The organism is Pseudomonas sp. Os17, assembly GCF_001547895.1.
GTDB lineage: Bacteria > Pseudomonadota > Gammaproteobacteria > Pseudomonadales > Pseudomonadaceae > Aquipseudomonas.
This window is the reverse complement of the sequence record NZ_AP014627.1, coordinates 356853-413684: the sequence shown is the minus strand read 5'-3', so window position 1 is coordinate 413684 and position 56832 is coordinate 356853. Positions and strand designations below refer to the sequence as shown.

Annotated in this window: 53 protein-coding genes and 1 tRNA gene (1 of these 54 cut by a window edge); 31 read left to right on the top strand and 23 right to left on the bottom strand. The window is 63.2% G+C overall.

Features of this window, described 5'->3' with window-relative positions; all coding sequences use genetic code 11:
- On the bottom strand, positions 1 to 2361 hold the 5' portion of the coding sequence (locus POS17_RS01900; protein WP_060837116.1) for a glycogen/starch/alpha-glucan phosphorylase. Its footprint begins 90 nt before the window's first position; the window shows 2361 of its 2451 coding nt (coding positions 1-2361); its start codon is at positions 2359 to 2361; its stop codon lies off the left edge, out of view.
- A 266-nt stretch (positions 2362 to 2627) separates the two neighbouring features.
- On the opposite strand from POS17_RS01900, the gene POS17_RS01895 reads away from it, so the two are divergent.
- Positions 2628 to 3071: a YkgJ family cysteine cluster protein gene (locus POS17_RS01895; protein WP_173655882.1), complete on the top strand. Its 444-nt coding sequence runs from the start codon at positions 2628 to 2630 to the stop codon at positions 3069 to 3071.
- Between the two features lie 257 nt (positions 3072 to 3328).
- On the opposite strand, the gene typA is transcribed toward POS17_RS01895, so the two are convergent.
- A complete protein-coding gene (gene typA / locus POS17_RS01890; RefSeq protein WP_060837115.1) occupies positions 3329 to 5149 on the bottom strand; it encodes a translational GTPase TypA in 1821 nt (606 codons plus the stop codon).
- A gap of 139 nt (positions 5150 to 5288) precedes the next feature.
- The gene (thiI, locus tag POS17_RS01885; RefSeq protein WP_060837114.1) at positions 5289 to 6743 is read right to left on the bottom strand and encodes a tRNA uracil 4-sulfurtransferase ThiI; all 1455 of its coding nucleotides are present in this window, start codon (positions 6741 to 6743) and stop codon (positions 5289 to 5291) included.
- 332 nt (positions 6744 to 7075) lie between these two features.
- Here thiI and glnA point away from each other — a divergent pair, with 332 nt between their 5' ends.
- The 3 genes from glnA (at position 7076) to POS17_RS01870 (ending at position 9599) form a co-directional block, all read left to right on the top strand.
- Positions 7076 to 8482, top strand: a complete 1407-nt coding sequence (gene glnA / locus POS17_RS01880) for a glutamate--ammonia ligase (RefSeq protein ID WP_016965623.1) — start codon at positions 7076 to 7078, stop codon at positions 8480 to 8482.
- 136 nt (positions 8483 to 8618) lie between these two features.
- Positions 8619 to 9173 (top strand): chorismate mutase, encoded by a 555-nt coding sequence (locus POS17_RS01875; protein WP_060837113.1) that lies wholly within the window; start codon positions 8619 to 8621, stop codon positions 9171 to 9173.
- 75 nt (positions 9174 to 9248) lie between these two features.
- Complete coding sequence (locus POS17_RS01870) at positions 9249 to 9599, top strand: hypothetical protein (RefSeq protein ID WP_231978996.1); 351 nt, start codon at positions 9249 to 9251, stop codon at positions 9597 to 9599.
- Positions 9600 to 9618: 19 nt separating this feature from the next.
- Here the strand turns inward: POS17_RS01870 and POS17_RS01865 are convergent, their stop codons facing one another.
- Complete coding sequence (locus POS17_RS01865; protein ID WP_060837112.1) at positions 9619 to 10713, bottom strand: bifunctional transcriptional activator/DNA repair enzyme AdaA; 1095 nt, start codon at positions 10711 to 10713, stop codon at positions 9619 to 9621.
- 363 nt (positions 10714 to 11076) lie between these two features.
- On the opposite strand from POS17_RS01865, the gene glnL reads away from it, so the two are divergent.
- Complete coding sequence (gene glnL / locus POS17_RS01860) at positions 11077 to 12162, top strand: nitrogen regulation protein NR(II) (RefSeq protein WP_060837111.1); 1086 nt, start codon at positions 11077 to 11079, stop codon at positions 12160 to 12162.
- The gene (gene ntrC / locus POS17_RS01855; RefSeq protein ID WP_016963311.1) at positions 12159 to 13595 is read left to right on the top strand and encodes a nitrogen regulation protein NR(I); all 1437 of its coding nucleotides are present in this window, start codon (positions 12159 to 12161) and stop codon (positions 13593 to 13595) included. The genes glnL and ntrC overlap by 4 nt, the downstream gene beginning before the upstream one ends.
- Before the next feature lie 858 nt (positions 13596 to 14453).
- On the opposite strand, the gene POS17_RS01850 is transcribed toward ntrC, so the two are convergent.
- The gene (locus POS17_RS01850) at positions 14454 to 14894 is read right to left on the bottom strand and encodes a hypothetical protein (protein ID WP_060837110.1); all 441 of its coding nucleotides are present in this window, start codon (positions 14892 to 14894) and stop codon (positions 14454 to 14456) included.
- On the opposite strand from POS17_RS01850, the gene trmL reads away from it, so the two are divergent.
- The gene (gene trmL, locus POS17_RS01845; RefSeq protein WP_016963309.1) at positions 14893 to 15348 is read left to right on the top strand and encodes a tRNA (uridine(34)/cytosine(34)/5-carboxymethylaminomethyluridine(34)-2'-O)-methyltransferase TrmL; all 456 of its coding nucleotides are present in this window, start codon (positions 14893 to 14895) and stop codon (positions 15346 to 15348) included. The two genes, POS17_RS01850 and trmL, sit on opposite strands and share 2 nt — an antisense overlap.
- Before the next feature lie 184 nt (positions 15349 to 15532).
- Here trmL and secB read toward each other — a convergent pair whose 3' ends face one another.
- The 3 genes from secB to POS17_RS01830 are packed head-to-tail and all read right to left on the bottom strand — an operon-like array spanning position 15533 to position 16725.
- Positions 15533 to 16015 carry a protein-export chaperone SecB gene (gene secB, locus POS17_RS01840; RefSeq protein ID WP_016963308.1) on the bottom strand — a complete coding sequence of 161 codons (483 nt, stop codon included), beginning with the start codon at positions 16013 to 16015 and terminating at the stop codon, positions 15533 to 15535.
- A gap of 42 nt (positions 16016 to 16057) precedes the next feature.
- Positions 16058 to 16312, bottom strand: a complete 255-nt coding sequence (grxC, locus tag POS17_RS01835) for a glutaredoxin 3 (RefSeq protein WP_060837109.1) — start codon at positions 16310 to 16312, stop codon at positions 16058 to 16060.
- The gene (locus tag POS17_RS01830; RefSeq protein ID WP_060837108.1) at positions 16312 to 16725 is read right to left on the bottom strand and encodes a rhodanese-like domain-containing protein; all 414 of its coding nucleotides are present in this window, start codon (positions 16723 to 16725) and stop codon (positions 16312 to 16314) included. Before POS17_RS01830 ends, grxC begins: the two co-directional genes overlap by 1 nt.
- A gap of 165 nt (positions 16726 to 16890) precedes the next feature.
- Here POS17_RS01830 and gpmI point away from each other — a divergent pair, with 165 nt between their 5' ends.
- From gpmI to POS17_RS01805, 5 genes are all read left to right on the top strand, one after another.
- Positions 16891 to 18432 carry a 2,3-bisphosphoglycerate-independent phosphoglycerate mutase gene (gene gpmI / locus POS17_RS01825; protein ID WP_060837107.1) on the top strand — a complete coding sequence of 514 codons (1542 nt, stop codon included), beginning with the start codon at positions 16891 to 16893 and terminating at the stop codon, positions 18430 to 18432.
- A gap of 183 nt (positions 18433 to 18615) precedes the next feature.
- On the top strand, positions 18616 to 19536 hold the full coding sequence (locus POS17_RS01820; RefSeq protein ID WP_060837106.1) for a DUF1460 domain-containing protein: 921 nt from the start codon (positions 18616 to 18618) through the stop codon (positions 19534 to 19536).
- 162 nt (positions 19537 to 19698) lie between these two features.
- Complete coding sequence (locus tag POS17_RS01815; protein ID WP_060837105.1) at positions 19699 to 20985, top strand: murein hydrolase activator EnvC family protein; 1287 nt, start codon at positions 19699 to 19701, stop codon at positions 20983 to 20985.
- Between the two features lie 31 nt (positions 20986 to 21016).
- Positions 21017 to 22327, top strand: coding sequence for a S41 family peptidase (locus POS17_RS01810; protein WP_016963303.1), 1311 nt, complete (start codon positions 21017 to 21019; stop codon positions 22325 to 22327).
- A gap of 116 nt (positions 22328 to 22443) precedes the next feature.
- Positions 22444 to 23250: a divergent polysaccharide deacetylase family protein gene (locus POS17_RS01805; RefSeq protein WP_060837104.1), complete on the top strand. Its 807-nt coding sequence runs from the start codon at positions 22444 to 22446 to the stop codon at positions 23248 to 23250.
- Between the two features lie 85 nt (positions 23251 to 23335).
- On the opposite strand, the gene POS17_RS01800 is transcribed toward POS17_RS01805, so the two are convergent.
- The 7 genes from POS17_RS01800 to POS17_RS01770 form a co-directional block, all read right to left on the bottom strand.
- Positions 23336 to 24091 (bottom strand): substrate-binding periplasmic protein, encoded by a 756-nt coding sequence (locus POS17_RS01800; protein WP_060837103.1) that lies wholly within the window; start codon positions 24089 to 24091, stop codon positions 23336 to 23338.
- Positions 24092 to 24154: 63 nt separating this feature from the next.
- Positions 24155 to 24925, bottom strand: a complete 771-nt coding sequence (gene hisF, locus POS17_RS01795) for an imidazole glycerol phosphate synthase subunit HisF (RefSeq protein ID WP_060837102.1) — start codon at positions 24923 to 24925, stop codon at positions 24155 to 24157.
- Positions 24926 to 25017: 92 nt separating this feature from the next.
- The gene (gene hisA / locus POS17_RS01790; RefSeq protein ID WP_060837101.1) at positions 25018 to 25767 is read right to left on the bottom strand and encodes a 1-(5-phosphoribosyl)-5-[(5-phosphoribosylamino)methylideneamino]imidazole-4-carboxamide isomerase; all 750 of its coding nucleotides are present in this window, start codon (positions 25765 to 25767) and stop codon (positions 25018 to 25020) included.
- Between the two features lie 91 nt (positions 25768 to 25858).
- A complete protein-coding gene (locus POS17_RS01785; protein ID WP_060837100.1) occupies positions 25859 to 26122 on the bottom strand; it encodes a DUF2164 domain-containing protein in 264 nt (87 codons plus the stop codon).
- Positions 26123 to 26761, bottom strand: coding sequence for an imidazole glycerol phosphate synthase subunit HisH (gene hisH, locus POS17_RS01780; protein ID WP_060837099.1), 639 nt, complete (start codon positions 26759 to 26761; stop codon positions 26123 to 26125). It abuts the gene before it with no gap.
- Entirely contained in the window at positions 26761 to 27354 is a 594-nt protein-coding gene (gene hisB, locus POS17_RS01775) for an imidazoleglycerol-phosphate dehydratase HisB (RefSeq protein WP_011058736.1), read from the bottom strand. The genes hisH and hisB overlap by 1 nt, the downstream gene beginning before the upstream one ends.
- Before the next feature lie 236 nt (positions 27355 to 27590).
- Positions 27591 to 29252 (bottom strand): OFA family MFS transporter, encoded by a 1662-nt coding sequence (locus POS17_RS01770; protein ID WP_060837098.1) that lies wholly within the window; start codon positions 29250 to 29252, stop codon positions 27591 to 27593.
- A 342-nt stretch (positions 29253 to 29594) separates the two neighbouring features.
- On the opposite strand from POS17_RS01770, the gene POS17_RS01765 reads away from it, so the two are divergent.
- From POS17_RS01765 to POS17_RS01745, 5 genes are all read left to right on the top strand, one after another.
- A complete protein-coding gene (locus tag POS17_RS01765; RefSeq protein ID WP_060837097.1) occupies positions 29595 to 31820 on the top strand; it encodes an AsmA family protein in 2226 nt (741 codons plus the stop codon).
- Positions 31817 to 32884, top strand: coding sequence for an A/G-specific adenine glycosylase (mutY, locus tag POS17_RS01760; protein WP_060837096.1), 1068 nt, complete (start codon positions 31817 to 31819; stop codon positions 32882 to 32884). The genes POS17_RS01765 and mutY overlap by 4 nt, the downstream gene beginning before the upstream one ends.
- Positions 32881 to 33153, top strand: coding sequence for an oxidative damage protection protein (locus POS17_RS01755; protein ID WP_047301095.1), 273 nt, complete (start codon positions 32881 to 32883; stop codon positions 33151 to 33153). Before mutY ends, POS17_RS01755 begins: the two co-directional genes overlap by 4 nt.
- A gap of 105 nt (positions 33154 to 33258) precedes the next feature.
- Positions 33259 to 33334, top strand: a tRNA-Phe gene (locus POS17_RS01750).
- Positions 33335 to 33656: 322 nt separating this feature from the next.
- Positions 33657 to 34811, top strand: coding sequence for a Fic family protein (locus tag POS17_RS01745; RefSeq protein ID WP_060837095.1), 1155 nt, complete (start codon positions 33657 to 33659; stop codon positions 34809 to 34811).
- 73 nt (positions 34812 to 34884) lie between these two features.
- On the opposite strand, the gene POS17_RS01740 is transcribed toward POS17_RS01745, so the two are convergent.
- The 5 genes from POS17_RS01740 to POS17_RS01720 all read right to left on the bottom strand — a co-directional run bounded on the left by POS17_RS01740 (position 34885) and on the right by POS17_RS01720 (position 38428).
- Positions 34885 to 35163 carry a hypothetical protein gene (locus POS17_RS01740; protein ID WP_060837094.1) on the bottom strand — a complete coding sequence of 93 codons (279 nt, stop codon included), beginning with the start codon at positions 35161 to 35163 and terminating at the stop codon, positions 34885 to 34887.
- A 290-nt stretch (positions 35164 to 35453) separates the two neighbouring features.
- Entirely contained in the window at positions 35454 to 36494 is a 1041-nt protein-coding gene (locus POS17_RS01735) for a DMT family transporter (protein ID WP_060837093.1), read from the bottom strand.
- A 210-nt stretch (positions 36495 to 36704) separates the two neighbouring features.
- Positions 36705 to 37163, bottom strand: coding sequence for a hypothetical protein (locus tag POS17_RS01730; protein WP_060837092.1), 459 nt, complete (start codon positions 37161 to 37163; stop codon positions 36705 to 36707).
- 258 nt (positions 37164 to 37421) lie between these two features.
- A complete protein-coding gene (locus POS17_RS01725) occupies positions 37422 to 38003 on the bottom strand; it encodes a hypothetical protein (RefSeq protein WP_060837091.1) in 582 nt (193 codons plus the stop codon).
- Positions 38004 to 38107: 104 nt separating this feature from the next.
- Complete coding sequence (locus POS17_RS01720) at positions 38108 to 38428, bottom strand: isochorismate lyase (protein ID WP_047301081.1); 321 nt, start codon at positions 38426 to 38428, stop codon at positions 38108 to 38110.
- Positions 38429 to 38550: 122 nt separating this feature from the next.
- On the opposite strand from POS17_RS01720, the gene POS17_RS01715 reads away from it, so the two are divergent.
- The 3 genes from POS17_RS01715 to POS17_RS01705 all read left to right on the top strand — a co-directional run bounded on the left by POS17_RS01715 (position 38551) and on the right by POS17_RS01705 (position 40433).
- Positions 38551 to 38880, top strand: coding sequence for a hypothetical protein (locus POS17_RS01715; RefSeq protein ID WP_060837090.1), 330 nt, complete (start codon positions 38551 to 38553; stop codon positions 38878 to 38880).
- A 48-nt stretch (positions 38881 to 38928) separates the two neighbouring features.
- Complete coding sequence (locus POS17_RS01710; protein ID WP_060837089.1) at positions 38929 to 39897, top strand: alpha/beta hydrolase family protein; 969 nt, start codon at positions 38929 to 38931, stop codon at positions 39895 to 39897.
- A 125-nt stretch (positions 39898 to 40022) separates the two neighbouring features.
- The gene (locus POS17_RS01705; RefSeq protein WP_060837088.1) at positions 40023 to 40433 is read left to right on the top strand and encodes a hypothetical protein; all 411 of its coding nucleotides are present in this window, start codon (positions 40023 to 40025) and stop codon (positions 40431 to 40433) included.
- Positions 40434 to 40514: 81 nt separating this feature from the next.
- Here POS17_RS01705 and POS17_RS01700 read toward each other — a convergent pair whose 3' ends face one another.
- Together POS17_RS01700 and gabP are read right to left on the bottom strand one after the other, a co-directional pair.
- Positions 40515 to 40835, bottom strand: coding sequence for a hypothetical protein (locus POS17_RS01700; RefSeq protein WP_060837087.1), 321 nt, complete (start codon positions 40833 to 40835; stop codon positions 40515 to 40517).
- A gap of 386 nt (positions 40836 to 41221) precedes the next feature.
- Positions 41222 to 42613, bottom strand: a complete 1392-nt coding sequence (gene gabP / locus POS17_RS01695; protein ID WP_060837086.1) for a GABA permease — start codon at positions 42611 to 42613, stop codon at positions 41222 to 41224.
- 565 nt (positions 42614 to 43178) lie between these two features.
- Between gabP and POS17_RS01690 the strand changes: the two genes are divergently transcribed.
- From POS17_RS01690 to POS17_RS01665, 6 genes are all read left to right on the top strand, one after another.
- On the top strand, positions 43179 to 43952 hold the full coding sequence (locus POS17_RS01690; RefSeq protein ID WP_016964770.1) for an ABC transporter ATP-binding protein: 774 nt from the start codon (positions 43179 to 43181) through the stop codon (positions 43950 to 43952).
- 13 nt (positions 43953 to 43965) lie between these two features.
- The gene (locus tag POS17_RS01685; RefSeq protein WP_011058718.1) at positions 43966 to 44718 is read left to right on the top strand and encodes an ABC transporter substrate-binding protein; all 753 of its coding nucleotides are present in this window, start codon (positions 43966 to 43968) and stop codon (positions 44716 to 44718) included.
- 65 nt (positions 44719 to 44783) lie between these two features.
- A complete protein-coding gene (locus POS17_RS01680) occupies positions 44784 to 45476 on the top strand; it encodes an ABC transporter permease (protein ID WP_060837085.1) in 693 nt (230 codons plus the stop codon).
- The gene (locus tag POS17_RS01675; RefSeq protein ID WP_060837084.1) at positions 45476 to 46165 is read left to right on the top strand and encodes an ABC transporter permease; all 690 of its coding nucleotides are present in this window, start codon (positions 45476 to 45478) and stop codon (positions 46163 to 46165) included. Before POS17_RS01680 ends, POS17_RS01675 begins: the two co-directional genes overlap by 1 nt.
- Positions 46166 to 46214: 49 nt before the next feature.
- Positions 46215 to 47426: a methyltransferase gene (locus tag POS17_RS01670; protein ID WP_060837083.1), complete on the top strand. Its 1212-nt coding sequence runs from the start codon at positions 46215 to 46217 to the stop codon at positions 47424 to 47426.
- 294 nt (positions 47427 to 47720) lie between these two features.
- A complete protein-coding gene (locus tag POS17_RS01665) occupies positions 47721 to 49352 on the top strand; it encodes a BBE domain-containing protein (RefSeq protein WP_060837082.1) in 1632 nt (543 codons plus the stop codon).
- A 381-nt stretch (positions 49353 to 49733) separates the two neighbouring features.
- On the opposite strand, the gene POS17_RS01660 is transcribed toward POS17_RS01665, so the two are convergent.
- Positions 49734 to 51317, bottom strand: a complete 1584-nt coding sequence (locus tag POS17_RS01660; RefSeq protein ID WP_060837081.1) for a peptidase M20 — start codon at positions 51315 to 51317, stop codon at positions 49734 to 49736.
- Positions 51318 to 51610: 293 nt separating this feature from the next.
- Here POS17_RS01660 and POS17_RS01655 point away from each other — a divergent pair, with 293 nt between their 5' ends.
- From POS17_RS01655 to POS17_RS01635, 5 genes are all read left to right on the top strand, one after another.
- Entirely contained in the window at positions 51611 to 52528 is a 918-nt protein-coding gene (locus POS17_RS01655) for a LysR substrate-binding domain-containing protein (protein WP_060837080.1), read from the top strand.
- A gap of 149 nt (positions 52529 to 52677) precedes the next feature.
- Positions 52678 to 53769, top strand: coding sequence for an ABC transporter ATP-binding protein (locus POS17_RS01650; protein WP_060837079.1), 1092 nt, complete (start codon positions 52678 to 52680; stop codon positions 53767 to 53769).
- A 92-nt stretch (positions 53770 to 53861) separates the two neighbouring features.
- Positions 53862 to 54974, top strand: a complete 1113-nt coding sequence (locus tag POS17_RS01645; RefSeq protein ID WP_060837078.1) for an ABC transporter substrate-binding protein — start codon at positions 53862 to 53864, stop codon at positions 54972 to 54974.
- 10 nt (positions 54975 to 54984) lie between these two features.
- Positions 54985 to 55821, top strand: a complete 837-nt coding sequence (locus POS17_RS01640) for an ABC transporter permease (RefSeq protein WP_060837077.1) — start codon at positions 54985 to 54987, stop codon at positions 55819 to 55821.
- Positions 55822 to 55828: 7 nt separating this feature from the next.
- Positions 55829 to 56644, top strand: coding sequence for an ABC transporter permease (locus POS17_RS01635; protein WP_047335440.1), 816 nt, complete (start codon positions 55829 to 55831; stop codon positions 56642 to 56644).
- The last annotated feature ends 188 nt before the right edge of the window (positions 56645 to 56832 follow it).

The window sequence follows — 56832 nt, the reverse complement described above, 5'->3', positions numbered from 1 at the left end:
CGAACGCCACCATTGCGCGGAGTCGTGCCAGCACGCTTCGACCCGGGCCTGGGCGTCCCAGTAGGCGTCGAAATCGGCGCAGACCAGGAACCGGTCATAGTCGATCAGCGAATCGATCAGCCCGGTGTAGCGCGACGGATCGTCCGGGGAGAACACCCCGCCGCGAATCGCCTGCAGTACATCGTTGAGCCGATGCGAGGCGGCGATGTCCGGCACCGCGCTGAATTCGCCATTGCGCTTGCGCGCCTCAACCTGCTGGGCACTGAGGCCGAAGATGAACATGTGCTCGGCACCGACCTGCTCGCACATCTCGACGTTGGCGCCGTCCAGGGTGCCGATGGTCAGGGCGCCGTTGAGGCCGAATTTCATGTTGCTGGTGCCCGAAGCCTCGAAGCCGGCGGTGGAAATCTGCTCCGACAGGTCGGCGGCGGGAATGATGCTTTCCGCCAGGCTGACGTTGTAGTTGGGCAGGAACACCACCTTGAGCAAACCGCGCACGGTCGGATCGCTGTTCACCGTGCGGGCGATGTCGTTGGTCAGCTTGATGATCAGTTTGGCCTGGTGATAGCTGGCCGCCGCCTTGCCGGCGAAGATCTTCACCCGAGGCACCCAGTCGGTTTCCGGCTCGGCGCGGATCGCCTGATACAGCGCCACGGTGTGCAGCAGGTTGAGCAACTGGCGCTTGTACTCGTGGATGCGCTTGACCTGCACATCGAACAGCGCCGCCGGGTTGATCGCGATCCCCAGGCGCTCGTGGATGAGCGCGGCCAGGGCGCGCTTGCTGTGCAGGCGCTGCTCGGCGAACTGCTTGCGAAACGCCGGCTTCTCGGCAAAGGGCTCCAGCCCCAGCAGCAACTGCTCGGGGTTGTCCAGCAGCCCGGGGCCCAGGGCGTCCACCAGCATGTCGGTGAGGGGCGGGTTGGCCTGGTACAGCCAGCGGCGAAAGGTGATGCCGTTGGTCTTGTTGTTGATCCGCTCGGGGTAGAGCTTGTGCAGCTCGGAAAACACCGTGCTGCGCATCAGCTGGGTGTGCAGGCCGGACACGCCATTGACGCTGTGGGAGCCGAGGAACGCCAGGTTGCCCATGCGCACCCGGCGGCCGTTGTCCTCCTCGATCAGCGACACCGCCCGCAGCACATCGAAATCGTGCAGGCCCTTGGCCCGCAAGGCATCGATGTGCTGGGCGTTGATCAGGTAGATGATCTGCATGTGCCGCGGCAGCATGCGCTCCATCAGCCCCACCGGCCAGGTTTCCAGGGCCTCGGGCAGCAGGGTGTGGTTGGTGTAGGCCAGGGTGTCCACGGTGATCTGCCACGCCGCGTCCCAGGCGATGCCGTGCAGGTCCACCAATTGGCGCATCAGCTCGGCCACGGCGATCGACGGGTGGGTGTCATTGAGCTGGATCGCCGCGTGCTCGCCAAGGCTGAGCACCGAGTCGTGCATGTTCTTGTGACGCCGCAGCAGGTCCTGCAGCGACGCCGAGACAAAGAAGTACTCCTGGCGCAGGCGCAGTTCCTGGCCGGCCTCGGTGCTGTCAGCCGGGTACAGCACCCGGGAGATGCTTTCGGCCCGGGCCACTTCCGCCACCGCGCCCAAGTGGTCGCCGGCGTTGAAACGCTCCAGGTGCAGGTCTTCCATGGCCCGGGCCCGCCACAGGCGCAGGGTGTTGACGCTGGCCCCGCGCCAACCCACCACCGGGGTGTCGTAGGCCACCGCACGCACCGTCTCCGCCGGCCACCAGACCTGGCGCGTGTTGCCCGTCTCGTCGGTCACGCTGTCGACGCTGCCGCCAAAGCCGATGGAGTAGATCACCTCGGGGCGCTCGAACTCCCAGGGGTTGCCGAAATCCAGCCAGTGCTCGGTCTGCTCCTGCTGCCAGCCGTCGACGATCGCCTGGCGGAACAGGCCGTGCTCGTAACGAATGCCGTAGCCGTGACCGGCCAGGCCCAGGGTCGACATGCTTTCCATGAAGCACGCCGCCAGGCGCCCCAGGCCACCATTGCCCAGGGCCGCATCGGGCTCCAGCAGGCGGATGCGCTCCAGGTCCACCCCCAGATCGGTCAGAGCCTCGCGGGCCACGTCCAGCAGGCCGAGATTGCTCAGGCTGTCGAACAGCAGCCGGCCGATCAGGAACTCCAGGGACAGGTAGTACACCCGCTTCTGGCCCTTGCGGTACATCTGCCGCGTGTGATCCATCCAGTGGTCGACCATGTGGTCCCGCGCGGCCAGGGCAATGGCCTCGAACCAGTCGTGGTCGAAGGCGTGGTCCGGATCTTTGCCGACCGCGTAGGTGAGTTTGGTCAAGACGGCTTCGCGAAAAGCGGCCACCTCAGCGTCACGAGCTAGGGGTTCCTGAGTCATCGATACGACCTCTGACGAGATACACAGTGAGCATGGAATGGTCTGAGCCTAGTCGGTCTGACACGAGGCGAAGGCTCTGGTTCGGCGCTGCTGCAAATGGCTCGGCTCAAGGGGGGAGTCTTCGGCGCCTGCGGGAAAAAAGATGCAGATGCCGTGCCGCCAGGCATAAATCCGACGACCATTAAGAAAAATCCGACCCAAAGTCGTTCAAAAATCCACCAGTCCCGGTATGATCGCGCGCCCTGGAACATGCCGGAAAAACCACCTTGATGAAGTCCAACCTGATCGCCGCCGCGGAAATCGATCGTCTCGATACCTGGGCCAAATACTCCGCGCCCATGTGCGGTTCCTGCATGTCCAGCTGCTGCACCCTGCCGGTGGAAGTGAAGATCAAGGACCTGATCCGCATCGGCATCGTCGATGAATTCGAGCGCGGCGAGCCGGCGAAGAACATCGCCAAGCGCCTGCAGAAAGAAGGCATCGTCGAGCGCTACAACCAGAAATCGGAAATCTTCACGCTGCAGCGCATGAGCAACAACGATTGCCTGTATCTGGATCGTAAAAGCCGCCTGTGCACCATTTATGACAAGCGCCCGGACACCTGCCGCAACCATCCGAAGATCGGCCCGCGTCCAGGCTACTGCGCCTACAAGCCCAAGCCCCTGGAGCGTCCGACCAACACCAGCAGTCGGACCCTGGAACGCTTCTGAGCCACCGCGCCTCACCGCTACTACCGCTGCTGTAGCCGCTGCCGAGCTTGCGAGGCTGCGACCGGCTGCGCAGCGGCCGTAAATCCAGGTGGCGCGTAATGCCTAAACGGCTGCGATGGCCGTCTTGCGGCTGCTGTGCAGCCGGTCGCAGCCTCGCGCTGCTCGGCAGCGGCTACATGAACAGGTTTTCTCCAGGCGCAAAAAAACGCCCCCGGTCTCGCGACCGGGGGCGTTTTCATTCAGCCGGAACTAAAGACTCAGTTCTTGGCTTTCTTGGCAGCGCGGGTACGCTCGCCTTCGTCCAGGATCTTCTTGCGCAGACGAATGGACTTAGGAGTCACTTCGCACAGCTCATCGTCCTGGATGAATTCCAGAGCCTGTTCCAGGGTGAAGCGAACAGGTGGAACCAGGGCGATGGTTTCGTCTTTGCCCGAAGCACGCATGTTGTCGAGCTTCTTGCCCTTGGTAGGGTTCACGCCCAGGTCGTTGTCGCGGCTGTTCAGGCCGACGATCTGACCGTTGTAGATTTCCTGGCCGTGCTCGACGAACAGCTTGCCGCGCGCCTGCAGGGTTTCCAGGGAGTAGGTCAGGGCCTTGCCGGTTTCTACCGATACCAGTACGCCGTTCTGACGGCCGGACATGCTGCCGGACTTCATCGGAGCGTAACGGTCGAAGATCGAGGTCAGGATGCCTGCACCGTTGGTCAGGGTCAGGAACTGGTTACGGAAACCGATCAGACCACGGGCTGGAATGTTGTATTCCAGGCGTACACGGCCCTTGCCATCCGGAACCATGTTGCTCAGGTCGCCCTTACGCAGCCCCATCTCTTCCATGACCTTGCCCTGGGATTCTTCAGGGATGTCGATGGTGACGTTTTCGAACGGTTCCTGCTTCACGCCATCCACTTCACGGATGATCACTTCAGGACGGCCAACGCCCATCTCGAAGCCTTCGCGACGCATGGTTTCGATCAGTACCGACAGGTGCAGCTCACCACGGCCGGAGACCTTGAACTTGTCGGCCGAGTCGCCTTCTTCAACGCGCAGGGCAACGTTGTACAGCAGCTCTTTGTCCAGACGTTCCTTGATGTTACGGGACGTCACGAACTTGCCTTCCTTACCGCAGAATGGCGAGTCGTTGACCTGGAAGGTCATGGAAACGGTCGGCTCGTCGACGGTCAGCGGCTTCATCGCTTCAACAGCGGTCGGGTCGCACAGGGTGTCGGAGATGAACAGCTCGTCGAAACCGCTGATGCAGACGATGTCGCCGGCAGCCGCTTCTTCAACGTCCACGCGGTGCAGACCGTGGTGACCCATCAGCTTGAGGATACGACCGTTGCGGCGCTTGCCGTCGACGTCGATGGCCACAACCGGGGTGTTCGGCTTGACGCGACCGCGAGCGATACGGCCAACGCCGATCACGCCCAGGAAGCTGTTGTAGTCCAGAGCGGAGATCTGCATCTGGAACGGACCGTCACGGTCAACGCTTGGCGCTGGCACGTTGTCGACGATCGACTGGTACAGCGGGGTCATGTCTTCAGCCATTTCGCTGTGGTCCAGACCGGCAATACCGTTCAGGGCCGAGGCGTAGACGACTTTGAAGTCCAGCTGTTCTTCGGTGGCGCCCAGGTTGTCGAACAGGTCGAAGATCTGGTCCAGAACCCAGTCAGGACGCGCGCCCGGACGGTCAACCTTGTTGATCACCACGATTGGACGCAGGCCGGCTTCGAACGCCTTCTTGGTCACGAAACGGGTTTGCGGCATAGGGCCGTCTTGAGCGTCGACCAGCAGCAGCACGGAGTCGACCATGGACATGACGCGCTCAACTTCGCCGCCGAAGTCGGCGTGGCCCGGGGTGTCCACGATGTTGATGTGGTAGCCGTTCCAGTTGATGGCGGTGTTTTTCGCCAGAATGGTAATGCCGCGCTCTTTTTCCTGGTCGTTGGAGTCCATCACGCGCTCGTCGTTGAGCTCGTTGCGCTCCAGGGTGCCGGATTGACGCAGGAGTTTGTCTACCAGGGTGGTCTTACCATGGTCAACGTGGGCAATGATGGCGATGTTGCGTAGATTTTCGATCACTTGTGTATCTCGATCAGAGGATTCGGTGTGCTGACAAATGCTGGCAGCGATTAACAATAGAGTCAGGCCTGGCCGTTACAGCTGGACGGCGGCGTCGGGGGGCCGGTGACGCAAGCCACAGGCGAACATCCCCGGGCACTTAGCTCGGTCTATAAACGCGCACATTGGCATGTCCCTCACTGAGCAGATGGTGAGCATGCAGGCGACTCATGACGCCTTTGTCGCAATACAGCAGGTACTGGCGCGTAGGGTCCAGTTCCTTGAAGCGGGCATTCAATGCATAGAACGGCAGCGCTTGTACTTCGATGCCAGCAAGCTCCAGCGGGTCGTCTTCCTGGGCATCCGGGTGACGGATGTCGATGACGATCTGACCGGCCAGCGCCTCGCTGACTTCTTCAATCTGCAAATCCTGGCCCAACTCGTCGATCACCCGATCGATCGGCACCAGTTTGGCCCGCTCGATCGCACGCTCGAGCACCGCCATATCGAATTCTTTCTCTTCATGCTCGACGCGATGGCGCTTGGCATGGGTCTTGGGGTTCACCGAGATGACCCCGCAGTACTCCGGCATGTGCTTGGCGAAGTCGGCGGTGCCGATCTGTTCGGCCAGGTCGATGATGTCTTGCTTGTGGCTGGCGATCAGCGGACGCAGCACCAGCTTCTCGGTCACGCAGTCGATCACCGACAGGTTCGGCAGGGTCTGGCTGGACACCTGGGAAATCGCCTCGCCGGTCACCAGTGCATCGATGTGCAGGCGATCGGCGATGCTCGAGGCAGCACGCAACATCATACGCTTCAAAATGACGCCCATATGACTGTTGTCGACTTTGCCGAGAATTTCCCCGAGCACTTCCTCGAACGGCACGCTGACGAACAGCACGCGCTGGGAGCTGCCGTACTTCTTCCATAGGTAGTGCGCGACTTCCATCACGCCCAGTTCGTGGGCACGTCCACCCAGGTTGAAGAAGCAGAAGTGCCCCATCAGGCCGCGGCGCATGATCTGGTAGGCCGCCACTGTGGAATCGAAACCGCCGGACATCAGCACCAGGGTCTGTTCCAGGGCGCCCAGCGGGTAGCCGCCGATGCCGTTGTGCTGGCTGTGGATCACGAACAACCGTTGGTCGCGAATTTCCATCCGCACTTCGATTTCCGGCTCTTTCAGGGAGATTCCGGCGGCGCCGCACTGCCGACGCAGTTGGCTGCCGACGTACTTTTCCACGTCCATGGAGCTGAATTCATGCTTGCCGGCACGCTTGCAGCGCACGGAGAAAATCTTCCCGGGCAAGGCCTCGCCGAAGTGCTGCTTGCACTTGGCGACGATGTCGTCGAAGTCGCCCAGCGGGTATTCGTCGACCTGCAGGAAGTGCGCGATACCGGGCATGCAGCAGAGGCGGTCGGCCAGCTCCTTCAGGGCCTTGGGCTCGCTGAGGGTGGTTTCCAGCTCAAGGTTGTCCCACACACCACCGACCACCACAGCCGGGTCCAGATCGCGGAGCACGGCACGGATGTTCTTGGCCAACTGACGGATGAAACGCATCCGTACCGGGCGGCTCTTGATGGTGATTTCCGGGAAAACTTTAACGATTAGTTTCATGAAAACTGTGCGCGCTGGGCCAGCCGAAAAAGGGGGGCGCGGATTATAGCGGAAATTGCTCAAGGTTTAACCAATTAATGTGCAGAAGGTTTTCAGTGCACCAAAACAGGTCATTTATCGAGCCAGGCGCTACATTGCAGTGCGCCAGAGGCCGAAATTTAGCCGAATCCGCCGCACAAAGCCTGATTTTGGGGCAGAAAACCCATCACAGGGCACTGGCATGCAATTTGCTCCCTTGTGAGGCAGGTTGCCATGGCAGAGTATTCGCGCCGGCATCACCCACATTCTAAGGGCACTCCAACACCAAGCCCGAAGCCACCCCGGAGGACACTATGTCGAAGTCGGTTCAACTCATCAAAGATCATGACGTCAAATGGATTGATCTGCGCTTCACTGACACCAAGGGCACTCAACATCACGTGACCATGCCGGCCCGTGATGCGCTGGATGAAGACTTCTTCGAATCCGGCAAGATGTTCGACGGCTCCTCCATCGCTGGCTGGAAAGGCATCGAAGCCTCCGACATGATCCTGATGCCGGACGACGAAACCGCTGTGCTGGACCCGTTCACCGAAGAACCGACCCTGATCCTGGTCTGCGACATCATCGAACCTTCGAGCATGCAAGGTTACGACCGCGACCCACGTGCCATCGCCAAGCGCGCTGAAGAGCACCTGAAGGCCACCGGTATCGGCGACACCGTATTCGCCGGTCCAGAGCCAGAGTTCTTCATCTTCGACCAGGTGAAATTCAAGTCCGACATCTCCGGCTCCATGTTCAAGATCTACTCCGAACAAGGTTCCTGGATGTCCGACCAGGACATCGAAGGCGGCAACAAGGGCCACCGTCCAGGCGTCAAGGGCGGCTACTTCCCGGTTCCACCGTTCGACCACGACCACGAAATCCGTACCTCCATGTGCAACGCACTGGAAGAAATGGGCCTGACCGTCGAAGTTCACCACCACGAAGTGGCGACTGCCGGCCAGAACGAAATCGGCGTCAAGTTCAACACCCTGGTGAAGAAGGCCGACGAAACCCAGACCCTGAAATACGTCGTGCACAACGTGGCCGACGCCTACGGCCGCACTGCCACCTTCATGCCTAAGCCACTGTACGGCGACAACGGCTCGGGCATGCACGTGCACATGTCGATCTGGAAAGACGGCAAGAACACCTTCGCGGGTGAAGGCTATGCCGGCCTGTCCGACACCGCCCTGTACTTCATCGGCGGCATCATCAAGCACGGTAAGGCCCTGAACGGCTTCACCAACCCGGCCACCAACTCCTACAAGCGTCTGGTTCCAGGCTTCGAAGCCCCGGTCATGCTGGCCTACTCGGCACGCAACCGTTCCGCTTCGATCCGTATTCCTTACGTGTCGAGCCCTAAAGCCCGCCGTATCGAAGCCCGCTTCCCGGACCCGGCTGCCAACCCATACCTGGCCTTCGCTGCTCTGCTGATGGCCGGCCTGGACGGTATCCAGAACAAGATCCACCCTGGCGACGCCGCTGACAAAAACCTGTACGACCTGCCGCCTGAAGAGGCCAAAGAGATCCCACAAGTTTGCGGCAGCCTGAAGGAAGCCCTGGAAGAGCTGGACAAAGGTCGTGCGTTCCTGACCAAAGGCGGCGTTTTCAGCGACGACTTCATCGACGCTTACATCGCCCTGAAAAGCGAAGAAGAGATCAAGGTCCGTACCTTCGTACACCCACTGGAATACGAGCTGTACTACAGCTGCTGATCCGGTAGCGCCGGCGCAAGCCGCGTGATCGAGAGGCCTCCTTCGGGAGGCCTTTTTTATGCCCGCGCATTTGCCAGGCCCGGGGTGGTTGCGTGCATCATGGGCGCCGTCTTCCCATCAGCAGCCGAGCCCGCCCATGACTTCGCGCCTCAACCTGTGCCTCGCCCTTGCCTGTAGCCTGCTCACCGGCGCAGCCTGCGCCAACGATGCCCCGCCCACCCTTGCCCCACTGCTGCAAAGCATCGGCGAGCGCCTGAGCATTGCCGATCAGGTGGCCCTGAGCAAATGGGATAGCCACAAGGCCGTGGAGGAGCGTCCGCGGGAACAGCAGGTGATTGCCGGCGCCACGGCCCAGGCCGCCACCTATCACCTGAATGAAGAAACGGTCGGGCAGTTCTTCGCCGCCCAGATCGAAGCCAACAAACTGGTGCAGTACGCCCGGCTGTCCAGCTGGCACCTGCAAGGCCAGGCACCGGACACCCCGCGCCAGGACCTGGCCGGACAGATCCGCCCACAACTCGATCAGTTACAAAAACGCCTGCTGCAGCAACTGGCCGACTTCAGCCCCCATCGCGGTGATCGCCAATGCCCGCAATGGCTGGCCCAGGCCACTCAGGCCGCCAGCAGCGACCCGTTGCGGCAGCTGGCAATGATCCGCGCCACCGCCGAGTTATGTGTGTTCAAAGGTTAACCGCGCCCGCGCCCAGCCTCGCGCCGCCCTATGCTGAGCCCTTCAACCGCACACCTGTGAAGGGCTGGAATCACCGTGACGCGCATCGCTGTCTTTTGCCTGCTGTGGCTAACGGCGCTGCCTGCCAGCGCAGAGCCCTACACACAACTGCGCTTGCAGGGCGTGCCGGACCACGGCGCGCTGCGAGCCAACAACGGCAGCTTCACCGTGCAGGTGGTGCTAGCGCCGGCCTTGCAGCCGCACCACCGCCTGCGCCTCTTGCTGGACGACCAGGCTTATGGAGCCCCGAGCCGGGGCCCCGAGTTGCCGCTGGTCGCTATCGAGCGTGGCCAACATCGCCTGGCGGTGCAGATCCTCGACGGCGAGCGGGTCCTGCAGCAGAGCGCGCAGATCACCTTCACCCTGCTGCGGGCCCATCGCCGTTGAGCCCACTTCAAGCGAACCGCTACAGCCCGCTCGCTGAGTGAAACAGCGCAGTGCCCATGCGGCGCTCATGCTCCAGTAGCCAGCGCTTGCGCCACAGTCCGCCACCGTAGCCGGTGAGGGCACCGTCGCTGCCGATCACCCGGTGGCAGGCAATGACGATGGCGATCTGATTGGCACCGTTGGCCCGGGCCACCGCGCGCACCGCCGACGGCGAGCCGATCCGGCTCGCCACCTCGGCATAACTGCAGGTGCTGCCCAGGGGAATGGCGCGCAGGGCCTGCCATACCGTGCGAGTGAACGGCGAGGCGTTCATCGCCAGCGGCGTGTGGAAGCCACCCGGCTCACCGGCAAAATAACGCTGCAATTCGGCCTCGATCTGGTCGATCGGGGCAAAACGCCCGAAACCTATGCTCGAACCGCTGCGCTTTTGCAGGGCCTGCAGCTCATTGGCCAGCGCCGGACGATCGAAAAACTCCAGCAGGTGCAGGACCTGGGCGTCAGCCACCGCCAGCATCACGCCGATAGGGGTTTGCAGCCAGTCCACCTTGAGCAGCTCGCGCCCCCGCAGGTTCGACGGTGGCTGGCCAGCCAGACGGGAAAAGGCCCGGCGAAAGCCGCTGTCGGAATCAAAGCCGGCGCTGATCTGCGCCGCGATCACCGACTCTCCGCCCGCCAGCTGCTGCATGCCCTGTCCCATGCGCCGCAGCCGGGCCATTTCCAGGAAAGTCACCCCAAAGTAGCGCTTGAAGGCGCGACGCACGGTGGACGGATCCAGCCCCTGCCGGGTCAGATCATCTTCGTACCAGCGCCGCTCGGGATCACCGTGCAGTTGCTCCAGCAGGGTCTGCACCCAGGGTTCCTGCACCCCGGCCCGCTCCAGAGGGCGACACCGCAGACAAGCACGAAATCCCGCTTCGACACAGCCCTTGATCGAGCCGAAAAACACCGTGTTCTCACGCTTGGGCTTGCGCGCGGCACAGGTCAGGCGGCAGAACACCCCCGTGCTCTTGACCCCGACGAACGCAAAGCCCTCATAGGCCGGGTCGCGGTCCAAAAGGGCCTGATACAGGGTGTCGTCATCGGGGAGCTGAAACAGCAGAGTGGCGTTTTCCATGGCCGCATCCTAAACCTTGAAGCGTCGGGTTCGAGCACTCTAAACCCGCGCCCTGTGCGCTGCCGCTGAAAAACGGGCGTTGATTCTCGCCGATTCGGGCAACCGGCCAGCGCCCTGCAGATTCATGCACTATATTGGTGCAACACCGTGCACCCACAGACCATTCCCAGCCCATTTTGGTTCGAAAATACCCGGCAAAGCTGGCAAAGCGCCACGCAAGCGGGCTTCAAACGCCTGTTTCAGGCCGCGAACGCTTCTTTTCGGAGCCTTGGTTTGGTTTTTGCATTTTCTCCACATCAGCGCTTTAACCCCGCGCGCGATCCCGGACCGGCTCCGGCTCGCCCTGCTCCAAAAGAGGTCCGAATGACCATCAGCGACCCACTGCACCGTCTGCTTCTGGACAACCTGACCACCGCCACCATTCTGCTCAACGCCGACCTGCGCCTTGAGTACATGAACCCGGCGGCGGAGATGCTCCTGGCCATCAGCGGCCAGCGCAGCCATGGGCAATTCATCAGTGAGCTGTTCACCGAGTCCGCCGAAGCCCTGAGCTCCCTGCGCCAGGCGGTGGAACAGGCGCACCCCTTCACCAAGCGCGAGGCCATGCTCACCGCCCTGACCGGCCAGACCCTGACCGTCGACTACGCGGTGACGCCGATCCTCAGCAATGGCGATACCTTGCTGCTGCTGGAGGTCCACCCCCGGGACCGGCTGCTGCGCATCACCAAGGAAGAGGCCCAGCTGTCCAAGCAGGAAACCAGCAAGATGCTGGTGCGCGGCCTGGCCCACGAGATCAAGAACCCCCTGGGCGGGATTCGCGGCGCCGCCCAACTGCTGGCCCGCGAGCTGCCCGAGGAAAGCCTCAAGGACTACACCAACGTCATCATCGAAGAGGCCGACCGCCTGCGAAACCTGGTGGACCGCATGCTCGGCTCGAACAAGCTGCCGTCCCTGGCGCTGACCAATATCCACGAAGTGCTGGAGCGGGTCAGTAGCCTGGTGGAAGCCGAAAGCCAGGGCTGCATCACCCTGGTGCGCGATTACGACCCGAGCATTCCCGACGTCTTGATCGACCGCGAGCAGATGATCCAGGCGGTGCTCAACATCGTGCGCAACGCCATGCAGGCCATCAGCAGCCAGAACGAAATGCGCCTGGGGCGCATCACCCTGCGCAGCCGCACCATGCGCCAGTTCACCATCGGCCATGTACGTCATCGCCTGGTGACCAAGATCGAGATCATCGACAACGGCCCGGGCATTCCCGCCGAGCTGCAGGACACCCTCTTCTTCCCCATGGTCAGCGGCCGCCCGGACGGCACCGGGCTGGGCCTGGCCATTACCCAGAACATCATCAGCCAGCACCAGGGCCTGATCGAATGTGACAGCCATCCCGGCCACACCACCTTCTCGATCTTTCTGCCTCTGGAACAAGGAGCCCCATCGACATGAGCCGTAGTGAAACCGTGTGGATCGTCGATGACGACCGTTCTATCCGTTGGGTCCTGGAAAAAGCCCTGCAGCAGGAAGGCATGACCACCCAGAGCTTCGACAGTGCCGACGGGGTGATGAGCCGCCTGGCGCGCCAGCAGCCGGACGTGATCATTTCCGACATTCGCATGCCCGGCGCCAGCGGCCTCGACCTGCTGGCACGGATTCGCGAGCTGCACCCGCGCCTGCCGGTGATCATCATGACCGCGCATTCGGACCTGGACAGCGCTGTCGCCTCCTACCAGGGCGGGGCCTTCGAGTACCTGCCCAAGCCGTTCGACGTGGATGAGGCGGTGTCCCTGGTCAAGCGTGCCAACCAGCATGCCCAGGAGCAGCAGGGCCTGGAAGTGGCGCCGACCCTGGCCCGCACCCCGGAAATCATCGGCGAAGCGCCGGCGATGCAGGAGGTGTTCCGTGCCATCGGGCGCCTGAGCCACTCCAACATCACCGTGCTGATCAACGGCGAGTCCGGCACCGGCAAGGAATTGGTGGCCCACGCCCTGCATCGCCACAGCCCGCGGGCGGCGTCGCCGTTCATCGCCCTGAACATGGCCGCCATCCCCAAGGATCTGATGGAATCCGAGCTGTTCGGCCATGAAAAAGGCGCCTTCACCGGCGCCGCCAACCTGCGCCGCGGACGCTTCGAACAGGCCGACGGCGGCACCCTGTTCCTCGACGAGATCGGCGACATGCCGGCCGATACCCAGACCCGCCTGCTGCGGGTTCTGGCCGACGGCGAGTTCTACCGGGTCGGTGGCCACACGCCGGTCAAGGTCGATGTACGGATCATCGCCGCCACCCACCAGAACCTGGAAACCCTGGTGCACGCCGGCAAGTTCCGCGAGGACCTGTTCCACCGCCTCAACGTGATCCGCATCCATATTCCGCGCCTGTCGGACCGTCGCGAAGACATCCCGACCCTGGCCAAGCACTTCCTCAGCCGCGCCGCCCAGGAACTGGCGGTGGAACCCAAGCTGCTGAAGAACGAAACCGAGGAATACCTGAAGAACCTGCCGTGGCCAGGCAACGTGCGCCAGCTGGAGAACACCTGCCGCTGGATCACTGTCATGGCGTCGGGGCGCGAGGTGCACATCAGCGACCTGCCGCCGGAGCTGTTGAGCCTGCCCCAGGATTCGGCGCCGGTGACCAACTGGGAACAGGCCCTGCGCCAGTGGGCCGATCAGGCCCTGGCCCGCGGCCAGTCGAGCCTTTTGGACAGCGCGGTGCCGAGTTTCGAGCGGATCATGATCGAAACCGCCCTCAAGCACACCGCCGGCCGCCGCCGCGACGCCGCCGTGCTGCTGGGCTGGGGCCGCAACACCCTGACCCGCAAGATCAAGGAGTTGGGGATGAAGGTGGACGGAGGCGACGAGGACGAAAGCGAGGAAGGCTGAGCTCTCCCCCTGTGCAGGAGCTGGCTTGCCAGCGAAAAGGCCCTTGAGCCTTGCAGAGCGCTGACCAGCGCTTTCGCCGGCAAGCCGGCTCCTACGACGAGGATCGGCATGCACCAGGATGGGGTGCATGCACTGGCCGAAGGCGCGATGAACCGCAATCGAGCACAGCGCGATCATTCGAGGCCTGGCCTTCCAATCTGAATATTTGCCCTTCGAAAACGCAAAAGCCCCGGAATTCGGGGCTTTCGGCTTTTTATCCAGGCAATTCATACAGGACCGGCCAAAGTTGGCACGCCCCCTGCAATACCTCCATCACTACCCAGTTTCGGGGACCTTGGTACAGGCAGGCCGGGGATTCCCCTCTTTAACACCCGGCCCACCACGCTCACAGCGACGGGCCAAGCTTTCGGGAACCTCGGTACAGGCAGGCCGGGAATTCCCTCTTTAATACCGGGTTCATCACGCGCATCGCGACGAGCCCAAGCTTTCGGGAACCTCAGTACAGGCAGGCTGGGGCTTCCCTCTTTAACACCGGGCTCATCACGCGCATCGCGACGAGCCCAAGCTTTCGGGAACCTCAGTACAGGCAGGCTGGGGCTTCCCTCTTTAATACCGGGCTCATCACGCTTTGAGCGACGAGCCCAAGCTTTCGGGAACCTCGGTACAGGCAGGCTGGGGCTTCCCTCTTTAATACCGGGCTCATCACGCTTTGAGCGACACGCCCACAACCCTTTCGGGGACCCTGGTACAGGCAGGCCGGGAATCCCCCTCTTTACACCGGGACTCATCGCCCCGACAGGCGATCAGCCCCTCCCGCTTTTGGGGGCCTTGGTACAGGCAGGCCGGGGTTTCCCTCTTTTATTTCTCCCGCAGGTGGATCGCCAGGCGCCAGCGCCCGTCCACCTGGCTGGCGCTCCACTCGCCCCGCAGCGGCCGGGCCGCCACCAGGTTCAGCAGCAAGCCCTGGTCCGCCAGCCGCACCCGCCAGTTCACCGTCTTCTGATTGACCTGCAACTGACCGTTCTGCGCCCGTCCTTGCGCATCGAACAGCAAGGCGATGGTGCCATCGATATGTTCGCCGTGAACCTTGGGTTCCTGGTTGAACCAGACCACCAGGCCATCGGCCGCCACCTCGACCTGTTGCAACTCGATCGGATCGGGCTGCGTCAGTCGACCGATCATCAGCCCCACCATCATCCCGACAATCGCCAGGGAGCCGAACACCCGCAGCATAAGCTTCGGTCGCGGGTCCTCTTCAGGCGTAGAATGCAGCCCATCTTTTTCTTCGGAGCCGTGCATGTTTCACGTCATCCTCTTTCAACCAGAAATTCCGCCGAATACCGGCAACGTTATCAGGCTGTGCGCCAACAGCGGCTGCCACCTGCATTTGATCGAGCCACTGGGTTTCGAAATGGACGACAAGCGCCTGCGCCGTGCCGGCCTCGACTATCACGAATACGCCACCCTGCAACGCCATGCCGACCTCGCCAGTTGCCTGGAAAGCCTCGGCCATCCGCGCCTGTTCGCCTTCACCACCAAGGGCTCGCGGCCCTTCCATGACGCCAGCTTCAAGGAGGGCGACGCCTTCCTGTTCGGCCCCGAGAGCCGTGGCCTGCCGGCGGACGTGCTGGACGCCCTGCCGGGCGAGCAGCGCCTGCGCTTGCCCATGCGCGAAGGCTGCCGCAGCCTGAACCTGTCCAACACCGTAGCCGTGGCGGTCTATGAAGGCTGGCGACAACTGGGCTTCAAGTAACCATTCTCTGTAGCCGCTGCCGCAGGCTGCGACAAGGCCCGAAGGGCCTTCCTGCAGGCGCGATCACGGCACCCACCTCGTGGTCGATCACAGCCTGCGGCAGCGGCGCCAGGGTTTGGACAGCTGACGCCCGAGCATGAAAAAAGCGCCGTGACAGGCGCTTTTTTCGTACCACAGCCAGTACTTACTGAACGGTGTTTTCGCCGGCGGACTGCAGGCGTTGCAGTTCCTGGGCGTACAGCGCGTCGAAGTTCACCGGGGCCAGCATCAGGGCCGGGAACGAACCGCGGGTCACCAGGCTGTCCAGCGCTTCGCGAGCGTAAGGGAACAGGATGTTCGGGCAGAAGGCACCCAGGGTGTGGCTCATGGAAGCCTCGTCCAGGTTCTTGATCAGGAAGATACCGGCCTGTTGCACTTCAGCGATGAAGGCCACTTCGTCACCGTTCTTCACGGTCACGGACAGGGTCAGCACCACTTCGTGGAAGTCGGCTTCCAGGGCCTTCTGACGGGTGTTGAGGTCCAGGCCGACGCTTGGCTCCCACTGCTGACGGAAGATGGCCGGGCTTTTCGGCGCTTCGAAGGACAGGTCACGCACGTAGATGCGCTGCAGGGAGAATTGCGGTGCGCTTTCGTCTTCGGCAGCAGCAGTGTTCTGTTGGTCAGTCATCTCAGATCCTTCTTGATCTTGGGTCTAATAGGGTTAGGAATTTCAGGCCGCCAGCAGCGCGTCGAGCTTGCCGGCGCGCTCCAGGGCAAACAAATCATCACAACCACCTACATGGGTGGCACCGATCCAGATCTGCGGCACGGACGTGCGTCCGGCTTTCTGGGCCATGTCGGCGCGCACCTGCGGCTTGCCATCGACCTTGATCTCTTCGAAGGCTACGCCTTTGCTCCCGAGCAGTTGCTTGGCCCGCGAGCAGTAAGGGCAGTAATCACTGGAGTAGACGATGACCTGGGGCATTACTTCACCAATGGCAGGTTGTCGGCTTTCCAGCTGGAAACACCGCCGGACAGTTTGGCGGCGGTGAAACCGGACTTCATCAGTTCACGGGCATGGGTGCCGGCGTGCTGGCCTTGGGCGTCCACCAGGATGATGGTCTTGGCCTTGTGCTTCTCCAGTTCGCCGACACGGGCGGCCAGCTTGTCCTGGGGAATGTTCAGCGCGCCGACGATGTGGCCGGCGGCATAGTCCTTGGACGGACGGATATCGATCACTACGCCCTGCTCGCTGTTGACCAGCGCGGTCAGTTCACGGGTGCTGAGGCTGCGGCCACCGCGGCTCAATTCATGAGCGATCAACAGAGCCAGCAGGATGGCGAAGGCGCCGACGAGCAAGTAGTGTTCAGTGGCGAATTGAATCAGGTGAGCAACCATCTAAGGAGGTTCCAGGGCGTTAAAATGTCGGCCAGTATACACAGCCCTCAAGGTCGGCCAAACCCCGCCCGGCGGTGACGCCACCGGAACTTCGCTTTAAACTGCCACTCCGTTTTTCAACACCTCCTTTTTCAACACTTTCCTATCCAGCCACGAGTGGACGCCATGACTACCACGCCTAAACCTTTGGTCCTGATGATTCTGGATGGCTTCGGTCACAGCGAGAGCCACGAATCCAACGCCGTCTATGCGGCCAAGAAGCCGGTCCTGGACCGCTTGTGCGCCAGCATGCCCAACGGCCTGATCTCGGGCTCGGGCATGGACGTCGGCCTGCCGGATGGGCAGATGGGCAACTCCGAGGTGGGCCACATGAACCTGGGCGCCGGTCGCGTGGTGTATCAGGACTTCACCCGGGTGACCAAGGCCATCCGTGACGGCGAGTTCTTCGAGAACCCGACCCTGTGCGCCGCCGTGGACAAGGCCGTGGCCGCCGGCAAGGCCGTGCACATCCTCGGCCTGCTGTCGGACGGCGGCGTGCACAGTCACCAGGACCACCTGATCGCCATGGCCGAGCTGGCCTTCAAGCGCGGTGCCGAGAAGATCTACCTGCACGCCTTCCTCGATGGTCGCGACACCCCGCCCAAGAGCGCCCAGTCGTTCATCGAACTGCTGGACGAAAGCTTCAAGACCCTGGGCAAGGGCCGCATCGCCAGCCTGATCGGCCGCTACTTCGCCATGGACCGTGACAATCGCTGGGACCGCGTGGCCCAGGCCTACAACCTGATCGTCGACGGCCAGGGGCAGTTCAACGCCGCCACCGCCCAGGAAGGCCTGCAAGCGGCCTACGCCCGTGAAGAGAGCGACGAGTTCGTCAAGGCCACCACCATCGGCGAGCCGGTCAAGGTCGAAGACGGCGATGCCGTGGTGTTCATGAACTTCCGTGCCGACCGGGCTCGCGAGCTGACCCGGGTCTTCGTCGAGGACGACTTCAAGGACTTCGAGCGCGCGCGCCAGCCAAAGCTGGCCGGCTTCGTCATGCTCACCCAGTACGCCGCCAGCATCCCCGCGCCGGCAGCCTTTGCTCCGGGCAGCCTGGAAAACGTGCTGGGCGACTATTTGGCGAAAAACGGCAAGACCCAGCTGCGCATCGCCGAAACCGAAAAGTACGCCCACGTGACCTTCTTCTTCTCCGGCGGCCGTGAAGAGCCGTTCCCGGGGGAGGAGCGCATCCTGATCCCGTCGCCGAAAGTCGCCACCTACGACCTGCAGCCGGAAATGAGCGCTCCGGAAGTCACCGACAAGATCGTCGACGCCATCGAGCACCAGCGCTACGACGTGATCATCGTCAACTACGCCAACGGCGACATGGTCGGCCACAGCGGCGTGTTCGCCGCCGCGGTCAAAGCCGTGGAATGCCTGGACCTGTGCGTCGGGCGCATCGTCGATGCCCTGGAAAAGGTCGGTGGCGAAGCCCTGATCACCGCGGACCACGGCAACGTCGAGCAGATGTCCGACGCCTCCACCGGCCAGGCCCACACCGCTCACACCACCGAGCCGGTGCCCTTCATCTATTACGGCAAGCGCGCCCTGAAAGTCCGCAAAGGCGGAGTGCTGGCGGATGTGGCACCGACCATGCTCAAGCTGCTGGACCTGCCTCAGCCTGAGGAAATGACCGGCACCTCGATCCTGGTCGATCCTGCGCACTGACCCCCTCAGGTCGCCGTTGCATGAAAAACGCCCGATGCAGTCCATCGGGCGTTTTTCATTGCGGCTCCGCCCCGCTCCAGGCGCGGCGCGAAAGCCCAAGCGCATGACAGCCCCACCAGACAAACACCTGCCACTTGCTGAATAATGATTATCGTTATCAGAACTGCCCGCAGAGAGAATCCCATGAACAAGATGGCTACGCTGTTTCTAGCCTCCCTCCTGTCAGGCTGCGCAAGCCAGGTTCCTGCCCAACAGTCGCAGGCCCCCGGGGCCAGCGCCCCCGAACAGCCACACACCCAGGTGGCCATGGACCCGCTGACCGCCGGCAAATTGCGCACGCTGTTGAGCATCCAGCCCCAGCAGCACGCTGCCGACATCGGGCAGATGAACGACCTCATTTCACGGGAGTTCCTGCAGACGCCTTATGCGCCGAACAAGCTGCAGGGCTCTGCGACCCTGGCCGAAAAACTGGTCGTCGACTTCAGGGGCCTGGACTGCTTTACCTACCTGGATTACGTCGAGGCATTGCGCCAGTCCCGCGACGAGGCCGGCTTCATCCACAACCTGGTGCAGATTCGCTACGTCAACGGCGACGTCAATTTCCTCAACCGCCGCCACTTCTTCACCGACTGGGCCCATGCCGGACAGCCCTTGGCCGATGACGTCACCGCCCTGCTGGGTGCCGATGCGGTGACCGTCGCCAAGCACCTCAATCAAAAGGCCGATGGCGGCCATTACCTGGCGGGGCTGCCCGTGGCCGACCGCGACATCACCTACATTCCCAGCGCGCGGATTGACCGGCATGTGCTCGGCAGCCTGCGCACCGGCGACTACATCGGCATCTACACCCCACTCTCGGGCCTGGACGTCACCCACACCGGGCTGTTCATCAGGACCGCCCAGGGGCCTGTCCTGCGCAATGCGTCCTCGAAGCAGAACCAGCGCGTGGTGATCGACTCGCCGTTCATGGAGTACGTCCGCGACGTCCCGGGCATCGTGGTCCTGCGCGCCCGGCCAACCGACCTGGTCGATCACCCTGCATCCACCTCCCAGAGCAGCGCCCAGGCGCACCAGCATCCGCCCCACGCGCAAGCGCCTGGCTGATCGCCGCGGAAACCGCTGGCAGGCTGATAGCAAATGGCCCAATAACCGCCCGGAAAGGGCTTTTTATGACGAACGCCGCAAAGCAGTTGGCTTTGAGGCGTTTTTTTTGCCGCGATGGGCGGGCATACTAGGCCGTCCCTTTCCCTGGTGTCGCCCGCCTCTATGCTTCGCGCCCTGATTGCCCTTGCTCTGATCTGCCTGCTCCAACCGGCTTTTGCCGACGAGCGCGCGCAAACCCAACAACAGTTGGACGCCACGCGTCAGGACATTGCCGAGCTGAAGAAACTGCTGGGCAAGCTGCAGGAAGAAAAATCCGGGGTGCAGAAAGAACTGCGCGGCACCGAAACCGAGATGGGCAAGCTGGAAAAGCAGGTCGAAGCCCTGCAGAAAGAGCTGAAGAAAAGCGAAGCCGAGCTGCAGCGACTCGATGAGGAGAAAAAAAAACTCCAGAGCGCGCGCACTGAACAGCAGCGACTGATCGCCATCCAGGCCCGCGCCGCCTACCAGAACGGGCGCCAGGAATACCTCAAGCTGCTGCTCAACCAGCAGAATCCGGAAAAATTCGCCCGTACCCTGACCTACTACGACTACCTGAGCCAGGCGCGCCTGGAGCAGTTGAAGAGTTTCAACGAGACCCTGCGCCAGCTGGCCAATGTGGAAAAGGACATCTCCCTGCAGCAGGCCCAGTTGCTGGTGCAGAAGAGCAGCCTCGACACCCAGCGTGAAGAACTCGACAAGGTCCGCAAGGAGCGGCAACTGGCCCTGGCCAAGCTCAACGACGACGTGAAGGCCCGGGACGACAAGCTCAAGGCCCGCGAGCAGGACCAGGCCGATTTGGCCAAGGTGCTCAAGACCATTGAAGAAACCCTGGCCCGCCAGGCCCGCGAGGCAGAAGAAGCGCGCCAGAAAGCGCTGATCGCCCAGCAGGAAGCCGAAAAAAAGCGTTTACGTGAGGCCCAGGCCGACGCCAGCGATGCCCCGCGCAAGCCCGTCAGATCAAGCCCGGGCGCCTTGGTTTCCAGCGCCGGCCCTTCCTTCGGCGGTGCATTTGCCGCCGCCCGGGGAAAACTTCCATGGCCGGTTGATGGTCGATTGCTGGCACGCTTTGGTGAAACCCGTGGCGATGACTCCCGTTCCAAGTGGGACGGGGTGATGATCAGCGCCGCCGCCGGCAGCCAGGTACACGCCGTGCACGGTGGCCGGGTGGTGTTCGCCGACTGGCTGCGCGGCGCCGGGCTGCTGGTGATCCTCGATCATGGCAACGGCTACCTGAGTCTCTACGGGCACAACCAGACCCTGCTCAAGGAAGCCGGTGATGTGGTCAAGGCCGGAGAGTCCATCTCCACCGTGGGTAATAGTGGCGGACAGGACACTCCTGCGCTGTACTTTGCAATTCGTCAGCAGGGCCGCCCCAGCGACCCGGCACAGTGGTGCCACGCGCAAGGATAAGCGCTGCATCTAAATTAGGAGTTCGTTCGACATGCTGCATTTGTCCCGCCTTACCTCGCTGGCCCTGACGATCGCCCTGGTGATCGGAGCGCCTCTGGCGTTTGCCGCCGAAACCGCTCAATCAGCGACCGCCGCGACCACCAAGGCACCTTTGCCGCTGGAAGAACTGCGCACCTTTGCCGAGGTCATGGACCGGATCAAGGCGGCCTATGTCGAACCCGTGGATGACAAGACCCTGCTGGAGAATGCCATCAAGGGCATGCTCAGCAACCTCGACCCGCACTCGGCCTACCTGGGCCCGGAAGACTTCGCCGAGCTGCAGGAAAGCACCAGCGGCGAATTCGGCGGCCTGGGCATCGAAGTGGGCGCCGAAGACGGCTTTATCAAAGTGGTGTCGCCGATCGACGACACCCCGGCCTCCAAGGCCGGGATCCAGGCCGGCGACCTGATCGTCAAGATCAACGGCCAGCCGACCCGTGGCCAGACCATGACCGAAGCCGTGGACAAGATGCGCGGCAAGATCGGCCAGAAAATCACCCTGACCCTGGTGCGCGACGGCGGTACGCCGTTCGACGTGACCCTGGCCCGCGCCACCATCCAGGTGAAGAGCGTGAAGAGCCAGTTGCTGGAGTCGGGCTACGGCTACATCCGCATCACCCAGTTCCAGGTCAAGACCGGCGAGGAAGTCTCCAAGGCCCTGGCCAAGCTGCGCAAGGACAACGGCAAGAAGCTCAACGGCATCATCCTCGACCTGCGCAACAACCCGGGCGGCGTGCTGCAGGCGGCGGTGGAAGTGGTCGACCACTTCATCACCAAGGGCCTGATCGTCTACACCAAGGGTCGCATCGCCAACTCCGAGCTGCGCTTCTCTGCCACCGGCAAGGACGAAAGCGAAGCCGTGCCGATGGTGGTGCTGATCAACGGCGGCAGCGCCTCGGCTTCGGAAATCGTCGCCGGCGCCCTGCAGGACCAGAAACGCGCGGTGCTGATGGGCACCACCAGCTTCGGCAAGGGCTCGGTGCAGACCGTGCTGCCGCTGAACAACGACCGCGCGCTGAAGATCACCACCGCGCTGTACTTCACCCCCAACGGCCGCTCGATCCAGGCCCAGGGCATCGTTCCGGACATCGAAGTGCGCCGCGCCAAGATCACCAGCGAGGCCCAGGACGGCGAGTATTTCAAGGAAGCCGACCTGCAGGGTCACCTGGGCAATGGCAACGGCGGCGCCGACAAGCCGAGCGGTTCGACCAGCAAGGCCAAACCGATGCCACAGGATGACGACTACCAGCTGGCCCAGGCCCTGAGCCTGCTCAAGGGGCTGAGCATCACCCGCGGCAAGTGATTGAACCCTTCGCCGGCAAGCCGGCTCCTACAGGAGCCGGCTTGTGTAGGAGCTGGCTCGCCAGCGAAGCGCCCGCCAGGGCGCCCATTCCCCTATAAGGCTTGATCCCGCCCCCCATGATTTCCCACCGCCCATCCCTGTTCCGCCCGCTCTGGGCCCCGCTGCTGGCCCTGCTGTGCTTCTTCACTGCTGCGACCCACGCTGCCGAACCGGCACCTGCGGCACCCAAGGCCTACCTGAGCCTGATCATCGACGACCTCGGGCAGAACCTGCCCCGCGACCGCCGCGTGCTGGCCCTGCCCGGCCCGGTGACCACGGCGATCATGCCCGACACGCCCCACGCCGCCGAGTTCGCCCGCGAAGCTCACCGGGCCGGCAAGATCGTCATCCTGCACATGCCCATGGACCCGGCCACCGGCCCCTTCGCCTGGCACCCCGAGCTGCCCATCGAAGAGCTGCAAAAGCGCCTGGAGGCAGCCTTCCAGGCCGTGCCCTACACCAGCGGCATCAACAACCACATGGGCAGCCGCATGACCGCCCAACCGCAAGCCATGGCCTGGCTGATGGCCGACTTGCAGCGACGTCACAAATTCTTCGTCGACAGCCGCACCAGCGCCCAGACGGTCGCCGCCGCCGAAGCGCAGAAGATCGGTCTGGCCAGCGTTTCCCGGGATGTGTTCCTGGACGACGAACGGACGGAAGCGGCGATCAGCCAACAGTTGCAGACAGCCATCAAACTGGCGCGCAAACAGGGTTCGGCGGTGATGATCGGCCACCCTTATCCACAGACCCTGGCCGTACTCGAACGCGAACTGCCCACGCTCAAGGCCCAAGGCATCGAGTGGATCGATATCAAGTCGATGATCAGCCTGCGCAGCAACGAAGCCATGGCCGGGCACGGCAAGAACGGCAAGTACAGATAGGACAGCCGCAAGCCTCAAGCTGCAAGCCAAAGCGCCGCCGACCTGCTGTGACTTGTAGCTTGCGGCTTGCGGCTTGCGGCTGCTTCTAGAGATAACGCCCCATGATTTCCTCCACCAGCCCCTCTTCGCGCATCGCGTCCAGGGCTGCCTGGAGCTTGGCCACCACCTCATCGGACACGTCCTTGTTCAGGGCCAGGTACAGCTCGGCGCTGTTGAAGCGCAGCACGGTCTTGAGGCCGGTGATGCCTTCCTGCTTGGCCAGGTAACGTCCCGCCGGATCGCCGGTGGCCCAGAGATCGATCTGCCCCGCCACCAGCTTTTTGGCGTTGTCCTGGTCCCGCAGCACCACCTGGGGCGCCAGGCCCTGCTTGGCCAGGGTCTGGGCAATGGCATCGCCCTTGTAGGCGCCGATCTTGTAGCTGCGCGCCTGCTCCAGGGATTCGAGGGTGATCTTGCTGCCGGCCTTGGCCAGCATGATCCAGTCGTCTGGGCCGATGGGGCCGACCCACTTGAACAGCGGCTCGCGCTCCGGCAGCCGGGCCACGACGAACACGCCATAGCCCGGCTGTTCCAGGGCCATCTTGTAGATGCGCTCCCAGGGGAAACGCAGGGTCAGGCTGTAATTGATCCCGGCGCGCTTGAACATTTCGCGGACGATATCCACGGCGATGCCGTCGATGTTCTCGCCTTGCGCGAAGTTCTTGCCGTTCTTGGCCATGTTGTAGGGGGGGAAGTTTTCCGTCAGCAGCACCAGGGCGGTGTCGGGGGTTTCAGCGGCGCGGGCCAGAGTGCTCAGGAGCAGGGTCGCGCTGGCGACAACCACAAGAAGACGTTTGAACATGACGGGATACCAGAATCCATGGCGTGCTCAAGAGTGCCGCGAGCACGCCATGCTGTCCAGTGGCTATCGCACCACGATCCCGCGCTGCGCCATGTAGGCCTTGGCCTCGGGAACCGTGTATTCGCCGAAGTGGAAAATGCTCGCCGCCAGCACCGCGCTGGCGTGGCCTTCGATGATGCCGTCGGCCAGATGCTGGAGGTTGCCGACGCCGCCGGAGGCGATGACCGGGATTCCCAGGGCATCGCTGATGGCCCGGGTCACGCCCAGGTCAAAGCCGTTTTTCATGCCGTCCTGATCCATGCTGGTGAGCAGGATCTCGCCGGCGCCCAGGCCTTCCATCTTCTTCGCCCACTCCACCGCGTCCAGACCGGTGGGCTTGCGCCCGCCATGGGTGAAGATTTCCCAGCGCGGGGGTTCGCCCGGGCCGGAGACCTTCTTCGCGTCGATGGCGACCACGATGCATTGCGAGCCGAAATGCTGCGCCGCTTCACCGACAAACTCGGGGTTGAACACCGCCGCGGTGTTGATCGAAACCTTGTCCGCGCCGGCATTGAGCAGGTTGCGGATGTCCTGCACGGTGCGCACGCCACCGCCCACGGTCAGCGGGATGAACACCTGGCTGGCCATGCGCTCGACGGTATGCAAGGTGGTATCACGGCCGTCGACGCTGGCGGTGATGTCGAGGAAAGTGATTTCGTCGGCACCCTGCTCATCGTAGCGACGGGCGATTTCCACCGGGTCGCCGGCGTCGCGGATGTTCTCGAACTTGACGCCCTTGACCACCCGGCCGTTGTCCACGTCCAGGCAAGGGATGATGCGTTTGGCTAAGGCCATGGGCTTAATCTCCGATGAAGAGTTGCAAGCTGCGGGCTACAAGCGGCAAGTCAGAGCCGATCGCGGTCGGGCGTTGACAGGCCGCTTGCCGCTTATGACTTGCAGCTGGCCGCGTAGCCATCACAAAAGGCCTGGGCTTCTGCCACATCCAGCGTGCCCTCATAAATGGCGCGGCCGGTAATGGCGCCGATGATTCCCGGCGCCTTGGCATCCAGCAGGGCCTTGATGTCGCCCAGGTTGTGGATGCCGCCGGAGGCGATCACCGGAATTTTGGTGGCCGCCGCCAGGGCCGCAGTGAACGGCACGTTGCAGCCCTGCATCATGCCGTCTTTGGCGATGTCGGTATAAACGATGGCGGACACGCCGTCGGCTTCGAAGCGCTTGGCCAGGTCGATCACCTGCACGCTGCTGACTTCAGCCCAGCCGTCGGTGGCGACGAAACCGTCCTTGGCATCCAGGCCGACGATGACCTTGCCCGGGAACGCGCGGCAGGCCTCGGCAACGAACTCCGGCTCCTTGACCGCCTTGGTGCCGATGATCACGTAGCTCACGCCGGCCTTGACGTAGTGCTCGATGGTTTCCAGGGAACGGATACCACCGCCGATCTGGATCGGCAGGTTCGGGTAGCGCTTGGCGATCGCGGTGACCACCTCGCCGTTGACCGGCTGGCCTTCGAAGGCGCCGTTGAGGTCCACCAGATGCAGACGACGGCAACCCCCTTCAACCCACTTGGCGGCCATGCTCACCGGGTCATCGGAGAACACCGTGGAATCTTCCATGCGGCCCTGGCGCAGACGCACACAGGCGCCGTCCTTGAGATCGATAGCGGGAATAATCAGCATGCTTTTTCCTTCGTCAAAAGAGCTGCAAGCTGCAAGCCACAAGCTGCAAGCATGCGTGTCTGTTGTTCTTGCAGCTCGAAGCTTGGAGCTTTCAGCTGCTCTTCTCTAATGCCCATAGGTCGCTTTCAATGCTTTCAAACCGCTCTTTGAGGTGGGTCTGCACATCGAAAATCGCCCGGTTGTAATAGTGCGGAGCAATTTCCCGGGTAAAGAGTTCAAGAATCTCCGCCGCCTCGAACGAGCCCAGGTCGAGCTCGAAGCGCTCGGCCATGAAGCGCTTGATCTTGTGCGTCGCCTCACTCTCCTGTTCGGCAGTGAGGCTCAGGATCGGCGGCTTGGATTTCTTGATCGCCATTTACCAGCGACCGTCCCAGGCGGCGAAATTCTGCAGCAACTGCAGGCCGTGGGTATGGCTCTTCTCCGGGTGAAACTGCACGGCGAAACGCGAGCCATCGGCCAGCGCCGCGGCGAAATCCACCCCGTAATGACCGCTGCCCACCACCTGCCGCGCGTTGCCGGCGTTGATGTAGTAGCTGTGCACGAAGTAGAAGCGCGCCCGGTCCGGAATGCTGTGCCACAGCGGATGGTCCACCGCCTGCTTCACTTCGTTCCAGCCCATGTGCGGCACCTTCAGGTGCTCGCCGTCCTCGATCAGGCCCTTGCCGAAGAACTTCACCTGGCCGGGAAACAAGCCGATGCAGTCGACGCCCTCGTTCTCTTCGCTGTGGTCGAGCAAAGCTTGCATGCCCACGCAGATCCCGAGGAACGGCCGATCCTGGCTGACTTCACGCACCAGGGAGTCGAAGCCCAGGCGACGGATCTCGGCCATGCAGTCGCGAATCGCGCCCACGCCGGGAAACACTACCCGGTCGGCTTCGCGAATCACGCCGGCATCGCTGGTGATCAGTACCTTGCCGGCGCCCACGTGCTCCAGGGCCTTGGCCACCGAGTGCAGGTTGCCCATGCCGTAGTCGATAACGGCGACGGTCTGCATTACAGCACGCCCTTGGTGGAGGGCATCTGGCCGGCCATGCGCTCGTCCAGCTCCACCGCCATGCGCAGTGCACGGCCGAAGGCCTTGAACACGGTCTCGATCTGGTGGTGGGTGTTGGTGCCGCGCAGGGTGTCGATGTGCAGGGTCACGTTGGCGTGGTTGACGAAGCCCTGGAAGAACTCCTGGAACAGGTCAACGTCGAAACCGCCGACGGTGGCGCGGGTGAAGGGTACGTGCATCTGCAGGCCGGGACGGCCGGAGAAGTCGATCACCACGCGGGACAGGGCTTCATCCAGCGGCACATAGGCGTGGCCGTAGCGACGGATGCCCTTCTTGTCGCCGATGGCCTTGCTGAACGCCTGGCCGAGGGTGATACCGACATCCTCCACGGTGTGGTGGTCGTCGATATGCAGGTCGCCCTTGCTTTCGATGTCCAGGTCGATCAGCCCGTGCCGGGCGATCTGGTCCAGCATGTGCTCAAGGAAGGGCACGCCGATATCGAATCGGGCCTTTCCGGTGCCATCCAGGTTGATCGAGGCTTTGATCTGGGTTTCCAGAGTGTCGCGCTCGACAGATGCCTTACGTTCGGCCATCACCAGCTCCGCAAAATCATTGGGCGAAAAAGGCGAATAGTATAGGCCCGACGGCGGCCAAACAGAAACACGCAGGACAATATCCTGACGGGCGCCAGCCAATGAATACGGGCTGTACCTGTCATGACAACTTCAGGAAATGGCTTGCCGGTGAAGGCGCCGGGGCTTGCCGACCCAGACGCCGGATTCGCCGGCAGCCCGGCCCCTACGCAGGAGCCGGGCTGCCGGCAAAGCCCTTAATTGAACAGCACCGCCGTTTTCTGCAGGGTGACCCACACGCCCCACGCCAGCGGAATGCCCACTGCCAGCCAGGCGGCGATCACCAGCGGCAGGCTGGCGGATGACGCTTTCCACTCCAGCACGACACTGCTGTCGGCGCCCTTGTCGTGGCCCAGGGCCTGCTCGGCCGCCAGTTGCTCGTCGGTCATGAAGTACTTGTCGGCCACCGGGCGCACCAGCAGGTTGCACAGGAAGCCCAGCACCAGCAGGCCGGCGAGGATGTACAGGGTGATGTCATACGCCGCGGCGCGTTCGACGCCGATGCTCAGCTGGTACTCGCGCAGGTAGTTCACCAGCACCGGGCCCAGCACCCCCGCCGCCGCCCAGGCGGTCAGCAGGCGACCGTGGATCGCCCCCACCATCTGCGTGCCGAACAGGTCGGCCAGGTAGGCCGGCACCGTGGCGAAGCCGCCGCCGTACATCGACAGGATGATGCAGAACGCCGCCACGAACAGGGCGATGTTGCCCAGGTGGCCGAGGTTCGGAATCAGCGCGTACAGGGCAAAGCCCAGGGCGAAGAACACGAAGTAGGTGTTCTTGCGTCCCAGGTAGTCGGAGAACGACGCCCAGAAGAACCGCCCGCCGATGTTGAACAGGCTCAACAGACCGGTGAAGCCGGCCGCGATGGCGGCGATCTGCGCCAGTTGCCCGGCATCCAGCTGGCTGAAGGTCAGGCCGTTGCCCAACAGCTTGCCGGCGAACACTTCCTGCAGCAGCGGCGAAGCCATGCCGAGAATGCCGATACCGGCCGAGACGTTGAGGCACAGCACCAGCCAGACCAGGCGGAACTGCGGGGTCTTCCAGGCCACGTTCACGTGCACATGGCGGTGGGTGATCATCGAGTTGGCGGCTTTCTTCGCCGGTGCCGTCCAGCCTTCAGGCTTCCAGCCGGTAGGCGGGACCCGGTACGCCAGGGCGCCGCCGATCATGAACACGAAGTAGATCGCGGCCATCACCAGGAAGCTCTGCCACACGCCAACGCTGGTCGGGGTGGCGAAGTGGCTCATCAGCGCCGCCGCCAGGGGCGCGCCCACCATGGCACCGCCACCGAAGCCCATGATCGCCATGCCGGTGGCCATGCCGCGTTTGTCCGGGAACCACTTGATCAGGGTCGATACCGGGGAGATGTAGCCCAGGCCCAGACCGATACCGCCGATGACCCCGGAGCCGATCCACATCAGCCAGATCTGGTGGGTATAGACCCCCAGGGCCGAGATCAGCAGGCCGCCGCACCAGCACAGCGCCGAAACCACACCGGCCTTGCGCGGCCCGGCGTGTTCCAGCCAGCCACCCCAGATCGCCGCCGAACAGCCGAGGAAGATGAAGAACAGGGTGTAGATCCAGCCGAGCATGGAGATCGGCCAGTCGCACTGGGACGAGAAGACCTGCGCGATGAAGCCCATGTCCGGCGCGCACGCCACCGGCGCGCTGATGCCCAGCGCCTTGGACAGCGGCAGCCAGAACACCGAGAAGCCGTAGGCCATGCCGATGCACAGGTGAATGGCCAAAGCGGCCGGCGGAACCAGCCAACGGTTGAAACCGGGCTTGGCAATGATGCGTTCCTTGGACAAGAACGCTGGCTGAGCGCCCGAACTGGCGGACGCGATGCTGGAGCTCATGGTTGTTTCCCCCAATTATTAGAATTGTTCATCGGCCACTCCTCTGCGACGACCTTGGCCCATGGGCACGGTCGTTTTATGAGTAAAGCTTCCTTTTGGCAGGCGCGACATTAAGTCGCGGAAGGACGGACGAACCGCGAGAGGTTACCATTTGCGACAAACTAAAAAACCAAACTGCCCCCACCTTTTTTCCGGCAACTGTATTGGCCGCAAGCCTGGCCAGTGGCTAAAAGAGCCCCGCCAAAACGAAAAAACCTCTAACTGCAATGGGTGACCAGCCGTCAGGTTCAGAGCGTTATACTCCCTCGCTAAATTTTGAATTCGACATACAAGGACTCGCCCATGAAAGCGTTCGGCAAAATCCTGGGTCTGGTAATTCTCGGGCTGTTGCTGATCATCGTGGCTCTCGGCTTTGCCCTGACCCACCTGTTTGATCCCAACGACTACAAAGAAGAGATTCGCCAGATAGCCCGCGACAAGGCCCACATCGAGCTGACGCTCAATGGCGACATCGGCTGGAGCCTGTTCCCCTGGCTTGGCCTGGAATTGCATGACGCGGGCGTGGCCACCCTGGCCAATCCGACCCAGCCTTTCGCCGACCTGCAAATGCTCGGCCTGTCGGTGCGAGTCCTGCCGCTGCTGCGCCGCGAAGTGCAGATGAGCGATGTGCGAGTCGAAGGCCTGAACCTGCGCCTGAACCGCAACAAGGAAGGCCACGGCAACTGGCAGGACATCGGCAAGGCCGCCCCGACCGACAAGCAGGCCGAAACCCCGGCCACCAGCACCGGCGAAGCGAGCCCGCCCAGCGGCGCCCCGGACAAGTCGTCACAGCCGATCCGCCTGGACATCGACAGCCTGACCGTGAACAACGCCCGGGTTGAGTACAACGATGAACAGACCGGCAAGCAGTTCACCGCCGAAAGCATCCAACTGAGCACCGGGCCGATACACGAAGCCACCAACACGCCGCTCAAGCTCACCGCGTTCCTGGCCAGCAGCCAGCCCGCCGTGCGCGTGCGCACCGAACTCAATGGCGAACTGCGCTTCGACCGCGCCCTGCAGCGCTATCAGTTCGAAGACATGCGCCTGTCCGGCGAGGCCACCGGCGATCCGTTGCAGGGCAAGACCGTGACCTTCGCCGCCCAGGGCCAGTTGCTGCTGGACAAGGCCGCCAACGTCGGCCAGTGGACCGGCCTCAAGGTCTCCTTCAACCAACTGCGGGCCCTGGGCGAACTCAAGGTCAACGACCTGGACAAGACCCCGCAGATCAGTGGCGGGATTTCCATTGCCCAGTTCGACCTGGCGAAATTCGTCGACAGCATCGGCCAGACCCTGCCGGCCATGGCCGCAGGCAGCCTGAGCAAGGTCGAGCTGGTCAGCCGCCTGCAAGGCACGCCCAGCAGCCTGGCCCTGGAAGACCTGAACCTGAAGCTCGACGACAGCACCTTCAGCGGCCGCCTGGCCATCGAGGACTTCGATAAGCAGTCACTGCGCGCCCAGCTCAAGGCCGACACCTTCAATGTCGACCGCTACCTGCCGCCCAAGTCCGCCGAAGCCAACAGCGCCGCCACTGCGCGCAAGGCCGAAGTGCAGAGCAGCGAAGCCGACGCCATGGCCGGCGCCGGCACCACGCCGCTGCCCAACTCGCCGACCAAGGGCGCCTGGAGCACCGACAAACTGCTGCCGGTGGAACGCCTGAACAAGCTCGACGTCGACGCCGACCTGAGCTTCGGCCAACTGACCCTGGACAAGCTGCCGATTCAGAATGCCGCGCTCAAGGCCAGCGGCCAGGGCGGCCTGCTGAAACTGTCCAGCCTGCGCGGCGAGCTGTACAACGGCAGCTTCGAGGCCAACGGCACCCTCGATGTGCGCCAGAGCACACCGCAGTTGAACCTGCAGACCAAGATCAACCGGGTGCCGGTGGAACGCATCCTCGAAAGCCAGGGCCAGACGCCTCCAGTCAAGGGCCTGGTGACCCTCAACAGCAACCTCAGCGGCAACGGCAACAGCCAGAAAGCGCTGATCGACAGCCTCAACGGCAGCGCCAGTTTCGTCATCAACAACGGCGTGCTGCTCAACGCCAACATCGAACAGCAGTTGTGCCAGGGCATCGCCGTGCTCAACCGCAAGAACCTCACCAGCACGCCCCGGGGCAAGGACACCCCCTTCCAGGAGCTCAAGGGCAACCTGACGCTGCGCAACGGCGTGGCCAGCAACCCGGACCTGAAAGTGCGCATCCCCGGCCTGAGCGTCAACGGCAATGGCGACATCGACCTGCGGGTCCTGGGCATGGACTACCGAGTCGGCATCGTCGTTGAGGGCGACCTCAGCGATAACCCGGACCCGGCCTGCCAGGTGGGTGAACGCTTCACCGGCGTTGAACTGCCGCTGCGCTGCCGCGGGCCGCTGGAGCTGGGGGCCAAGGCCTGCCGTCTGGACAAAGACGGCCTGGGCCAGGTCGCGGCCAAGCTGGCCGGTGACCGGCTGCAGCAGAAAATCGACGAAAAGCTGGGTGACAAGGTCAGCCCGGAACTGAAAAACGCGCTCAAGGGGCTGTTCAAACGATGAGAGCCGAGGCCTTTGCACCGGCGGTGCTGGACTGGTACGACCGCCACGGCCGTCATGACCTGCCCTGGCAGCAGGACATCAACCCGTATCGGGTGTGGGTGTCGGAGATCATGCTGCAACAGACACAGGTCAGCACCGTGCTCAACTACTTCGACCGCTTCATGGCCTCGCTGCCCACGGTGCAGGCCCTGGCCGAGGCCGCGGAAGACGAAGTGCTGCACCTGTGGACCGGCCTGGGCTACTACACCCGGGCGCGCAATCTGCAAAAGACCGCGAAGATCGTCATGGCCGACTACGGCGGCGAGTTTCCCCGTGACGTGGAAAAACTCACCGAGCTGCCGGGCATCGGCCTGTCCACCGCCGGCGCCATCGCCAGCATCAGCATGGGCCTGCGGGCGCCGATCCTCGACGGCAACGTCAAGCGGGTGCTGGCACGCTTCACCGCCCAGGAGGGCTACCCGGGAGAACCCAAGGTGGCCAAGCAGCTGTGGGCCACTGCGGAACGCTTCACGCCCCACAGCCGGGTCAACCACTACACCCAGGCGATGATGGACCTGGGGGCGACCCTCTGTACCCGGAGCAAGCCCAGTTGCCTGCTGTGCCCCCTGGAGCGCGGCTGCGAAGCCCACATGCTCGGCCTGGAAACCCGCTACCCGATTCCCAAGCCGCGCAAGGAGGTGCCGCAGAAGCGCACCCTGATGCCGTTGCTGGCCAACCGCGAAGGCGCCATCCTGCTTTACCGGCGGCCCTCCAGCGGCCTCTGGGGCGGCTTGTGGAGCCTGCCGGAACTGGACGACCTGGACGACATTCCGCACCTGGCCTCGCAGCACGCCCTGGAACTGGGCCAGCAACAGCAGATGCCGGAGCTGCTCCACACCTTCAGTCACTTCCAACTGGCCATCGAGCCCTGGCTGATCCGGGTCGAAGAGTCGGCCCTGCACGTCGCCGAGGCCGATTGGCTCTGGTATAACCTCGCCACCCCGCCGCGCCTGGGCCTTGCCGCCCCGGTGAAGACACTGCTCAAACGCGCGGCCGAAGTCTTGAATGCAGGAGAGTCGTCATGACCCGCACCGTAATGTGCCGCAAATACCAGGAAGAACTGCCGGGCCTGGAACGCCCCCCGTACCCGGGCGCCAAAGGCCAGGATATTTTCGAACACGTCTCGGCCAAGGCCTGGGCTGACTGGCAGAAACACCAGACCCTGCTGATCAACGAAAAGCGCCTGAACATGATGAATGCCGAAGACCGCAAATATCTGCAGGGCGAGATGGACAAATTTTTCTCCGGCGAGGAATACGCCAAGGCCGAAGGCTACGTGCCGCCGGCTGAGTAAAACCCGCACAAAATCGGGGGCGGAACGTAAGCGGCGGTAATAATTAAACTTTTTTTCAAAACTTGCTTGACGCCCCCCTGAAAAACCCGTTTAATGCGCCCCGTTGCCCAGATAGCTCAGTCGGTAGAGCAGGGGATTGAAAATCCCCGTGTCGGCGGTTCGATTCCGTCTCTGGGCACCACCTTCAGCTTTCAGGTGGTGTTTGCATCACGTGAAAGCAACCAGAAAACCCGCCTAGTGCGGGTTTTTTGTTGCCTGCCATTCAGCCCTTCCCTTCCTCCCCGCTCGACACCCCCGGCTTTCTTTCCTGCACAACCCAACCGCTGCGCGATCATCGCGCCACCCACACAGCGCATCACGCCGCGGCTTTTCTCAAGTGTTCACTTAAGTGAAGAACCATTTAGAGATAATCATCTTTTGATATTCGAGCAGAACCCATATAGAACAGGGCCTATAGCAAAAAAATCATAGATAATTTTTCCGGCCTTCGAGATGTTTGCACAATGCCTGCATTCCTCCATCAAGACCTTGAGCTGCTAAACCCATCCTTCGACTCCCCTCTGGTGGACGTGCTGAGCGAGCTTGAGCACCTTCGGCGCTTGCGCTTGGAAGGCGATACGCCTCCTGCGGTCTTCTATCAGCTGAAAACAATCTTCCACATCCTGGAAAGCCTGGGTTCGGCGCGCATCGAGGGCAACCACACCACGCTTGCCGACTACATCGAGAGCAAGGTGGAAGGCACAGCCGAGGACACGGACCAGCTACGCGAAGTGGCGAACATCGAAAAAGCCATGGACTACATCGAGCAAACCATTGGCCCGGGAACACCAATCACCGACCTCATCATCAGAGAGCTGCACGCGATGACCGTCCAGGACCTGGGCCGAGAGGGCGACAAGACGCCTGGAGCGTATCGCCAGGGCGCCGTACAGATTGCTCAGGCCGCTCACCTACCTCCTGATGCCCTGATGGTGCCCAGCTACATGCAAGAGCTGGTGGAGTTCGTCAATCGGGAGGACCTGCCCAAATACGACCTGATGAAAGTGGCCTTGACCCATCACCGGTTTGCCTGGATTCACCCATTTGGCAACGGCAATGGCCGCGTGGTGCGCCTCCTGACTTATGCACAGCTGATGAAATATGGCTTCAACGTCGATACGGGTGGCCGCGTACTCAACCCCACTGCCGTTTTCTTCAATGATCGGGAACGCTACTACGCCATGCTCGCCACCGCGGACCAAGGAACCAAGGCCGGGCTGGAGACCTGGTGCACTTATGTTCTGGAGGGCATCAGGGACGACCTGGAAAAGGTCAATCGCCTCACCGACTACCGCTACCTGAGCCGGCACATCCTCGCTCCCGCCATTACCTTTGCTCGGGATCGACAATGGATCACTGCTGCGGAAGAAACGGTACTGACCACAGCGATCAAGTCAGGCGTTGTTAAGTCGAGCGACATCGCCCAGGCGCTGCCCAAACTGACTGCCGGACAAAGGACCTATCAAATAAAGAAACTGGTGGACCAGGGCATGCTATTGCCCATCAGCACCAACGCCCGGCAATACACCATCGGCTTCTCCAACAGCTACCTCATCAGAGGAATGATCAAGGCACTTCGAGAGCAAGGGTTCATACCGGCACCGCTTGAGGCGCCATGACACTCACTCAGGCTCTGCGAGGGCGACCAGAATCAAACTGATCCTGGCCGCACTCACGCACCGCCTGCGCCGATCAGAAGGCCTTATTCGCCCACTCCAGCGCCTGCCCCTGGGCCACATCGAGCAGGGCCACGCCATCACCGAGCAGCAGCGAGGCGATGTCGGCGATCTGGAACAGGTCGCTGGCGTCAGCCGTTTGCGCGGTCATGCCGGACAGGCTGCTCATCAGTTTGTGAAGGGCGCGGATGCGCTGATCGGCGCAGGCCAGAAGATCGACCAGCGGCGCATGAGGATTGATCAGCAGGACGGGGTTGTCCGCTGGCGTGTGTTGAAGAGGGATATATCCGTTCATTGGTGACACTCCTTGTGTATGAGGAGCTACCACCCAACTTCCTACCGGCCAGGTGGCAGCTGCACGCGGGGGTAGGAACCGGTCACAAGATCCGGCCACGCCGAAGCGTGCCCGCGTACAGCCGCCATAACGCATAGGCAGCAAACAGCACCCAAAGACTTGGGTGCTGGTACGCATCTCATGATCGGGTTCCTACGCCCGGCCGCTGATTTGGCAGCGACCGGCGCAGAGTAAAGAGCAGGTCCGATCAGCGCAAGCCCTCACCTGGTGACTGAAAGTAACCAGTCCACTCAGTGTTTGTGCCGATGATGAACATCGGGGAAGTGTGCATGGCTATGCCGGATCGGCGCGTGCTCATGGGGATGGCTGTGGGGCTCCGAGCCGTCCCACTCAAAGCCGTGTTCATGCTGGTGGTGCTCGTCATGCCGATGGCGATGGTTGTGCGCGAGAGGCTCGTGCTGATGCTCGTGAACGTGGTGCTCCATCAAGTGAATCCACACGCCGATGGCCATCAGTGCCGCAGCCAGCAGAAACCACAGGGAAACCGACTCGCCGAGGATCAGAATCGAAAGCGCTGCGCCAAGGAAAGGCGCCGTGGAGAAGTAGGCCCCGGTGCGCGCACTGCCCAGCCCTCGCAGGGCCAGGACGAATAGCACCAGGCTGACGCCGTAACCCAAAAAACCCACCAGCAGTATTGGCCCCAGCGTGGCAGCAGCAGGCAGTTGCGCGCCAACAAGCAACGCCAGGCCGGCATTGACCACCCCCGCCACCACTCCTTTGCTACCGGCAATGAATAGCGCATCGGACGCCGAGACGTTACGGGTCAGGTTGTTATCGATGGCCCAGCACAGGCAGGCGCAGGCCACCGCCAGTGGCCCCAGCCAGTCATCAGCACCGGCGTGCTGCTGCGGCCATGACAGAACGATCCCGCCCAACACGATGGCGAGCATGCCGAGCACGATCCGGCGATCGGCGTTCTCCTTGAACACCAGCCACGCCAGCACCGCGGTGAGTACCGACTCCAGGTTGAGCAGCAACGAGGCGGTGGCGCCTGCGGTCCGCGTCAGACCGAACATCAGCGCGACCGGCGCCAGCACTCCGCCAAACAAGATCGCCCCCAGCAGCCACGGCCACTCGCGCGCCGTCAGCCCCGTCGGTTGCCAACCCCGATCGCGAACGCAACGGACAATGGCCAGGCCGACGCCACTGCCCAGGTACAGCAGCCCAGCCAGGAGCATCGGCGGAACATCCAGCCCCAGCAGCTTGGCCAGCGGCGTACTGGCGCCGAACAAGGCGGCGGCGGCCAAGGCATGGAGCACACTCAGATTCATATTCGGATCGCCTTTCAGACTGGTTGCATGCGGTTGTGCATGATGGCTCTGCCCATGTGGAAAGGATGTGAATCACCCCGCAACGAACAAGCGCATGACCCCGTTTCTGCCCGCCCATAGTAAAAACCCTGAATCTTTCGACTCAGGGTTTTTCAGGCCTGGAATGGGGCATTGCCCCTGTTCAACGCTGGGCAACACTCCCGCCCTCACTCAGTAGGCGTCATTCCAGTGCAGGTTGAGGTCGCGCGTGGCCGCCATCCGCGTATCGACCATGCTGTGTTGCACATGCCCGTTGCGCGTGGTGACGACCTGGTATTTGCCGGCCGGCAACTGCACATAGACGAACGGGCCCACCTGGTTCAGGTTCAGCACCGACCGCCCTTGCAGGTTCTGGATCGCCACGTCGATATCCGAGGTGTATTGGTTTTCCGGCCCCACGGAAAAGATCATATGCAGGTTGTAACCCTTGACCAGCTGGATAGCCCGCGACTCGTCCAGGCCGATGCCGCCGCACAGATAGGTGATGCCATTCTGTTGTTGCGGCTCCAACTGCACGCCGGCCGGATCGATCGGCTCGCTGCTGATGGCGGCAGACTGCAGGCCAAGTGGCGCCACTGACAGCAGCGCCGCCACAACGCCGGATATGACACTCATAGGAAAGGACTTCATGATGACCACTCCCGGGTTCGTCTCGAACCGGTGAACAGAACACCACCGCCATGTCTTCAGCCCCAGGATGGCGGTGACTGGGTCTCCCCGACTGTCTCTGAATGACCAGCCCCTCTCAGGCAAGCAGCCTTGTGCTTGCAGCTCCTGTCTTAAGTGTATGCCGCGACAGAGAGCGGTTTAGAACGATTCGGCGTGAAGTCTTTAACCAAAGGAATCTAGGCTCGCCGACGCGGAGACCTTGCCCGCCCAGCCACTTGTTCACTGCGAACTGGCATCCATCAGCACCTTGAGCGCCGCATCGGCCTCGGCAAGCTGGGCCTTGGTGGGCTTGCCGGCAAATTGGCTGCGCTGCTTGTTGAGGGTCAGGTAGGCGTTGTCGCCATCCCCCCAGATGTAGGAGTAGATCAGCAGGAAACTGTCGGAGCCGGGCTGGCAGTAAGGGGCGACGCTGCGCAGCGGCGCCAGCAGCTGGATCATCTCGCCATAGTTGTCGGTGAACTCCAGCAGGGCGAACTGCCAGCGACCGGTCTGCGGATCATAGTGCGAAGCGCTACCCAGCCCGGCCCAGATCTGCACCACTTCCTGCAGGCTGCGCGCTCCGGAATCCTGCAACCACTCGGCATCGACCCGGGCCGAGCCGTACATGTCCTTGCTGTCGAACCACTTCTGCCAATCGCTGTAGGAAATCGCCGGGCGTGGCGCTGCCGCCATGGCCTTGGCGTACTGCTCGGGGGTCATGCTGCAGCGCAGATACACCGAGGAAGGCTCGCTCGCCTGCGCCTGCCCGGTCGCCGCCAATAGCGCTGCCAGCGCCAGCCCTGTCCATGAGCGAAATTGCATGGTTGTGGTTCCTGATCGATCGAAAAAGGTCGCCAGCATACCCGCGCCGACACAGATCAAGGACGCTGCCCAATTCGATCAACGCCGAACGCCGGCCTATAAGCTCAAGCTGGCGCCTGCGCCGCCTGCCAATGCTTCATCTCCTCAGCGATAAAGTGCTGCACCAGATCGCTGTACAGCTTCTCGATGGCATCCGCGCTCAGGCCTTCGGCCTCGGCCCATTCGCGGCGGGTGGCGAGCATCGCCTTGAAGCGCTCCTCGGCCCGCACGGTGGCCGCCGAGGTCTTGAACTTCGACGCCGCCAGCACGTACTTGAAACGCGCGCCCAGCAGGGCAATGACCGCCCGATCCAGGTGGTCGATTTCCCGACGGATGTCTTCCATGCCCTGGCATTGTTCCGGGCTCATCTGCTGCTTCACTTCCATGCTCAAGACTCCATCGACGTCTGGGGATACCCGGCTTTGGCCGGGCCCGGATTATTCCCATGACGGCGCAGGGGAGTAAAGTTGCGGGCTCGCGCCCATTCGACTGCCAAGGAACTGCTCGCGTGAACCAGAAGAGAACCCGAGTCCGCCTGCCCCACCCCAAGCCCGGCAAGACCGGCAGGGGCGCCTGGGTATTCCTGCTGATCGGTGGCGTGCTGCTGGCACTCACCGCACTGCTGGGCTGGACCCTGGTGAGCGCGCTGCAGGACGGCCTGATCGTCACCCGCAACCGCGCCGGCCCGAAGCTCGTCTACAGCCAGGCACAACAGCCGACCCAGTTCTATATCGAGCTGCTCTGGCAAAGCATCAGCACCCTGTTGCTGGGTGCACTGGCAGTTGCCGCGCTGTGGATCGGCCGGGTATTAATGGGCGCACAAAAAAAACATCGCTGATGCCGGATGCCGCTCCGGCATAGTGCAGCCGCCCAGGAACAAGCGCCCATGTCCCTGTTGTCCCCTCCCGACCTGCCTGCCACGCGCCTCGCCACGGCCGGCCCAGACCCCAGCGAAACCTTCAGCGAACCGGCGGCGGATGGCTTTGTGCTTGGCGGTTTTGCCTGGCGCCACCCGCAAGCCGATCCGAGCAGACCGGTGGTCATCATCAACCCCGCGACCTCGGTGCGCTGCCGCTACTACGTGCGTTTCGCCGACTACCTGTTCGCCAATGGCTTCGACGTCATGACTTACGACTATCGCGGCATCGGCGAGTCGCGTCCGGCCTCGCTCAAGGGGCTCAAGGCGTCCTGGTCGGATTGGGGCGCACTGGATTTCGAAGCCATGCTGCAACGGGCCCGGCGCGAGTTTCCCGGGCAGCCGATCGATGTGGTGGGCCACAGCTTCGGTGGCTGTGCCGTGGGCCTGGCGGCCTCCGCCGGGGAAATCCGCCGTGTGGCGACCATGGGCGCGCAGTTCGCCTACTGGCGCGACTACGAGCCCCGGCTGCGCTGGCGCATGCTGGGCAAATGGCATGTGCTGATGCCCCTGCTGACCCGCCTTCACGGCTACTTCCCCGGCAAGCGCCTGGGCTGGATGGAAGACACGCCCGCCGGCGTGGTCCGCGACTGGGCCACCCCGCACCCACGCTACGAAGGCCGTCCCAGCGGCCGCAGGCTGGCCGCTGCGCGCAATGGCCAGCCCTTCGCCCAGGTCAGCGCCGCCGTGCTCGCCATCAGCCTCAGCGACGATCCCTTCGGCACGGTGGCGGCCATCGAGCGCCTGCTGGCGTACTTCAGTAACAGTCCGCGCACCCACTTGCGCATCGCCCCGCAGGATATCGGCGAAACCGAGGTCGGCCATTTCGCCTTTTTCCACAGCCGTTTCGACACCCGGCTCTGGCCCATCATCCTGGGCTGGCTGCGCCACGGCGAACTCGACCGCAGCAGCCCGGGACGGCTGGTACCGCGCGCCTGAGCCGCCCCGCTCGCCCGGCGGCAGGTGCTCCGACCTCGATTTGCTGGCATCCTTGGCCGCCTGAAAAGGTCGCCGCTGCCCGGCGACCCACGCGATACACCTCCCAGCATCAAGGTAAGGCGCCCATGGCATCTGCGAACAAGCAACACAAACGGGCCCAGCGGGCGAAAACCAAGGCCAAGCAAAACCGCGCCAAGCGCACCGCTCCCACCTCGGAGCTGGAACTGGACCCCAACGACAGCCGCATCGACTTCGAGTCGGTGGACCTGACCGAGCTGTTCGTGAAAATGCGCGACGCCGAGAAAACCAGCTTGCAGGCCATGTGCACCGTGTTCCTCTCGGACCCGTTGCTGGAGCTGGTGTATGAGCAGGAGGGCGACGAAGGCGCCACGGATTTCATCCTTGCGGCGCTGATCGAGTACCGCAACTGGTCCACCGAGGCCGACGAGGCGGCGGCGCTGGAGTGGATCGAGTCCGAAGCCTTCCGCAACGACTACATGGCCGCGTCCCAGGCCCTGTTCAGCACCAAGGACTGAGCCGCAAACGGGCATGAAAAAAGGGCGCATTCAGCAATGAATGCGCCCTTTTTGTTTCAGCTACAGAAGCCGGGCCTAGACTCAGGCCGCTTCCAGCCGAGGGATTTCCATGCCGATGCGCGAGCTGGCGAAGTTCAGGTCGCCGCTGGCGATGGACTGGGCCTTGAAGCCCGAGCCGATCAGGTCGCGAACATACAGCTTGTTGTACATGAACATGAACACCAGGTTGCTCAGGCCGAAAGTGAACATCGACAGCAGGAACATGATGGCCGCCCATTTCCAGTCAGCGCGGAACAGGGCCGGGATGAAGCCGAAGAAGAACACGGTCCAGGAGAAACCAACTGGCGCTTCCTTGATGGCTCCGGTGTTCGGGTTTTTGAAGATGATTTTAGTGAACGCCATGCGCGTCTCCTTGCCGCCCCATTTTGAGGAACCAACGACCGGGCGATCGCCATTGGGCCCTGAATGCTCATTCTTCGAACCGGGACCGTCAGCCATGCCATGGGCAAGTGCGGACAAATCAGGAGCATGGGCCGGCGCGGATGGATCAGGGGGAGGGAAGCAGAAGACGGATTCAGAGTCCCGACAAGCGTTCAATCCCTGGCATGACAGCGCTATTCCATAGCTCCTCTCACGCAGGCACGCAAGAGCTCTTATCGAAGAGCGCGCAGGCTACTATTTCGCCAGCGGGCTGTCCACGAAACGCCAGGTAACAATTCACAAATCCGATAAAAAAGGCCGCGGTCAATGCTGACGGCGGCCTTTTTGTATGGCAAAGCGTCAAACCGTCAGTTCAGTACCAGGGCACCATTGCGCTCGGCCTTGCGCCGACGAGCCACCAACAGCCCCGCAGCGATGACGATGATACTCAGCAGGCCGGTGGCGAGGATCTCCACCCGGTGCTCTTGCTGGAACAGCATGATGCCCAGGATCGCCACGATGAACACGATCACCGCGTAGGTCAGGCCGGGGAACAGCCACATGCGGAAGGCGATCTTCTCGCCGGCGGCCATGCGCTTCTGGCGCATGCGCAGTTGCGATACGGCAATCACCAGGTACACCAGCAGGGCGATGGCGCCGGAACTGGCCAGCAGGAACTCGAACACCGCCGCCGGCGCTACATAGTTGGCGAACACCGCAAGGAAGGCTGCAGCGGTGGACAGGATCACCGCCCAGTAAGGCGTGCCGCTGGCGTTGGTGCGCTTGGCCACAGCCGGAGCGTCGCCCCGCTTGCCCAGGGAGAAGAGCATGCGCGAGGCGGTGTAGAGCGCCGAGTTCAGGCAACTGGTCACCGCCACCAGCACCACCAGGTCGACGATCAGCTTGGCGTTGGGAATGCCCATGCGATCAAGCACGGTCTGGTAGGAGCCGACCTGGGCCAGGCTTGGGTCGTTCCATGGCACCAGGGCCACGACGATGAAGATCGACACCAGGTAGAACAGGCCGATGCGCCAGATCACCGAGTTGGTGGCCTTGGAGATCTGCTTGCCCGGGTTGTGGGATTCCGCCGCGGCGATGGTGACGATCTCGGTGCCCATGAAGGAGAACATGGTGGTCAGCATGGCCGCCAACACCGCGCCCAGGCCATTGGGCATGAAGCCCTGGGTGTCCACCAGGTGCGAGACACCGCTGACCTGGCTATTGGGCAGCAAGCCGCAAATGGCCGCCAGGCCGAGGATCACGAAACCGATGATGGCCACCACCTTGATCAGGGCGAACCAGAACTCGAACTCGCCGTAGTTCTTCACGCTGAACAGGTTGGTGGCAGTCAGCAGCAGGGTGATCACCAGGGTGAAGACCCAGATCGCCACGTTGGGGAACCAGGCATGCAGGATGGTCGCGGCGGCGTTGGCCTCCAGCGGGATCACCAGCACCCAGAACCACCAGTACAGCCAGCCGATGGTGAAGCCGGCCCAGTGGCCGATAGCGCGATCGGCATAGGTCGAAAACGACCCGGTATCCGGCGAGGCGACGGCCATTTCCGCCAGCATGCGCATCACCAGCACCACCAGGGTGCCGGCAGCGGCATAGGCCAGGAGAACCGCCGGGCCGGCTTCGGCGATGGCGTGGCCGGAGCCGACAAAGAGACCCGCGCCGATCACGCCGGCAATCGACAGCATGGTCACATGCCGTGGTTTGAGCCCCTGTTCGAGGTCATTGGAGAGTTGCGTACCGCTCATGAAAAGCACCTTTGCAACGAAAAAAGAGTCACTCCACCCGGTCGGCATTCGTTCTCGTAAAAAGAATTCAACGGGGCGTTCTTTATTTCGCACGCAAGATTTGCGCCAAAATGTTACAGAGTCCCGGGAAACAAGGCTTGGCGAACCGACCGGCGGAAATCTCAAGTCATTGAGTTCAATGGCATTTCGCCATTTCGTTACTGGCCGACTCACTTTGTAGGACGAAACTGCGCACCAGAAACACACCCCGAAAGTACCCGATGCACAATTAGGTGGCAGATCCATGACCTTTGGCCCGTTAACCCTTCCAACACCCGGCCAAAGCTGGCACCATCGCGCCTTTTTTTACGCGACACCTACCGGATTCCAGGCGGATTCCGGGTTCAAACGGGCGTTCGGTTGTTGATGGGGCGACAGTCTTCTGTGCTGATGCGACAACCTGCCACACGCCGTCTGTTTACCTCCGGTAGCGCTGTTGGCTGCGCTTGGAACCCTATGCTAGCTTGGCGCCTCGCCAGGAAGGCCGCCAACAGCAGGAGCACAATGAACTCTATGAGGACCGCACATGGCTGAGGCCACGCCCGCGCTTGAAATCCGCAACTTGCACAAACGCTACGGCTCTCAGGAGGTACTCAAAGGTATTTCGCTGACCGCACGCGACGGTGACGTGATATCGATCCTGGGTTCCTCCGGCTCCGGCAAGTCCACTTTCCTGCGCTGCATCAACCTGCTGGAAAACCCGCACCAGGGGCAGATCCTGGTCGCCGGCGAAGAGCTCAAGCTCAAGGCCGCGAAAAACGGCGAGCTGGTGGCCGCCGACGGCAAGCAGATCAACCGCCTGCGCAGCGAAATCGGTTTCGTCTTCCAGAATTTCAATCTCTGGCCACACATGAGCGTGCTCGACAACATCATCGAGGCGCCGCGCCGGGTACTGGGCCAAAGCAAGGCCGAGGCCATCGAAGTGGCCGAGGCGCTGCTGGCCAAGGTCGGCATCGCCGACAAGCGCCACGCCTACCCGGCCCAGCTGTCCGGCGGCCAGCAGCAACGCGCCGCCATCGCCCGCACCCTGGCGATGCAACCCAAAGTCATCCTGTTCGACGAGCCGACCTCGGCCCTGGACCCGGAAATGGTCCAGGAAGTCCTCAACGTGATCCGCGCCCTGGCCGAAGAAGGCCGTACCATGCTGCTGGTCACCCATGAAATGAGCTTTGCCCGCCAGGTTTCCAGTGAAGTGGTGTTCCTTCACCAGGGCCTGATCGAGGAGCAGGGATCGCCACAGCAGGTCTTCGAGAACCCGCTTTCGGCACGCTGCAAACAATTCATGTCCAGCAACCGCTAACGGAGCTACACGCATGCAGAGCTATAAGAAAATCCTCCTGGCCGCTGCCGTCACTCTGGCTTTCAGCGCCAGCGCTGCCGCCGAAACCCTGAAGATGGGGATCGAGGCCGCCTACCCACCGTTCAACAACAAGGATGCCAGCGGCCAGGTGGTCGGCTTCGACAAGGACATCGGCGACGCCCTGTGCGCCAAGATGAAGGTCGAATGCACCGTGGTCACTTCCGACTGGGACGGCATCATCCCGGCCCTGAACGCGAAGAAATTCGACTTCCTGATCTCTTCGCTGTCGATCACCGACGAGCGCAAGCAGGCGGTGGACTTCACCGACCCGTACTACTCCAACAAGCTGCAGTTCATCGCCCCCAAGGCCAAGACCGACTTCAAGACCGACAAGGCCTCGCTCAAGGGCAAGATCATCGGCGCACAGCGGGCGACCCTGGCCGGCACCTGGCTGGAAGACAACCTGGGCGACGACATCACCATCAAGCTCTACGACACCCAGGAAAACGCCTACCTGGACCTGACCTCCGGCCGCCTGGACGCGATCCTGGCCGACAAGTACGTCAACTACGAGTGGCTCAAGAGCGACGCCGGCAAGCCTTATGAGTTCAAGGGCGAGCCGATGGTGGAAAGCGACAAGATCGGGATTGCCGTGCGCAAGAAAGATCCTCTGCGCGAGAAGCTGAACGCCGCCCTGAAGGAAATCGTGGCCGACGGCACCTACAAGAAGATCAACGACAAGTACTTCCCGTTCAGCATCTATTGATACTGACTTGCCTGACCGGCGCCCGCCCCCTGGGCGCCGGTCCTTAGCAAAGCCATCCAGACCCCATGAATATCGATCTCTTCGGATTCGGCCCGGTGCTCGCCGCCGGCGCGCTGATGACCGTCAAGCTGGCCCTCTCGGCGTTATGCCTGGGACTGGTGCTCGGCCTGCTCGGCGCCTTGGCCAAGACTTCCCCGTACAAGCCACTGCGCTGGCTTGGCGAAACCTATTCGACCATCGTGCGCGGCGTCCCGGAACTGCTGTGGGTGCTGCTGATCTACCTGGGCACGGTGAACATGATGAACGCGCTGGGGGAGCAATTCGGCAACCCCGACCTGGCCCTCAGCCCGTTCGTTGCCGGGGTGATCGCCCTCGGCCTGTGCTTCGGTGCCTATGCCACGGAAGTGTTTCGTGGCGCGATCCTGGCCATCCCCAAGGGCCACCGCGAAGCCGGCATCGCGCTGGGCCTTTCCAAGTGGCGGATCTTCAGCCGCCTGATCCTGCCGCAGATGTGGCGCATCGCCCTGCCAGGCCTGGGCAACCTGTTCATGATCCTGATGAAGGACACCGCCCTGGTGTCGGTGATCGGCCTTGAAGAAATCATGCGCCAGGCGCAGAACGCCGTGACCTTCGCCCGGCATCCGTTCACCTTCTACATGGTTGCGGCCGTCATGTACCTGGGCCTGACCGTGCTGTCCATGATCGGCATGCACTTCCTGGAAAAACGCGCCGCCCGCGGCTTTGTGAGGACGACGTAATGGAATGGGAAGTCATCTACAAATGGCTGCCGAAGTTCATCCAGGGCGCGACGCTGACCCTGGAACTGGTGGGCATCGCCGTGATTCTCGGCCTGCTGCTGGCCATCCCGCTGGGCATCGCCCGCTCGTCCAAGCTCTGGTACGTGCGCGCCCTGCCCTACGCCTACATCTTCTTCTTTCGCGGCACGCCGCTGCTGGTGCAGCTGTTCCTGGTGTATTACGGCCTGGCGCAGTTCGATGCGGTGCGCGAGAGCTTCATGTGGCCCTACCTGCGCGACCCGTTCTGGTGCGCTACTGCCACCATGACCCTGCACACCGCGGCCTACATCGCCGAGATCCTGCGCGGTGCGATCCAGGCCATTCCCCCCGGTGAGATCGAAGCCGCGCGGGCCCTGGGCATGTCCCGGCCCAAGGCGCTGTTCTACATCATCCTGCCGCGGGCGGCGCGCATCGGCCTGCCGGCCTACAGCAACGAAGTGATCCTGATGCTCAAGGCCAGCTCCCTGGCCAGCACCGTGACCCTGCTGGAACTGACCGGCATGGCGCGCACCATCATTGCCCGCAACTACCTGACAGTGGACATGTTCTTCACCGCCGGGGTGTTCTACCTGCTGATGTCGTTCATCCTGGTCCAGGCCTTCCGCCAACTGGAACGCTGGCTGCGGGTCGACGCCTGCCAGGGACGCTGACCTACTCCCGCTCCCGCCCGGGAGCGGGCCTGCCCCGGACTCACCGCCCATGCCCTCGATCCTCCAAGGCCCCGCGCTGCTCGATCGTTTCCAGGCCCTGGACGGCTTCCTGCTTGAACACCAGGCGCTCTGGCGCCCGCGCCCGTTCAACCATCTGCAACTGCCGTGGGAATCCACTCATCCCCAACTGGCCCAGTGGCTACGCCAACGCTCCCTGGAAGACGCCGAAGCCGCCCACAACCATCCGCAGCAGCTCCAGGCGCCGGCGCCCTTTGCCCAGCTGGCGGAGCAGGCCCGAGCGCTCGGCACACTGGGCGACCTCCCCATAAAGGCACTGCGCGCGCCTCACCCGCGCCTCAAGGTCGACGTGCCCGGGCGCAAATGGCAGCAGATCGAAGCCTTCGCCGCCTGCCTGCAATTCCAGCGCCCCCCCACTCACTGGCTCGACTGGTGCTCCGGCAAGGGCCACCTCGGCCGGCGCCTGCTGCAACCCGGGCAACAACTGACCTGCCTGGAATACGACCCGGCGCTGATCGACAGTGGCGAGCAACTGAGCCGGCAGCACGGCCTGCCCGCGCGCCATGTGCAACAGGACGTGCTGGCCGATGACACGCTCCAGCAGCTCTGCGCCGAGCACAGCCCGGTGGCCCTGCACGCGTGCGGCGATCTGCATGTGCGCTTGATCCAGCTGGCCAGCCAGCAGGGTTGTCCACAGCTGGCGATTGCCCCTTGCTGCTACAACCGCACCCGCGCCAGCCACTACCAGGGCTTATCCACAGCGGCCCAGGCATCGCACCTGGAACTGTCCCTGGAAGACCTGGCCCTGCCCATGAGCGAAACCGTCACCGCCGGCGCCCGGGTGCGGCGCCAGCGCGACCGCTCCATGGCCCGGCGCCTGGCCTTCGACCTGCTGCAACGGCAAGTGCGCGGGGTCGACCAATACCTGCCAACGCCTTCGCTGCCCAGCCACTGGCTGGACAAACCCTTCGCCGACTACTGCCGCGACCTGGCCGCCCTCAAGGACTTATCCACAGTCGATTGCCAGGATTGGGCCGCCCTCGAAGCCGCCGGCTGGCAGCGCCTGGCCCAGGTGCGCAACCTGGAACTGCTGCGGGGCCTGTTCCGCCGCCCGCTGGAATTGTGGCTGGTGCTGGACCGTGCGCTGTTCCTGCAAGAACAGGGCTACGCCGTGCGCCTCGGAACCTTCTGCCAGGCTCCCTTGACCCCGCGCAATCTGCTCCTGCTGGCAGAGCGCCCATAACCTGCCGCTGCACCGGCTCTAGCCGAAGTTCGTCGTGCAGGCCCCCTGCGGCCAGTGACCTTGTAAAACGGACATCGGACACCCCATGGGAAAGCCACAACCCATTGAAAGCCGCCGATCAGGCCGGGGGATGTCCGCAACTTCACAAAAGAAAAAAACCAAGCTCATGACGCCTACTAGTCTCTAAGACGTGCAGGGCATATGCCGCACTCAAGCCACAGCTCTGGCGCAACTCAAGCGGTCATGTTTCGACAGGAAGTCGCCAAGCTCACCATCACTGACAGGGAGTCAACCATGAACATCATCGACCCTCAGGCACCCACCTACGAAACCCTGCAAAAGGGTTTCAACTTGCGTTGGCCACCCAGTATCGAACAGGGCGCGAACCGAATTTATGTGTGTACGACACCTGATGAAGTTCTGACGGCAGCCAATACAGCACTGCATGATGGCTATCGCATCACGGTGCGCAGTGGCGGCCACTGCTACGAGGGCTTTGTTTCCAACAAGTTGAGCGGCGAGACACAAAACCTGGCGATTATCGACCTCGGTGAAATGAAAGGCCTGAAGTACGACGAGAGCCAAACCATCACTTCGCCCTGGGATCGCCAGAACAAGACGTATCGTTTCATGGCATTGACCGGCAATCAGAACTGGGACGGCTACCTGTCGCTGTACAAGCAGGCCGGGCGCACCCTTCCTGGCGGCTCATGTTATTCGGTCGGTTTGGGCGGGCACATCAGCGGCGGCGGTTACGGTTTGTTATCGCGCCTTCAGGGCTTGACCGTGGACTGGGTCACCGGCGTCGACCTTCTTGTGCCTGTGGAAAACTCGCGGCAACTGGAGTTCCGGCATGTTCGCGCGGACAGCCCGTCGAACAACGACAAGGCATTGTTCACCGCCTGTTGCGGCGCCGGCGGTGGCAACTTCGGCATCATCATCGGCTACTACTTCGAGCAACTGCCCCAAGCCCCGCGACAAGCCTACTGGATTCCCCTGGCCTACCCGTGGAAGGAGCTGATTCCCAACTTCTCGAACTTCCTGCGGGCCTATTGGCAATGGTTCTCGGATAACGACGCCAACGCGACCAGCCCGGTGGAAGGCGTTGGCAACGGTGGCTTGTTCACCCTGCTGAAACTCAACCACGTGGACACCTCCGACCATGTGGTGCTGGCGATCCAGTACACCGGCCCCAATGGCCGGGTCGGCGGCGCCAACGATATCCCGCTCAACGACTTCATCAGCAAGATGAACGCCGCGGCGGGCATCACGCCGACCCTGCATGACGGCTTCATCGCGCCCAACATTGCCCCGCTCAGGCACCCGCTCGCCGGCAGGAAGTTCAGAGGCGCGGTGCCTGAGCACACGGCGATGGACTGGCTGTACGTCACGCAAATGATCAACGGCTCGGGCAACAATCAGCGGGGCAAATACAAGTCTGACTATCAGGTCGAACAGTTCTCCGAACAGGCCTGCAACGCCTTGCTGACGCACTTGACCGAAGCCACGCCAGACAAACGCTTCAGCCAGTCGCTGGTACAGATCGACTCCTACGGCGGGGCGATCAATAAAAAGGGCATGGGCACCACCGCGGTTCCGCAAAGAAGCTCCCTGCTCAAAGCCCAATACCAGACGTACTGGGCCCACGCTGCCGACGACGCGGTGCAAATCGCCTGGATCCGCAACATCTTCACCGCCGCGCACGGCGGCAAGCCCAAGCGCCCCGCCTACGATGGCTGCTACATCAACTACCCCGATGTCGACATGAAATACACCGCCACCGGCGCGGTGGACCCCGACTGGCTGAACTTGTACTACGGCTGGAACAGCGAACTCATCAACAGACTGTCCAAACTGAAAGCCGCCATCGACCCCAACAACCTGTTTCGTCATGAACTGTCCATCCCGGCCACAAAGGCCGAGTAGGTCGCCGCCTGGCCACCCCCTGCGGCATGACCAGCGCCTGCTCGGCTGAGCCTTCGGCAACCCTGGGCCGCGGGCTCGAAGAGCAGGCTGTGGAGCCGTGCGACAGGCTGCCGCGACCTGTGGATAAGTCTGTTGATGGAATTCCGGCAAAGCCAGGGATTGCAGGGTGCTTAGCCCCCATCATCAGCTGGTCATTTTTTGTTCACAAAATAAAAGCCCGAAAAAACAGCCAGTTGCATAAAGATGAGAACGGCTCCACAAATCCGACAGTTCCCGGCCCTGGCGACCCATCCGTTGTGCATAAACACCTGAGCGAACGGGCATAACGCCCTGCGCCCAGGTGCCAGGGAGCGACCTCAGGCAAGGGCCTGATAGTGCCCCTTACTCATCGGCCCGCGCCGGGATCCACCACTCTTCGCCCCGGGCGGTGCTGATGTACTCCGGCCAGCGGAAATCATGGGGCACCTTGAAGTCCTCGGGCAGCAACGGCGCCTGCCAGCGGCTGCCGCCGATGCCGCCGCCGGTACGTTCGACGAACTCGGCCTTGGCCGCGCTGAGCAGGGCTTCGTCGGTCAGCAGGTCGACCAGGGTCGCGGCGATGGTCTTGGCCGCCACCTCGATCATCGGGTCGATGGTCTGGCGAATGCCGCCCAGGGCGTTGGACACCCAGTCCGGGTAGACCGTGCCCGGCGGCGCGCTGAGCATCGGCCGGGCCACCAGCAGGCGCACGGTCGGGCAGTGCCAGGTGTATTCCGGGTAGTCGTCGGAGGTCAGGTAGTTCTGCCAGGCGGGCATTTGCAGGCGCATCTGGCGCTCGCATTCCTGGGGCTCGATCAGTTCTTCGGTGGCCGGCAGGAAGGGCTTGTCCATGGCTTCAAGGCCGAGGTTGCGCTGGATCTCGCGGGCGATTTCCCGGGCTTCCTCATCCCACTGCGGGGCGCCTACCGCCGCCAGGTTGTCGTAGGTGGCCTGGGCCATGACGTGGTTGGGCAAGCCGCCCCGGGACTTGCAGACCCAGGTCTTTTTCCAGCGGCAGCCGGTGGCCATGGCCGCCGCGGCGGCGTTGTTGTCCATCACCTGGGAGATGGTTTCTGCCTGCTCGATGGAGTCGCAACGCAGCAGGTACTGGATCTGCGACAGGTGCGGCGGCAGGTTGTCGGCGGTGGCCTGGCCGGCGGTGAGGATCGCCTCGTTGTAGCTCCACAGGCCGGTGAACGGCAGGGTCGAGCGGCGCAGGCTTTCGTTGAGGGTGTAGAAATGCACCAGGGCGTCATTGGCCCCCGGGGCCCGGGCCGCCAGGTGGTTCTGCGGGATCGGGCTGTAGCGATCGGCGGCGATCCAGTTCTGCGGATCCTCGCAGGTGAAGCTGTAGATGTAGGCGTAGGCGATGCCGCAGTGGGTGTCCCAGGTGGTGGTGTTGTTCAGCGGCAGCATGTAGGTCGGGTGGAAGCTGATGGCCGCGTCGAGGTCATCGTAGTAGCCCTTGGCGGCGTGGACCGGCTTGGAGGCGCGGAGTTTTTCCGCCGGCTCGCCGAAGAACCTGATGCTGCCCTGCAGGCCGAATTCCACCATGGTCGCCTTGGCCGCCAGGGCCCCGCCGAGGGCGCTGATGCCCAGGGCCGAGTGCGGATCGGTGTGCCCCGGGGCGAAGCGCGACAGGCCCTCGCGCGGCTGCTTGCGGGTGGTCGCCGCCTGACAGTTGCCGGGCACCGCGTCGTACTCGCCGTAGGTGGCCAGCAGCGGGCCGCGGCCCTGGGTGAAGGTGGCGCAGAAGGCCGTGGGCATGCCGCCGCTGCCGCGCTCGACGGTGAAGCCCTCGGCCTCCAGCAGTTCGACATACCAGGCACAGGACTTGTACTCGCGGAACGCCGGCTCGGCGTAATGCCAGATGATCTGGTGCCAGTCCGACAGTTGCTGGCGGTGGCGCTCAACCCAATCGAGGGCGAATGCTTTGTAGCGGGACATGCGCGGCACTCCTGGTTATCCAGGTTCCGGCCGGCCGCTGCCCGGACGCCTCGGCGCCCGCGCAAGACCTGCAGGACCTCTTGTTGTTTTAGGGATGGTCCGGTCGATTGCGGCCCGGATCGAGGTCCAGTATTGGTGAAGCGGCTGCGACATCAATCGAATTTTTTCGCCAGCAATGTCAAAGAAAATTGACCAGTTCGACGCCATCGCGGCCCATACTGCGACGCGGCCAGCCGCGCCTCGGCGCCTTGCCTGGGGCCGTCGTACACAGGTTCCCCCGACTCGGAGGTTGTATGCGTTATCCCTCGATCACCGCCCTGCGCGCCCTCGACGCGGTCGCCCGGCTAGGCAGCGTGACCGCCGCCGCCCAGCAACTGAGCCTGACCCGCAGCGCCATCAGCCACCAGATCATCAGCCTGGAACAGAGCCTGGGTTTTGCCCTCACCGAACGGGTCGGGCGCGGCATCGGCCTGACCTACCAGGGCGAGAGCTACGCCCGGGAAGTGCGGCGCATCCTGGCGGACATCCAGGACGCCGGGCGGCGTTTCGACGGCCAGGCGGTGTCGGGCAAATTGCGCATCAGCTGCAATCCGGGCTTTGCCAGTTTCTGGCTGTGCAACCACATCAACGGCTTCCTGCGCCAATACCCCCAGGTGCAGCTGCAGGTGGTCAGCCCTCGGGCCCAGGACGACACCAGCGACGCCGAGGCCGATCTGTTCATTGCCTATGGCATCGGCGACTGGCCGGGGCTGCTGGTGGAGCAGATCGTCACCCTGCGCTTCTCGCCGGTGTGCAGTCCGCGCCTGATCAACGCCATCGGCGGCCTGAAGAGCCCGCTGGACCTCAAAGACTTTCCGTTGATCCACATGAGCGACACCAGCGACTGGCGGGTCTGGCTGGCGGCCGCCGGGGCCAGCCAGGTCAATCCCGACCGTGGCATTACCTTCTCCGACGCCCATTGCGCGCAGTCCGCCTGCATCGCCGCCCAGGGCGTGGCCATCGGCGACAACCTGCTCAGCGGCGATGCCCTGGCCCGGGGGCTGCTGGTGCGCCCGTTCGATATCAGCATCAGCGCCCTGCGCGGTTATTTCCTGGTGATCGACCCGGCCAAGGCCGAGCGGCCAGCGGTCCAGGCCTTCAGCGACTGGCTGAAAAACCAGCTGCAGGCCAGTGCCCAAAGCATCAGTGACAGCCCGCTGATCGAGCCTTGAAAGCCGGGTCGAATGGGAAATTTCACTCACCAATGAGGCAAAAATTATTCCATTGATGTGGCGTTGCTTTTCACAATAATGAATCCACCACCTGCTGCACTCACAATAAAAATTCAATCGTGCAGGTGGGTTTCCGGGAGATCTCTGTAGTGTCCAGCAGCCCCTCGACTCAACTCAGCGCCCAAGGAATCAGCCAGTATTACGGCAACTTCACCGCCCTGGACGGCATCGATCTGGACGTTCGCCAAGGCGAATTCCTCACCCTGCTGGGCCCCTCCGGCTCAGGCAAGACCACCCTGTTGATGATCCTCGCGGGCTTCCTCAGCCCCAGCGCCGGCAAGCTGCTGGAACGTGGCGTCGACATCAGCCGGCGCCCGGCGGAAAAACGCAACTACGGCATGGTGTTCCAGGGCTACGCCCTGTTCCCGCACATGAGCGTGGCCGACAACGTCGCCTATCCCTTGCGCATTCGTGGAGTGAAGGCCGAGGAGCGCCAGCGCCGGGTCAAGCACATCCTCGACGTGGTGGGCCTGGGGGCTCACCTGCACAAGAAACCCTCCGAGCTGTCCGGCGGCCAGCAGCAACGGGTGGCCATCGCCCGGGCCCTGGTGTTCGAGCCGGACATGCTGCTGCTGGACGAACCCCTCTCGGCCCTCGACAAGAACCTGCGCGAGCAGTTGCAGACCGAGCTGCAGCGCATCCACCGCCAGGTCGGCACCAGCTTCGTCTTCGTCACCCACGACCAGGGTGAAGCCCTGGCCCTGTCGACCCGCATCGCCATCTTCAACCAGGGACGGCTGGCGCAGATCGACACCCCGGAAACCATCTACGACCGGCCGAAAAACCGCTTCGTCGCCGAGTTCCTCGGCAAGATGAACCTGTTCCCGCTGCAGGGTCTTTCCCGCAATGGCAGCCAGGCCAGCGGCCGCTTTGGCGACAGCCCGCTGCACGCCACCACGACCGGTGACATCAGCAGCCAGCCGCAGTTGCTGGCGGTGCGCCCGGAACACATGACCCTGCACACCGAGCGCCCACAAGCCGGCGAACACAACGTGCTGCCCGCCTGCCTTGGCGAGCGGGTCTACCAGGGGTCCAGCACTCATCTGGCGCTGAACATCAGCCCGGAACTGGCACCGGTCAACCTCTCGGTGCCCGGCGATCACCCCGGTGCCCGCTTGCCCAGCGGCACCCCGGTGTGGCTGAGCTGGCCGGTGCGCCACAGCTTCCTGCTGGAAGCCTGAGCCGACCACGCTCGCTGTCGAGCGTTTGCGTAGAAAGCCAATAACACTATCGGCCGGCGCCTGGCGCATCGGCCTCGCGAGGACTTGCCCCCATGAGCCAGCACCACCAACGCGACTGCATCGAAATCCTCATCGAAAAAGCCCGTGGCGGGCAGGTCAGCCGCCGCACCTTCCTCCAGGCCATGGGCCTGCTGGCGGCGGTGCCCCTGGCATTGCGCAGCGGCATCAGCTGGGCGGCGGACAAGCCGCTGGTGGTGGTCAACTGGGGCGGCGACGCGCTCAACGCCTTCCGCAGCGCCTGGACCGACAGCTTCACCAAGAGCACTGGCATACCGGTGCGCATCGACGGCGCCGGCCCCACCGAAGGGGCGATCCGCTCGCAGCTGGCCAGCGGCCGGCCGAGCTGGGACGTGGTGGATGTGGACAGCTACAGCGCCATGACCCTGGGCCGCGACAAGGTCCTGCAACCCCTGGACTACAGCGTGGTGCAACGGGAGCTGGTGGCCCCGGAGCTGTCCCACGAGCACGGCATCGCCGGCTACCTGTTCAGCTACGTGATCGCCTGGGACAGCCAGAAATACGGCAACCACGGCCCCAAGAACTGGGCGGATTTCTGGAACGTGGAGCAATTCCCCGGCAAGCGCACCCTCTACAAATGGATGAACGGCATGCTCGAAGCCGCGCTGCTAGCCGATGGCGTGGCCGCAAACCAGCTGTACCCGCTGGACGTGCCCCGGGCCTTGCGCAAGATCGATGAACTCAAGCCCCACGTCCTGTCGTTCTGGGGCTCGGGCGCGGAAAGCCAGCAACTGATGATCGAAGGCGAAGCCTCCATGGGCGCCATCTGGCACACCCGCGCCACCCTGCTCCACGAGGACAGCGGCGGCCGCATCCAGTGGGGCTTCGACCATGCCTTCCTCAACGCCAGCAGTTGGGGCGTGCTCAAGGACAACCCGGCAGGCGCCGCACCGGCCATGCAGTTCATCCAGCACGCCTTGCAGCCCGCCGGCCAGCTGAAGCTGTTCGAAGCCCTGGGCAACGGCCCGTCCAACGCCGCCACCCAGCAACTGATGAGCGCCGAACAGCGAGAGATCAACTGCGCCTCCGAAGCCAACATGAAGAAGCAGATCTTCCTCGACACCCAGTGGTACGCCGACCACTACTCCAGCACCCTGGAGCAGTACCTGACCCACCTGTCCAAGTGAGCCGTCGACCATGAGTGCAACCCGAACCGCGCGCCTGGAACGCAGCCTGCTGCTGTTTCCCCTGCCGTTGCTGCTGGTGGTGTTCTACCTGTTGCCGTTCTTCGGCGTGGTGAGCTGGAGCTTTACCCTGCCCGAGCCCGGGATCGAGCAGTACCAGCGCATCGCCACGGACCCGGCGATCCACGACATGCTCCTGCGCACCCTGCGCCTGTGCCTGACCGTGAGCCTTCTGGCCCTGGTGATCGGCTACCTGCTGGCCTACTGCTGGGTGTTCAGCCCGCCGTTCTGGCAGCGCATGGTGGAGATCTGCGTGTTCATCCCGTTCTGGATCTCGGTGCTGGTGCGGGCCTTCGGTTGGCTGATCGCCCTGCGCAGCAACGGCGTGGTCAATGACAGCCTGCTGTCCCTGGGCTGGATCGATCATCCGTTGCAACTGACCCGCAACGAGCTGGGAGTGGTGATCGGCATGCTGCACTTCATGATTCCGTATGCGCTGTTCCCGCTGCTGTCGAGCATGCGCCAGCTGGATCAACGGGTGCTGGTGGCCTCCCGCGGCCTGGGCGCCGGCGCGCTGCGGACCTTCTGGCAAGTGCTGCTGCCCCAGACCCTGCCGGGGCTCTTGGGGGCCTTCATCATGGTCTTCGTGTTCTGCCTGGGCTTCTTCATCACCCCGGTGCTGCTGGGTGGCGGGCAGACGGTGATGATCGCCGAGTACGTGTTCCTGCAGATGTTCCAGACCAGCAACTGGGGCCTGGGCGCGGCCCTGAGCCTGGTGCTGCTGACCCTGGTCAGCGCGCTGATCTGGCTGCTGCTGCGCGTCACCCGTGTCAATCGACTGGTGGGTTGAGGTCACTATGAATACACATCGCACTGCATTGAGTACCCGACTGATCGCCGTGGTCGCCATGGCCTTCATGCTGTTCCCGCTGCTGACGGTGATCCCGGTGTCGTTCACCGCCAAGCGCTACCTGTCGATGCCGGACGGCAACTGGTCGCTGCGGCACTATGAGGCGCTGCTGAGCAACCCCGACTGGCTGTCGAGCATCGGCCAGAGCCTGGCGATTGCCAGCGCCACCAGCCTGATCGCCACCTTGCTGGCGGTGAGCTTCAGCCTCGGCATCTGGTACCTGCGCTCGCGCCTGGCAACCCTGCTGATCGGCCTGGTGCTGCTGCCCATGGCCATTCCGCCGGTGATCTCGGCGCTGGTGCTGTACTTCATGGAAACCAACCTGGGGCGCATCGCCCCGGGCTGGGGCTACGACACCCTGCCCGGGGTGGTGATCGCCCACGTGGTGATGGTGGTGCCCTACGGCGTGGTGACCATGCTGGTGGCCCTGAGCCAGGTGGACCGGCGCATCGAGCTGGCCTCGCGCAACCTCGGAGCAAGCCTGATGCAGACCACCTTCCTGGTGATGCTGCCGAACCTCAAGCTGGGGATCTTCTCCACCGCGCTGCTGAGCTTTGCCCTGTCCTGGGAGGAGGTGGCGGTGACCCTGTTCATCACCAGCGTCGACGTCAACACCTTGCCGCGGCGGATCTGGAGCGGCCTGCGGGACAACGTCGACCCCAGCGTGGCGGCGATCTCGGTGCTGTTGATCGGCCTGACCCTGCTGGTGCTCATGGGCCGCCTGGCCTTGCAGTACGCCGCCCAGCGCCGCGCCCGCCCCTAGCCACCGCTGCGTGGCGGGGGAGCTTGCTCGCGCTGGCTGGCGAAGCCAGCCCAATGCCTGAGTCCCGGCTCCCATCGACGAGTCGCAGGCTCAGGCTCTACGGCCGCTGCGCGCCCGAGCGGGAGCAAGCTCCTTCGCCAGCCCCCCCCTCCTCCTGCCAACCTCCCCGGCTATTGGCGTTCAAGCTG

Bases quoted from the DNA above. Each gene is read 5' to 3' on its own strand.
- POS17_RS01655 (WP_060837080.1), top strand. From the start codon at position 51,611: ATGCGTTATCCCTCGATCACCGCCCTGCGCGCCCTCGACGCGGTCGCC.
- POS17_RS01640 (WP_060837077.1), top strand. From the start codon at position 54,985: ATGAGTGCAACCCGAACCGCGCGCCTGGAACGCAGCCTGCTGCTGTTT.
- hisH (WP_060837099.1), bottom strand. From the start codon at position 26,761: ATGCAGACCGTCGCCGTTATCGACTACGGCATGGGCAACCTGCACTCG.
- thiI (WP_060837114.1), bottom strand. From the start codon at position 6,743: ATGAAACTAATCGTTAAAGTTTTCCCGGAAATCACCATCAAGAGCCGC.
- glnL (WP_060837111.1), top strand. From the start codon at position 11,077: ATGACCATCAGCGACCCACTGCACCGTCTGCTTCTGGACAACCTGACC.
- POS17_RS01635 (WP_047335440.1), top strand. From the start codon at position 55,829: ATGAATACACATCGCACTGCATTGAGTACCCGACTGATCGCCGTGGTC.
- hisF (WP_060837102.1), bottom strand. From the start codon at position 24,925: ATGGCCTTAGCCAAACGCATCATCCCTTGCCTGGACGTGGACAACGGC.
- hisA (WP_060837101.1), bottom strand. From the start codon at position 25,767: ATGCTGATTATTCCCGCTATCGATCTCAAGGACGGCGCCTGTGTGCGT.
- POS17_RS01850 (WP_060837110.1), bottom strand. From the start codon at position 14,894: ATGCACGGCTCCGAAGAAAAAGATGGGCTGCATTCTACGCCTGAAGAG.
- POS17_RS01675 (WP_060837084.1), top strand. From the start codon at position 45,476: ATGGAATGGGAAGTCATCTACAAATGGCTGCCGAAGTTCATCCAGGGC.
- POS17_RS01765 (WP_060837097.1), top strand. From the start codon at position 29,595: ATGAAAGCGTTCGGCAAAATCCTGGGTCTGGTAATTCTCGGGCTGTTG.
- mutY (WP_060837096.1), top strand. From the start codon at position 31,817: ATGAGAGCCGAGGCCTTTGCACCGGCGGTGCTGGACTGGTACGACCGC.
- POS17_RS01740 (WP_060837094.1), bottom strand. From the start codon at position 35,163: ATGAACGGATATATCCCTCTTCAACACACGCCAGCGGACAACCCCGTC.
- glnA (WP_016965623.1), top strand. From the start codon at position 7,076: ATGTCGAAGTCGGTTCAACTCATCAAAGATCATGACGTCAAATGGATT.
- POS17_RS01720 (WP_047301081.1), bottom strand. From the start codon at position 38,428: ATGGAAGTGAAGCAGCAGATGAGCCCGGAACAATGCCAGGGCATGGAA.
- POS17_RS01645 (WP_060837078.1), top strand. From the start codon at position 53,862: ATGAGCCAGCACCACCAACGCGACTGCATCGAAATCCTCATCGAAAAA.
- POS17_RS01660 (WP_060837081.1), bottom strand. From the start codon at position 51,317: ATGTCCCGCTACAAAGCATTCGCCCTCGATTGGGTTGAGCGCCACCGC.
- trmL (WP_016963309.1), top strand. From the start codon at position 14,893: ATGTTTCACGTCATCCTCTTTCAACCAGAAATTCCGCCGAATACCGGC.
- POS17_RS01680 (WP_060837085.1), top strand. From the start codon at position 44,784: ATGAATATCGATCTCTTCGGATTCGGCCCGGTGCTCGCCGCCGGCGCG.
- POS17_RS01755 (WP_047301095.1), top strand. From the start codon at position 32,881: ATGACCCGCACCGTAATGTGCCGCAAATACCAGGAAGAACTGCCGGGC.
- secB (WP_016963308.1), bottom strand. From the start codon at position 16,015: ATGACTGACCAACAGAACACTGCTGCTGCCGAAGACGAAAGCGCACCG.
- POS17_RS01820 (WP_060837106.1), top strand. From the start codon at position 18,616: ATGAACAAGATGGCTACGCTGTTTCTAGCCTCCCTCCTGTCAGGCTGC.
- grxC (WP_060837109.1), bottom strand. From the start codon at position 16,312: ATGCCCCAGGTCATCGTCTACTCCAGTGATTACTGCCCTTACTGCTCG.
- POS17_RS01670 (WP_060837083.1), top strand. From the start codon at position 46,215: ATGCCCTCGATCCTCCAAGGCCCCGCGCTGCTCGATCGTTTCCAGGCC.
- gpmI (WP_060837107.1), top strand. From the start codon at position 16,891: ATGACTACCACGCCTAAACCTTTGGTCCTGATGATTCTGGATGGCTTC.
- gabP (WP_060837086.1), bottom strand. From the start codon at position 42,613: ATGAGCGGTACGCAACTCTCCAATGACCTCGAACAGGGGCTCAAACCA.
- POS17_RS01700 (WP_060837087.1), bottom strand. From the start codon at position 40,835: ATGGCGTTCACTAAAATCATCTTCAAAAACCCGAACACCGGAGCCATC.
- ntrC (WP_016963311.1), top strand. From the start codon at position 12,159: ATGAGCCGTAGTGAAACCGTGTGGATCGTCGATGACGACCGTTCTATC.
- hisB (WP_011058736.1), bottom strand. From the start codon at position 27,354: ATGGCCGAACGTAAGGCATCTGTCGAGCGCGACACTCTGGAAACCCAG.
- POS17_RS01815 (WP_060837105.1), top strand. From the start codon at position 19,699: ATGCTTCGCGCCCTGATTGCCCTTGCTCTGATCTGCCTGCTCCAACCG.
- POS17_RS01745 (WP_060837095.1), top strand. From the start codon at position 33,657: ATGCCTGCATTCCTCCATCAAGACCTTGAGCTGCTAAACCCATCCTTC.
- POS17_RS01665 (WP_060837082.1), top strand. From the start codon at position 47,721: ATGAACATCATCGACCCTCAGGCACCCACCTACGAAACCCTGCAAAAG.
- POS17_RS01805 (WP_060837104.1), top strand. From the start codon at position 22,444: ATGATTTCCCACCGCCCATCCCTGTTCCGCCCGCTCTGGGCCCCGCTG.
- POS17_RS01785 (WP_060837100.1), bottom strand. From the start codon at position 26,122: ATGGCGATCAAGAAATCCAAGCCGCCGATCCTGAGCCTCACTGCCGAA.
- POS17_RS01770 (WP_060837098.1), bottom strand. From the start codon at position 29,252: ATGAGCTCCAGCATCGCGTCCGCCAGTTCGGGCGCTCAGCCAGCGTTC.
- POS17_RS01830 (WP_060837108.1), bottom strand. From the start codon at position 16,725: ATGGTTGCTCACCTGATTCAATTCGCCACTGAACACTACTTGCTCGTC.
- POS17_RS01875 (WP_060837113.1), top strand. From the start codon at position 8,619: ATGACTTCGCGCCTCAACCTGTGCCTCGCCCTTGCCTGTAGCCTGCTC.
- POS17_RS01810 (WP_016963303.1), top strand. From the start codon at position 21,017: ATGCTGCATTTGTCCCGCCTTACCTCGCTGGCCCTGACGATCGCCCTG.
- POS17_RS01710 (WP_060837089.1), top strand. From the start codon at position 38,929: ATGTCCCTGTTGTCCCCTCCCGACCTGCCTGCCACGCGCCTCGCCACG.
- POS17_RS01730 (WP_060837092.1), bottom strand. From the start codon at position 37,163: ATGAAGTCCTTTCCTATGAGTGTCATATCCGGCGTTGTGGCGGCGCTG.
- POS17_RS01725 (WP_060837091.1), bottom strand. From the start codon at position 38,003: ATGCAATTTCGCTCATGGACAGGGCTGGCGCTGGCAGCGCTATTGGCG.
- POS17_RS01735 (WP_060837093.1), bottom strand. From the start codon at position 36,494: ATGAATCTGAGTGTGCTCCATGCCTTGGCCGCCGCCGCCTTGTTCGGC.
- POS17_RS01865 (WP_060837112.1), bottom strand. From the start codon at position 10,713: ATGGAAAACGCCACTCTGCTGTTTCAGCTCCCCGATGACGACACCCTG.
- POS17_RS01705 (WP_060837088.1), top strand. From the start codon at position 40,023: ATGGCATCTGCGAACAAGCAACACAAACGGGCCCAGCGGGCGAAAACC.
- POS17_RS01690 (WP_016964770.1), top strand. From the start codon at position 43,179: ATGGCTGAGGCCACGCCCGCGCTTGAAATCCGCAACTTGCACAAACGC.
- POS17_RS01685 (WP_011058718.1), top strand. From the start codon at position 43,966: ATGCAGAGCTATAAGAAAATCCTCCTGGCCGCTGCCGTCACTCTGGCT.
- POS17_RS01800 (WP_060837103.1), bottom strand. From the start codon at position 24,091: ATGTTCAAACGTCTTCTTGTGGTTGTCGCCAGCGCGACCCTGCTCCTG.